Below are 57,671 nucleotides of genomic sequence, written 5' to 3'. Positions count from 1 at the left end.
GTATTTAAAGATTATTATAAACAAGCAATAAATGTCCTTGAAAGAGCAAATAATATTGAATTAGATATATGGAGAAAGTTTGATACTTCTGTAATAAATTCGCTATTAAAACCAGATTGTTTAGACAAGGGTCAACATATAGGAAACATGGGATACCGTTATAATGCGACATTAAATGTAGAAACTTGTGGTACTGTTACTATGGTTAATTCATTTGCTGCACTTAAAAAACTTGTATATGATGATAAAGAATTTACACTTGAAGAAATGAAAGAGGCTATTTTGAATAACTTTGGATTTAAAGATGCTTTAGAGGTTGGAAACTATTCTATGGCAGACCAAGTAAAAGTAGATAAAACTGGTAAATATGATGCTATCTATAAGGCCTGTCTTGATGCACCTAAATATGGAAATAATGATTTGTATGCAGATAGCATTCTTAAAAACTATGAAGTATGGTTAGCAAAAGTGTGTGAAGAAGCACAATCTTTATATGCTAAAAAAATGTATCCTTGTCAAATATCTGTTTCTACACATGGGCCACAAGGAGCTGCCACTTTAGCTACTCCAGATGGTAGATTAAGTGGAACAACATATTCAGATGGTTCAGTCTCTGCATATGCAGGAACTGATAAAAATGGTGTTTATGCATTATTTGAGTCTGCAACTATTTGGGACCAAGCAGTAGTTCAAAATTCTCAAATGAATTTAAAACTTCACCCAACAACTATTAAAGGACAACAAGGTACTAAAAAACTATTAGACTTAACAAGAAGTTACTTAAGAAAAGGTGGCTTCCATATACAATACAATGTTGTGGATTCAAAAACGTTAAAAGAAGCACAGAAAAATCCTGATAATTATCGTCAATTGATGGTGCGTGTTGCTGGATTTACTCAATACTGGTGTGAATTAGGAAAACCAATACAGGATGAAGTAATTGCTAGAACAGAGTATGAAGGGGTGTAAAATATGAAAAAACATAGTGATTGTATGAATTTTTGTGCAGTAGATGCTACAAAAGGAATTTGTAGACTATCAAAACAAATGCTTAACTTAGATGATGAAGCTTGTGAAGAATTAAAAGTGATGCCAAAATGTAAAAATTGTAAAAATTTCGTTGATGTTAATGATGAAGGTATAGGCAAATGTGTTGGTCTTGAAAAGGAAGACTGGGTATATTCAACATTAAATGCAATTACTTGTGAAGGACATATGTTTAATGAGTAGACAAAATCAACTAGCAGGTATGATTTTTGATGTACAAAGCTTTTCAGTTCATGATGGACCAGGTTGCAGAACAACTGTATTTTTAAATGGATGTCCACTTAGTTGTAAATGGTGTGCAAATCCTGAAAGTTGGACTGTAAGACCCCATATGATGTTTAGTGAGTTATCTTGTAAATATGAAGATGGGTGTACTGTATGTCATGGTAAATGTAAAAAAGGTGCATTGAGTTTTAATCTTGATAATAAGCCAATTATAGATTGGAACATATGTAAAGACTGTGAAAGCTTTGAATGTGTCAACTCATGTTATTACAATGCGTTTAAGTTATGTGCGAAGCCTTATACTGTAGATGAACTTATAAGAGTAATTAAACGTGATTCTAATAATTGGAGAAGTAATGGAGGAGTAACATTTAGTGGGGGAGAACCACTACTTCAACATGAATTTTTACATGAAGTATTATTGAAATGTCATGAGATAAATGTACACACTGCTATTGAGACGAGTGCATGTGTTTCCAATGAAATTTTTAATAAAATATTTAAAGATATTGATTTTGCATTTATTGATATAAAGCATATGGATAGAGAAAAACACAAAGAGCAAACCGGTGTGTACAATGATTTAATATTGGAAAACGTATCAAATCTTGCTAACTCTGACTGGAAAGGAAGATTGGTACTTAGAGTTCCAGTTATAGCAGGATTTAACGATAGTACTGAAAATATAAGTGATATTATATCTTTTATGCACAAAAACAATTTGGTAGAGATTAACCTATTACCATTTCATAGGCTAGGAGAATCAAAGTGGATTCAATTAGGTAAGGAGTATGAGTATTCTGATAAGGGAGATGTTGATGAAGAGCATCTTGAAGAGTTACAAGATATATTTTTGGATAATGGTATAGCTTGTTATGTTGGTCATGAGACAGCTTTCTAAAAGTAAATAATATAAGATTAAAAAGGATGTTACACTAAAAGCTAGAGTGACATCCTTTTTATATAGTTTAAATTATGATTAGAAGATATATTACGTTTACTTTATTGTAGTAAATGTAATATGGTAAAGCATGAATATGAAAAAATTTAATAGAATCTATTTTATAAACAACTAAAATCAATTATCAATGAAAGGTACAAAAAGTATAGAGAGTATTATAGATGTCCGTTTTTTACAAGATTAAAATATGTACTATATGATACAATCAACTAAACTATTTCAATAAGGTTTGTAATTTCTTTATTTATATAATATCCTATTGAAATCTATATAGTTTAATTTTATTTATAAGATATAAATAAAATATATGTATATCAAGGAGGTAATATGAAGTTTGTAAATGCTTTAATAGTGGTTAAAGATATTGAGAAATCAAAAAAGTTTTATTATGATGTTTTAGGATTAAATGTAACCTGTGATTTTGGAGAAAATGTTGTGTTAGAAGGTAATATATCATTACAAGAAAAAAAACTTTGGTTAGAGTTTATTAATAAGAGTGATAATGAAGTACAATTCAATGGAAATGATGCAGAGTTATATTTTGAAGAAGAATATTTTGATACTTTTGTTGAAAGATTGAGTACAATGAAAGATATAAATTATATTCATCTGGTTGTAGAACATAGTTGGGGTCAAAGAGCAATTAGATTTTATGATTTAGATGGTCATATTATTGAGGTTGGGGAAACTATATCATCTGTATGTAGACGTTTTTTAGATAGTGGACTTTCAATGAATGAGGTGGCTAAAAGAATGGATGTAACTATTGAATATATTGAATCAGCTTTAAACTAGGTGATAGCTTATATTAAAATAAAGGCGTTAGCAAATCTATGCTTTCGCCTTTATTTATTATATTCTCTAAATAATCTATAAAATGTTATTGAATTTTTTCTCTAGAAATATATAATTTTGAATTCTCTGCTTTATCTTCAAACTCAATTCCCTTGTTTTTTTTCATAAATATGTATAGAGGGGCTATTAATAACATTGCTCCTAATCCTATTAAAACTCTATTTTGAGTTATAGGTTTTGCCATATCTTCTGCCCAAGCTTGTTGTAACAACCATAAACTACCTAAAATAGCTACTATTGGTATAACTGGACCAAATGGAATCTTAAAAGAGCCTTGAATATCTGTTCTTTTTCTTAAAACTATTACTGACAAACAAGTTGGGATATACTGAGCAAATCTTGCAATTACGCTCATTACTGCAAGTTGTTCAAAACTTCCAGTCAATACAAGTGGTATACAACAAATTAAAGATATAATTATTGCTACATATGGAGCATCATATTTATTTGTTTTTCCTATAAATGCTGGAAGAGAACCTTCTTCTGCTAGAGAAGAACCACATTTAGGAGTTACTATTGAAGAACCTATATTTATACCAAATATAGATATTAATGTAGCTACAGATATAAATACCTTACCATAGTTACCTAAAAACACACTTGAAGCATCTGCAATTGGAATACTATTTTCAAAGAGTTTATCTCCAAGTATACCCATACAGACAACTTGAATTAAAATATAAATTATTGCACATATAAATATTGTAGTTATTAAGGCAATTGGAAGATTTTTTTTAGGGTTTTCCATTTCTCCACTTGCTACGATAAATGATTCAAATCCAGTAAATGCGTAAAATACCAATATGATAGCTGGTCCCATGCTAGAGTTAACTACGTTACCTGAAGGGGCAATATTTTCAAATTTTATAAAGAATATTCCGACTATTACAAAAACTATTAGTGGTACTAATTTAGCTATAGTTATTACATTATTCATTATCTTTGTACTTTTAATTCCAAATAAACTATTTATAGAAAGTAGTGTTACTAATACTGCTGCTATATAGCCCTTGTATTCAGTTGCAGCTTCTGGCCAAAATGAACCTAAAGCTGTTGCAAATCCTACTGCTAGAGTAGACCATGATATAATTCTTATAACCCAAGACATGGTACCAACTTCAAAGCCTATAAAATCTCCAAATGCTTTTTTGGAATATAGATATGCACCACCATTTTTATCAAACATACTTCCAACTTCTGCAAAACATAAAAGTATTGATAGAACTAAAATTGTAGCAAAAATGTATATAAATATACTGTTTTGACTTGCTAGGTTATAAACTTTACCTGGTAGTAAGAATATACCTGAACCTATTATACTATTAATTCCTAATAATATCATACTAAATAACCCTAATTTTTTAGCCTTTTCCATATTAATTTATCTCCTATTCTTTTATTAATTACTGTATTAATTAAAATATAAAGTATTCATTACATGCATCATAACACCTATTGGAAGACAATTCTCATCTATATTAAAGCTAGATGTATGTAGAGGTGAAATTAATCCCTTTTCTTCATTTTTACAGCCTAAATGAAAGAATGCCCCCTTGCAATGTTCTGTATAAAAAGAAAAATCTTCACCACCTAAAGAAGGGTTTGGTCTTAATATAAATTTTTCTTCTCCAAATAATTCTTTAGTACTTGAGATAACAGTATTTACTAATTCCTTTTCATTTATAACAGCTGGATAATTTTCATCACTTACATGCAATGTTCCAACACATCCAAATGCAGATGCAGTGTCTTCAACAATCTTAGATATCTTATCAATCATAAAGTTTCTTGTTTTGCCATTTAAAGTTCTTAAAGTGCCTTCTAGTTTTACATCTTCACATATTACATTGTGTGCATCACCACCATATATTTTACCTATAGTTAAAACAGCAGCATTATTTGGTTCTAAGTTTCTACTTATTATAGTTTGTAAGGATGTAACAATTTGTGATGCTGTAACTATTGCGTCAATACCATTTTCAGGGTATGCACCATGAGCTCTTTTGCCTTTAACATTTATCGTTATAGTGTCAACACTAGCATTTAATGTGTCATACTTTGTTTCAATAAATCCTGTCTCAATATGTGGCATAACATGAAGTCCAAATATATAATCAGCTTTAGGATTTTCTAGACATCCATCTTCAACTAAGAATTTTGCTCCTCCAAAGCCTTCTTCTGCTGGTTGAAATAAGAACTTTACATTTACGTTTAATCTATCTTTTATTGAATGTAAAACTTTACACGCTCCAAGTAGCATAGTTGTATGTGCATCATGACCACAAGCATGCATTTTTCCAGAATGTATTGATTTATAAGGTATATTATTTTCTTCTTCTATAGGAAGGGCATCCATATCCGCTCTTATACAAATAGTTTTATCTGCATTTTCTTTTAAAATATATGCCATAATCCCATTGTGTTTTGTAAATTCAATATAATCAATTCCTATTTCTTCTAAATAAGAAATGACTTTTTGCTTGGTAAGGTTTTCTTCAAGAGCCAATTCTGGAATTTTGTGCAATTCTCTTCTTACATTTATTAGCCAAGGTTTTATAGAATTACAATTTTCTATTACAAAATCTTTTTCTAATTCTTTAGTTTGATATTCTAATTTTAAAGCCTGTTGCATTTTTATTCCTCCAATTACTTTTTATTGTTTGGTTAATTATAGTAGCAATTATTGTGCCATAATTTTTAAGGAATAAATTTTGTTTTTTATAAGAATTTTGCAATAAAATAATCATTTATTTGTTGACAAAATATAAAAATGATTATTTTATTGCAATTTTCCAAAAAAAGTATTGTTTTAAATAAGAATAAGCTTATATATTAGCCTATATAAAAATAATAGGAATTATTAAACTTATCCTATTCCTATTAATTCCTATTGATTACACATGAAATAATGTACTATATTTACACATTTGAAAAATAAAAAATCTATTGAGGAAGCGTCTTGCACCTGAATAGATTTCTTTGTTTAATATATTATAAGTTTACAAACTTTCATATTTTAATTTATTGTAAAAGTCTTCTCCTTGTTGAGTTATTTTACTTCCATATCTCCCTGAACCACAAATTATAAGTTCTTCTTTTTTCAGATATTCAAATATTTTTTTAATTTTACCTTCTGTGATTTGGATATTTTTATCTAGTAATATCTTTAAAATTAGTCCTCTACCAATTCCAACATCTGATTCCTTATTTAAAATTAATATCTCAAGTATATTTAATATATCATTTTTATTATATTTTAATTTTAATGATGAATTTTTGTTATTTAAAGTTCTTAAATTTGGGGGTAAATCTTTTTCTAGTATAATATCATCACACATAATATTTAAATAAGATGTTACGTTTTGGAGTTCTCTTATATTACCTTTCCATGTATAGTTTTGTATAAGCTTTTTGGCCTCTGGTGTAATTACTAATTTCTTATTAATTAAATCTTCCATGATAATTAATATATCTTCTTTTCTTTCTCTTAGAGGAGGGATGTTTATTGGAATTGTATTTAATCTATAATATAAATCCTCCCTAAACTGGCTCTTATCAATCATTTGTTCTAAGTTTTTGTTTGTAGCAGATATGATTCTAACATCTATATTAATTACATTGTGAGAGCCAACTGGCATTATTTGTTTTTCTTGAAGAACTCGAAGTAGTTTTGTTTGTAATTCTAAAGGCATATCGCCTATTTCATCTAAGAAAATTGTCCCATTATTAGCAAGTTCGAATAATCCTTGCTTTCCATCTTTTAGACCTCCAGTAAAAGTTCCCTTATCATATCCAAATAACTGACTTTCTAGTAAATTCTCAGGGACGGCCGCACAATTTACTGCTATAAAGGGCTGATTTTTTCTATTTGAATTATTATGAATAGATTGAGCTATTAGTTCTTTACCAGTTCCACTTTCGCCTCTGATAAGTATACTTAGGTCAGACTTAGAAACTTTCTTAGCTAAATCTATGCATTCAATCATCTTAGGGCTATCTGTTTTTATATCTTTAAATGTATATTTTGCTATTTGTCCCTTTTCCCTTAATTTCTTAGTAAGATTTTGTTCTAATTTTTTTATATATGTTATTTCTTGTAAACTATAGTATGTACCCATCTTTTCATCTCTATTGTATATATTTTTTTTATTTACATTTATATATTTTTTATTGAATATAATAACTTTGTCCAGTATTTCTTTTTCATTTAATAAAACCTTTAAACTATCTGTAAATATTTCTTCAATATGCTTTCCATATATATCTTCTTTTATGTCTAAGATGCCTTTTACTTTACTATTATATGTATTTATTTCACCATCTTTTGAAGTAAATAGTATGCCATCCTTTGACAAGTTTAATATTGTATCTAATTCTTCTATTTTTAAGAACAGTTCTTTATATTTATCTTTTATACCAGTATCCAGACTTATTATCTCCTCTGAATATTTTACTAGCTTAGATTGTATTTCTTTTGAATCAATTTGTAATAAGTTTATTATTTCTATAAAAGTTGATATATCTATATATCTATGGCCTAAATCAAATATATCTGAGATAAAGCTAGGTACTTTTTCTGGAACTCCTGGAGTTATAGCTATCTTTATATCTTTATAAGTATTGTCATTCATATATGGGATTGGTCTGATATTAGTTACTCCGATTTTATAAAACAAACTTATAGTTTCTAGAGTAGTTTCATCGGAATCATTTACGATTAGAGCATTTGTTCCCTGTGGTAAAGATAATAAATTATATATTTTATCTTCCTTAAAAGTTCTTCTTATCACAATAACTTTTTTCTTATCTAATATATTATTTATGATTTTATCTAATCTTTCTACTGACATTACTAATATCACATCATCATTTATAATGTCATTATCATTTATTTCATCTATAAAGTATCTGTTAATATTTATATAATCTCCAAAAACTAATTTTAAATTATTTTCTAAAAAATCTATTAAATCTTTTCTACTATCATTTACCAACGCAACTGATTTTTTCATTAACTTCTCCTTATATAATAGATAGCCTCTAATAAAATGCTTGTATAGGGCTATATAATTTTTATAATTTAAATTTATCAAATAAAAAAGAAAGTGTCTATCCATGACTTTATAAAAGTCACCTTAAGACACTTTCTTACTTATAATTAAATCTTGTCACCAAATCCCCCTAATTGTTGCTTAAAATTAAAACTGTATGTATATTTTTCATTTCTATTCGATTAAATTATAATATACACCTAAAAAATTTATTTTAATAAATTCTATTGATAAAATAATTTCATAAATATAGAATTGTATTAAAATAAATAATGTATGAAAATATATATGTATAAGTTTATTCTGCGTGAGTAGAATGGATTTGTCAAGATTAATTTAATAGTAATAGTATCTTTTATTAAAAATAATATAAATTTAAATATATAAATAAAACGTTTTATACAATATACTATAAAGGAGAACTTTGATGAAAGCAGAAAAAACAAGCATATACCCAATTATTAAAAATAATTTAAATCAAGTATCAATTGTTGAATATAAAAAAGGTCAGAGATTTGTAGCATCAGATAAAGATTTACAAGAAGTATTTTTCATAATAGAGGGAGTTGCTTTAGTAGAATGTACGACTAGAGGGGGAAATAAATTTCTTGTTGACATTGTACCTGAAAATGAATTTATAGGTAAAATCAGTTATATATATGAACATAATTTGAAATGCGATATATTTGCAAAGACCAATATAAAATTATTTCGATTTGAGAAACATATCTTTGAAGAATTTTATCTTAAACCAGATTTTATTGCACTATTTCATAGCAAATGCACAAGAAGAATATATGAGCTATATAAAACTAGAATGGTAAGAGAGTTATTTTCTTGCACAGAAGTTATTGCATATTGTATTTTTAAAAAACAAGAAAATAATGTCTGCAATATAAAAGCTATTCGCCATTTTAGTGAAATATATTCTATTAGTAGAAAAAGTAGGTATTATTCGCTATTAAAATTAACTGAGAAGGGGATAATAAAAAAAATAAGCAATACATATGAGATTTTAAATTATGATGAATTACATAGGTTGTCATTTGAAGTAAAAGAGTTTTTGGAAGATGAATAGAGGATATAGAAATAGTCTCATTGAAAATAAAAAATATCTTAATTGTTTTCAATGAGACTGTTTATAAATATTATATACTTATAAGGTATAGTATCGTTATTAGTCAATTTCCTTTACTATATTAATAGCCCACTTTTTAGATAAGGCTCTAGGAACACCAAATATAAATTTAACTACTTCTTCACTATAAGTGAGTAGAACAAGAATAAATATAGGAGCTCCTTTAAATGCAGCTATAAAAGTTAAAGGGATAGAAGCTAACCACATACATCCTAATTCTAAAAATAGAGCATATTTAGTGTCTCCACCACTTCTTAAAATACCAATTATGACTAATGTATTAAAGGATTTAAGAGCCATTAGTACTCCCATTATGAAGAATATCTTAGTTATATCAGAAGATAAACTATCAGAGACACTAAACATCTTTAATAATAATGGTATATTTAAAATTAAAATAATTCCAAGTATTAAGCCAGCTAAAAATACCAGTATAGAAAACTTTTTAGCATACTCAATAGCTCTTTTAATATGGTCAGCCCCAAGTTCATTTCCAAGCATAATAGATGCACCAGATGCAATACATACAGCTGTCATTATGAAAAAATTACCTGTGCTGGTTGCTATTTGACTTGCTGCTATGGCTGATGTACCTGCTCTTGCATATGCAACAGAATACAGAACAGTTCCAACTGCCCATACAGAGTCATTTACAAATATAGGAAAGCTTTTTGATGAAAAAGATTTTATAAAAATCTTATCAATAGCTTTTAAATTTTTCAAACCGAATTTTAATATATAGTCCTTTTTGTAAAAATAAACGTAAGTAATCATTAAAATTAGTTCACATATTCTAGCAATAACAGTTGCTAATGCTGCACCTTTTACACCCAATGCAGGAAGACCAAAATTACCAAATATAAATCCATAATTTAAAACAACATTTGTTACAAGAGCAAATGCGCTACAAATCATACCTAACTTAGGATTTCTAACACCTCTGGAACCAGTACTAAATACTGTACTTATAGCTATTAATGGATAGCTAAATACTGCAATACTAAAGTAATCTATACAAAGTTTTACAACTTCTGAATCATAAGAAAATATGTGTATAATTGGTTCTGGTGTTAGTAAAGCAGGAATAACAAATACAAAACTTAGGACAATGGCCAATACACAAGTAAGACCTGTAACTTTTCTTATATTACTGATATCTTTCTTTCCATAAAATTGTGAAATAAAAACTCCAGCTCCTCCTGTAATACCAGATAAGGACATATTAAAAAGAAAGAAAAACTGGTTTGCAACTCCAACTGAAGCTACAGATACCTCCCCCAAACTACTTATCATAACTGTATCTATTACATTTACAGAAGTAGAAATTAAGTTCTGTATGATAATAGGTATACATAAAGATAGAAGTATTTTATAAAATCTTTTATTTTCGTCTTTTAAAGAAAATAGTTCTTGCAAATAATCCTCTCCTTTTTACATAAATTCTTCCCACTCATCATATAGAGAGGCAAGGTTATTTTCTAAATTAATTTTTTCTTGGCTAACTTCTTTAGCCTTATCTGGATTAGAGTATACTTCTTCTTGACATAAAAGTATATCTAATTCTTCAATTTTAAGTTCTAACTTTTCAATTTCTTTTTCTATATTTTGTCTTTTTATTCTATTCTTTTTTTCTACTTCTCTTTGTTCTCTTTCTTTTCTTTTTTCATCTTTTATTTGAGTTCTAGTTTTTTCTTCTTTTTCTTCTATAAGACTCATCTCTTGGATTTGCCTTTTTTTATCAATATAATAATCATAATTTCCTAGGTACTCAGTAACTCCATTTTCATCTAAAACTAAAATCTTATCAACAACTGTATTTAGAAAATATCTATCATGTGATATTGTAAATATAGTCCCATCATAATTAGTTAATGCCTCTTCAAGAACTTCTTTAGAATCAATATCTAGGTGGTTAGTAGGCTCATCTAATAATAATAGATTTGCATTTGATAATATAAGTTTAAGTATGGCAACTCTAGCTCTTTCTCCACCACTTAATGTAGAAATCTTTTTAAAAACTTCTTCATCAACAAATAAAAATGCTCCTAACATATTTCTCAAGGTAGTTTGAGTAAGATGCGTATTATTTTCCCAAATCTCATCAATTATTGTGTTATCTAAATTAAGGGTTTTTTGTTCCTGATGGAAGTAAGAAACGTGTACATTAGTCCCAAATTTAATATTACCACTAAGAGGTTGTAATTCGTTAGTTATTATTTTAAATAATGTAGATTTACCAATACCATTTGCACCAATAAGAGCTACCTTTTCTCCTCTATATATATCTAAATCCAAATCTTTAAAAAGTATTCTTTCCCCATAACCCATGGATACATCTCTGATTTGAAGAACATCATTACCACTCTGAACAGAAGGAGTAAATTGTATACGAGCTTTTTTTCTATAAGCTTCTGGCTTATCTAGAACATCTACTTTATCCAATGCTTTTTCTTTACTTCTTGCACGTTTTAGATGTTTTTCTCTACCATAAGCTTTAAGTCTTTCTATTGATTCTTCCTGCTTTTTTATTTCTTTTTGCTGGTCTTCAAATTTTTTAAGTTCTAATTCTTTTTCTACTTTAGATAACTCAACAAATTTAGAGTAGTTACCATTATATACTTTAAGTCTTTTATTATGAACCTCAAAAATTCTATTTACAGATTGGTCTAGGAAATATCTATCATGAGATATTAACATAACAGTACCTTTATATTGTTTTAAAAATACTTCCAACCATTCTATAGCTTCAGAATCTAAGTGGTTAGTCGGTTCATCAAGTAACAATAAAGTTGGTTTTTTAAGAAGTAATTTTCCTAAAAGAACTCTAGTTTTTTCACCACCAGAAAGTATACTTATTGGTTTATCCATATCATTTTCACTAAATCCTAATCCTTTTAAAACACCTTTGGCTTCAGATTTATAACCATATCCATTTAAATCTGAAAATAATTCCAGTTTATGTGAATATTCGTCCATTATTTTTTCTAGAATTGGAGAGTCTGTTTTTGTACTTTCTTCTGAGATTTTAACCTCTAATTCTCTTAGATAAGATTCCATCTCTATCAAATTTTTAAAAACTTCTAACACTTCTTCTAAAATAGTATTATCCGAATAAAAATTGGTATTTTGTTCTAAATATCCGATTTCACAATCTTTAGAAGTGTAAATATCTCCACTATCATAACCATAAATTCCTGAAATTATTTTAAATAAAGTAGTTTTTCCAGTACCATTAACCCCGATTATACCAATTTTATCGCCTTCATTTACTGTAAAACTAATATTTTCTAATATAGAATCTATACCAAAACTTTTATTTAAGTTATTACATGACAAAACAATCATAAATTTCTACCTCCTTGAACTATCTAAAATTATAATGTTTTGATATAATATAATCAAGGTTATATGTATTAGTTTTGAAAAAGAAATATTTTATTGTGAATCAAACAAAAAAGAGGACACTTTTAGGAGGTGAAGATGTTGGGAAATAAAAATATATCAATGGCAGTTATAAGAAGGCTCCCAAAATATCATAGATATCTTGGAGACTTATTAGATAGGGATATACAAAGAATATCTTCTAAAGAATTGAGTGATATAATAGGTTTTACTGCTTCTCAAATAAGACAAGACCTAAACAACTTTGGTGGATTTGGACAACAAGGATATGGTTATAACGTGGAGGCTCTTCATACTGAGATAGGTAAAATTCTTGGATTGGATCGACCATACAACGCAGTTCTTGTAGGAGCAGGTAACTTAGGACAAGCCATAGCCAATTATGCAGGATTTAGAAAAGCTGGATTCGAGATAAAAGCTTTATTTGATGCAAATCCTAGAATGATAGGTTTAAAGATAAGAGAATTTGAAGTATTAGATTCAGATACTTTAGAAGACTTTATAAAAAATAATGATATAGATATTGCTGTATTATGTATACCTAAAAATGGAGCGCAGGAAGTTATTAATAGAGTTGTAAAAGCTGGAATAAAAGGGGTGTGGAATTTCGCGCCATTAGACTTAGAAGTTCCGAAAGGTGTTATAGTTGAAAATGTAAACCTAACAGAAAGCTTATTTACCTTATCATATTTAATGAAAGAAGGAAAGTAGACAACTTAAACATATTAATAATCAGTAGTTATGAGAAGTATTGAGAAAGTCAGACGATTTAATATTAAATCCTCTGGCTTTTTGAAGTATTAGGATAAAATAAAGATTTAAATAATTTATATAAATAATATTTAAGGAGAGTGATTTTAGTGGAGGAATTATGGTCAAAGGCTATTGAATTTCATGGGCATGAATGTCCAGGTTTGGCTATAGGATTTAAAGCAGCACTTGCAGCAAGAGAATACTTAGGATGTAAACAATCAGGAGATGAGGAAATTGTATGCATTTCTGAAAGTGATGCCTGTGGGGTAGATGGTATACAAGTAGTGCTAAGCTGTACAATGGGCAAAGGAAATTTACTACTTAGGCTGACTGGAAAATCGGTATATCATTTCTTTAATAGAGAAAATGGAAAATCTATAAGAATATATGTAAAAACTAAACCGTTTGACATGGACAGAGAAGCGTATAAAAAATACTTATTAGAAAGTGATTTTGAAGATATATTTGAGATTACAGATACAAAGCTAAAACTTCCTGAAAAAGCAAGAATATTTAAATCTCTTAAATGTGAAGTATGTGGTGAATTTGCACCTGAGCAGTATATAAGGATTCAAGAAAATAAAAAAGTATGCCTTGATTGCTTTGATAAATATGAAAGATTTTATGAAGAGGATTAAATTTATATTAAATTAAAAGTATCTAAATGTAGATTAATAGTATATGTAAGAAGAGAAATATATAGAATATAACAAATTATATAAATTATGATACTTGAATTATACATAATTAAAAAGAGACTGATTAATATTGATAAAATAAAATCAGTCTCTTTATGAATAACGAATTATTATTCTGGTTGAGGTGCATCTACAGGACAAGCTCCTGCACAAGAACCACAGTCTATACAAGAACCAGCATCTATAACATATGCGTCGTCTCCAGCTGATATACAGCTAACAGGGCATTCAGCCTCACAAGCACCACAGCTTATACAAGCGTCAGTAATTTTATATGCCATTTTGAAATCCTCCCTTTTATATGTATTGTAATTCAATAACATTATAACAAATATTATTGAATATAACAATTAAATTAATTCTACAACAAAAACTTTATTGTGATATTCTTGTTTGAAAGTTTTACAATAAAGTTTAATCTGCTTATATTTTTATTTATCTTAAAGGGGCTTATTTTAAAAATAAAATTAAAGTTAAAGAATAGGGTATCGATTCTATTTAAAAATGTTATACTCTAAAAAAGTATATTTTATCTTAAAAACTATTAATACAAAGGGGGTTTAATATGAAAAATAAATTAGTTTACATATGTATTATGAGTATAGTGTTATTTGTAGTAGGATGTTCTAATAATCCAAATAAGGAAAGCAATATTAAAAAGGATTCTAAAAATAGCCAAAGTAAGGTTGAAGAAAAAAAAGAGCCTGTAAAAAAAGACATAACTATAAGTTTTGCTGGTGATGTAACTATGGGAAACTATAAAGGGTCATCTTATTATGGTAGTTTTGACCATGAATTTAAAAGACAAGTAGAAGATTATGATTATTTTCTTAAAAATGTAAAACCTATATTTGAAAAAGATGATTTAACAGTAGTTAATTTGGAAGGACCACTTACTACTGCATCAAATGCAAAAGAAAAGAAATTTGCATTTAAAGGGACTCCAGGGTATGTAAATATTTTGAAATCTGGAAGTGTAGAGGCAGTAAGTATCGCAAATAACCATTCAGAAGATTATTTTGAAGAAGGAATGAAAGATACACAGTTTATATTAGATGAAAATAAAATAAACTATTTTGGTCTGGGTAAAGATGCTGTTATAGATGTTAAAGGAATTAAGGTAGGCTTATTAGGATATAATGGATTATCAACTGAATATAATGAAAAGAATTTAAAACAAATGGAAGATGATATTAAGGCACTAAAGAAAAAATCAGATGTTGTTGTGGTGTATTTTCACTGGGGTATAGAATTAGATTATTATCCAGATAAAAAACAAAAAGATTTTGCTCATTATGTAATAGATAAGGGAGCTGATTTAGTTATGGGTTCTCATCCACATGTCATTCAAGGTATAGAAAAATATAAAGATAAGTACATAGCTTATAGTTTAGGAAATTTTTGTTTTGGAGGAAATAAGAATCCTTCTGATACAGATAGCTATATATATCAACAGACTTTTTCTTTTTCAGATGACAAATTAACTTCAATTAAAGAGCCAAATATAATACCAACATCAATAACATCTAGTAGTTCTAGAAACAATTATCAACCAAAAGTGCTGGATGGAAGTGAGAAAGATAGAGTTTTAAATAAACTAGAAAAAATAAGTAAAGATTTGAATAAATAAAATGTAAAAAAAAATAAATATATATATTTATTTTAATAATTTATATTTTGTTTAGGATATGGTAAAACGTGGTATTAAATAAGTAGATTTTAATAGTTAAATTATAATCAATTATAATAAAGCTATCTAATCTACTTTTTTAATATAAAAATATAAGGGGGAATTTGTAATGGCTTGTAACACTTGTAAAATGTGCGAAAGCGCAGACAAGAAATTAGAAAGTTTTGTAGCTTCAAAGGATGTTGAAACAGCATTTCATAGAACAGAAGATCAAAAAGTTAAATGTGGTTTTGGACTTCAGGGGGTTTGTTGTAGACTCTGTTCAAATGGACCATGTAGAGTAACTCCTAAATCTCCAAGAGGTATATGTGGAGCAGATGCAGACACTATAGTAGCAAGAAACTTTTTAAGAGCTGTAGCATCAGGAGCAGCTTGTTATTTACATGTGGTAGAAAATACAGCTAAGAATTTAAAGAATGTTGGAATAACTAAAGGTGTTATTAAAGGAGAAAAAACATTAAATCAATTAGCAGAGATGTTTGGAATTGAAAGTGATGAAAAATATGATAAATGTATAAAAGTTGCTGATAAAGTTATTAATGATTTATATAAATCAAGAGATGACAAAATGGAATTGGTAGAAAAAATAGCTTATGCACCTAGAGTGAAGAAATGGAAAGAGTTAGGTATAATGCCTGGTGGTGCAAAGTCAGAAGTTTTTGATGCAATAGTAAAATCATCAACAAATTTAAATAGTGATCCAGTAGATATGTTAGTTAACTGTTTAAATCTAGGTATATCAACAGGATTATATGGTCTTACACTAACTAATCTTTTAAATGATGTTATGTTAGGGGAACCAGTTATAAGAATGGCTCCTGTAGGATTTAATGTAATAGACCCAGACTACATAAATATAATGATAACAGGTCATCAACATTCAACATTTGCAAATTTCCAAGATAGATTAAAAGATGAAGATGTTATAAAATTAGCTCAAGCTGCTGGAGCAAAAGGCTTTAAGTTAGTAGGATGTACTTGCGTTGGTCAAGATTTACAATTAAGAGGAGAACATTATCAAGAAGTATTTGCTGGACATGCAGGTAACAATTTTACAAGTGAAGCAGTTTTATCAACTGGAGCAATAGATATAGTTCTTTCAGAGTTTAACTGTACTATACCAGGTCTTGAGCCAATAGCAGATAAATATAAAGTTAAAATGGTTTGCTTAGATGATGTTGCCAAAAAAGCAAATGCAGAATATATAGGATTAGACAGAAGTAAATTAGATGAACTTAGTAATACATTGATAGAAAAAGCATTAGAATCTTATAAGGAGAGAAGAGGAAGTGTTGAAATAGATATACCAAAAGACCATGGATTCGAGCAATCTTTAACTGGTGTAAGTGAAAAGAACTTAAAAGCGTTTTTAGGAGATTCATGGAAACCTCTTATTAATTTAATTGCAGAAGGAAAAATTAAAGGTGTTGCAGCTGTTGTAGGATGTTCAAATATGACAGCAGGAGGACATGATGTAAATACTGTTGAGCTTACTAAAGAATTGATTAAAAAAGATATCATAGTTCTTTCTGCAGGATGTTCTACTGGAGGCTTAGAAAATGTTGGTCTTATGTCACCTGGAGCAGAAGAATTAGCAGGAGAAAACTTAAAAGAAGTATGTAAGACTCTAGGGATACCACCAGTATTAAACTTTGGTCCATGTCTAGCTATAGGAAGACTAGAAATAGTAGCAACTGAATTAGCAGCTGAGCTTGGAATAGACTTACCACAATTACCATTGGTACTTTCAGCGCCACAATGGTTGGAAGAACAAGCATTAGCTGATGGAGCTTTTGGTCTTGCTCTTGGTTTACCTCTTCATTTAGCTTTACCTCCATTTATAACAGGAGGAAAATTAGTAACAGAAGTATTAACAGAAAAATTAAAAGACTTAACAGGAGGACATGTTATAGTGAATCCAGACCCTAAATCTTCAGCTAATCAATTAGAAGAAATAATAATAGACAGAAGAAAAAATTTAGGGTTAAAGGATGTGGAATGTAATGCATAGAATTTTTATAAATAAAGATTTATGTACAGGATGCAAGAGTTGTGTATTAGCATGTATGCTAAAACACAATAAAGACTATGATATGTATACTCTTGATTTAGAAAATATAGATAATGATAGTAGAGGACATATAGAGTTAGATAGCAAGCATAATAATCCAGTTCCAATTCTTTGTAGACACTGTGATGAACCTGAATGTGTATTAGCATGTATGAGTGGTGCAATGCATAAAGATAGTGAAAGTGGAATCGTTTCGTATGATGAAGAAAAATGTGGTTCATGTTATATGTGTGTAATGTCTTGTCCATATGGATTATTAAAGCCAGATGACAGAAGCAAGCAAAACATACTTAAATGTGATTTATGTAAAGATGAGGAATATCCTAGATGTGTAGCTAATTGCCCAAGTGGAGCAATTGAATTACAGAAGGAGGAAAACGATGAATTATGTAGTATTAGGAGCTAGTGCTGCTGGTATCAATGCAGTAAAAACATTAAGAGAATTAGATAAAGATTCAAATATAGTAGTAATTTCTAAAGATGAAAATATATACTCAAGATGTATGTTACATCATGTTATATCTGAACACAGAACTTTAAAACAAATAAATTTTGTTGATGAAGATTTTATGGAGAAAAATAATGTAAATTGGATTTCAGGTGAAACTGTTAAAGGTATAGATATAAATAAAAAGGTAGTTCAGACAGAAGATATTACTGTAAATTATGATAAGCTTTTAATAGCTACAGGTGCGTCTTCTGCTATTCCTCCAATAAAAAATTTAAGAGATGGAAATTTTGTATATTCTGTGAGAAACATAGATGATATTTATAAAATAAAAGAAAAAGCAGTAAACTCTAAAAATGTAGTTATAATAGGTGCTGGGCTAGTTGGTATAGATGCATTAGTTGGATTATTTAAATATGAGCAGTTAAATATTTCTGTAGCATTTATGGAAAAATACATTTTAGATAGACAATTAGATGAATATACAGCTTCAGTATATGAAAACAAGTTTAAAGAAAAGGGTGTGAAATTTTACCCAAGTGCATCAATCCAAGAAATTGTCTTGGATGATAATAAAAATGTTAAAGGTGTTGCATTTTCAAATGGAGAGATTCTTGATGCTGATATGGTAATTGTGGCTACAGGAGTTAAACCAAATGCTGATTTTCTAGATGGAACAGGAATAGAATATGATAGAGGTATAGTAATAGATGATATGTGCCAAACAACACAAAAAGATATATATGCAGCTGGTGATGTTGTTGGTAAAAATGCTATTTGGCCTTTAGCAGTAAAGCAAGGAATTGTAGCTGCGTACAATATGGTTGGAAAAGATAAAAAGATAGAAGATGAATTTGCTTTTAAAAATAGCATGAATTTCATGGATATACCAACCATCTCTATAGGTATGAATACACCAGTAGATAATAGCTATAAAGTATTAACTAGAGATGGGATTAATGATTATAAAAAATTCGTTTTTAAGGACAATATAATTTATGGAGCTGTTGTACAAGGCGATATTTCATATGTTGGTGTATTAACGTATTTGATAAAAAACAAAGTTGAAATATATGATTTAGAAAATAGGATATTTGATGTATGTTATGCAGACTTTTTTAATATAAAAGAAAATGGAGAGTTTTGCTATAGTGTATAAAGATATATGTAGAGCAATGCTTACAATATAATAAATTAATCAATAGAGCTATTCTAGAATGAGTAATCTTGTTTAGAAATAGCTCTATTTTTATAACTAAGTTTAGATTATGTTATAGTTTGTAAAGATATTATTTTGAACAAGTATACATATATTCTCTAGTAAGAGGTAAATCGTTTTTTATACCTTTGGTGAAAAGTATCTGATGTATGTCTATAATACCAGTGTTGAAAGCAGCAGCACAAGAACAAAGGTATAAGTCCCACATTCTTATAAACTTATCATCAAACATCTCTTTAATCTTTGGAAGATTTTCATAGAAATTTCTTTGCCAGTATAATAAGGTTTTTACATAATGTAATCTTAAATTTTCTACATCTATAGTATGATATTTGTAATCACTACAGATATGTATCATTTCTCTTAGACTAGGAATAACCCCTCCTGGGAAAATGTATTTTTTTATCCAAGGGTCTCCATAAGACTCTTTAAGACCACTTATATAGTGAAGTAAAAATAATCCACCATCCTTTAGAACAGCATTTACATTTTTAATAAAAAGCTCATAATTTTCTCTACCAACATGTTCAAGCATACCAACACTTACAACTCTATCAAACATAAGGTCTGAGTTTTTAAGCTCTCTATAGTCCATAAGCTTTACTTCAAGATAATCTTGAAGATTTTCTTCCTGAATTCTTTTATTAAATTCTTTATATTGTTCTTCACTAAGTGTAATTCCAACACCATGAATCTTATATTTCTTTGCTGCTTCTATTAGTAAGAATCCCCAACCACAACCAATATCAAGAAGACTCATACCTTCTTTTAAATTTAGTTTAGTTAATATGTGGTGAACTTTATTGACTTGAGCCTCATAAAGAGTATCATTATCATTTCTAAAATATGCACAAGAATAACTAAGTGTATTGTCTAACCATAAACTATAAAAATCATTACCAATATCGTAGTGAGCATGTATTTCTTTCTTTTGATGTCTCATTGAATTTGATGAGTGTAATAGATGTTTTACAGCTGAATTATCAATATTGAATTTGTCTATTTGTCTTAAAAGTAGATTTAAAGTTAAGAATAAATCTCCTTCAATTTCAATATCTCTATTTATGTAGGCTTCTCCAAGTGCTAAAGATGTACTTTTTAGTAGTTCAGATTTGCTAATATCATTATTTACAATAACTTTAAACTGAGGAGAGCCATCTCCAATTAGAAATTCTTCTCCATCTTTAAGCCTAACTAGAAATGGTGTTTCGCCAAATCTTTCTAAATAGTCTCTTAAAAAATTTTTTGTAATATTCATATTACCAGCTCCTTCTAATGTAAATCCAGTAAGTTTTTCTTGCTTTAAAATATATTATATTCCTTTTTTTAAAAAAGTAAAATTTTTTCAATAAATTTTTTGTTTGAAGGAAATCTGTCTTTTGTAAGAGAATTTCATATTGTGGTATATTTTTTGCTTATAAAATTTCGTATTGGATATAATATTCAACTGTTAATGATATAATAATTTTAATCAATAAAGTGTAATAAAATTTTGAGTAAATAGCTTAAAGCTATTTTATGAAGGAGATGTAAAATGGAAGTATATGCCTTGGTTGGGTCAAGTGGTACAGGAAAGAGTTTTAAGGCTTTAGAGTTTGCATATGAAAATGATATAGATTATATAATTGATGATGGAATTTTAATATATAAAAACAAGGTTTTAGCTGGAATATCAGCAAAACAAGCAAATACTACTATAGAAGCAGTTAAAAGAGCTATTTTTTATAATTTGGAGCATAGGAAAGAAGTTAGAGATACAATTAAAAATGAAAATATAAGCAAGATTCTTATTATTGGTACATCAAAAAAAATGGTTAATCAGATTGTAGATAGATTGTCAATTGAAGGAATCGATAAGTTTATAAATATTCAAGATATAAGCACTAAATATGAAATAGAAATAGCAAAACAATCTAGAAAAGAAGGAAATCATGTAATTCCTGTTCCAGCAGTTGAAATAAAAAGTATGGCAAGTGGTCTTAGTATAAATCCATTAAAGAGGCTTTTTAGAAAAGGAAATAATAGAAGTATGGTAGTTTTAGAAAAAACAATAATAAGACCAACCTTTAGCTATATTGGAAAATTTTATATCAATGAAGATGTAATTAAACAGATTATTGAATATGAAGTATACAACTTTGAAAGCATTGATAGAATAAATAAAATCAATATAGAGAATTGCAATAATTTTATGAATATTTTTGTAAGTATAAATATCAATGATTTAGAATTTATAAAAAAAATTGAAGGTATGCAACAGATAATAAAAAAGTCTATTGAGAAAATGACTTTAGTTAATGTACAAAAAATAGATATTAACATTCATAAAATTAAAAAAATAAACTTCCTCCCATGTTAAAAAATAAACTGAAAAAATGATATACTAATTTGCAATAAAGTGTGCTATAATTAAACTGTAAATTTAGGAAATGGTTTTTCTAAATGGAGTATACATAATTATAACGTATTTATAAGGGGGCTTTCAAATGTCAGGAAAAGATGTAAATGTCTTCGAGATGGCGCAATCTCAAGTAAAAAATGCATGTGATAAATTAGGTATGGAACCAGCAGTTTATGAATTATTAAAAGAACCTATGAGAGTTATAGAAGTTTCAATTCCAGTTAAAATGGATGATGGATCTATAAAAACTTTTAAAGGATTTAGATCACAACATAATGATGCAGTAGGGCCAACAAAAGGTGGAATAAGATTCCATCAAAATGTTTCAAGAGACGAAGTAAAAGCTTTATCTATATGGATGACTTTCAAGTGTTCTGTAACAGGTATACCATATGGTGGAGGTAAAGGTGGAATAATAGTAGATCCATCAACTTTATCTCAAGGTGAATTAGAAAGATTAAGTAGAGGATACATAGATGGAATATATAAATTAATAGGTGAGAAAGTTGACGTTCCTGCACCAGATGTAAACACTAATGGACAAATAATGTCTTGGATGGTTGATGAGTACAATAAATTAACTGGACAAAGTGCTATAGGTGTTTTAACTGGTAAGCCAGTTGAATTTGGTGGTTCTTTAGGAAGAACAGCTGCTACTGGATTTGGTGTTGCTGTTACTGCAAGAGAAGCTGCTGCTAAATTAGGAATAGATATGAAAAAAGCTAAATTAGCTATCCAAGGTATAGGAAACGTTGGTTCTTACACAGTTCTTAACTGTGAAAAACTTGGTGGAACTGTTGTAGCTATGGCTGAATGGTGTAAATCAGAAGGTTCTTATGCTATATACAATGAAAATGGATTAGATGGTCAAGCTATGTTAGATCATATAAAAGAGCATGGTAACTTATTAAACTTCCCAGGAGCTAAGAGAATATCTTTAGAAGAGTTCTGGGCTTCAGATGTTGATATAGTAATACCAGCTGCATTAGAAAACTCTATAACTAAAGAAGTTGCTGAATCTATAAAAGCTAAATTAGTTTGTGAAGCTGCTAATGGTCCAACTACTCCAGAAGCTGATGAAGTATTTGCTGAAAGAGGAATAGTTCTTACTCCAGACATATTAACTAATGCTGGTGGAGTTACAGTTTCTTACTTCGAGTGGGTACAAAACTTATACGGATACTACTGGTCAGAAGAAGAAGTAGAGCAAAAAGAAGAAGTAGCTATGGTTAAAGCATTTGAATCTATTTGGAAAATCAAAGAAGAGTACAATGTTACAATGAGAGAAGCTGCTTACATGCATTCAATTAAGAAAGTTGCTGAAGCTATGAAGTTAAGAGGATGGTACTAAGATTTACTCTTAATAAATAATAGGATATAATTATTTAAGATATAAAGGGGCTGTACATAGTACAGCCCTTAAATTATGTGGCTCAGATAATGGGGGCCATTTTTTATTTTAATTTATAAATTATGTAACTCAAAATTCGAAATACTATAAGTAAGATAAGTGAGAATTGATGGTTGATTTAATTTTAAATGGACTTTTTAGAACTCTTATAGTAAGTAGCTTATGTATTTTTTTATATTAACTTTTAAGAAAAGTATTTTTGTTCTATTATAACTTCGACTTTATATATTTATAACTGTCAAATTTATAGATAATTAAATTAATTAATGATGTTTAATGCACAGTAATCATTACTAAGCTATAATTAAATATAAGGATGTCTCAATAAATTATACTTTAAAATAACTATAAGATAATAAAACATAGTTATTTATTAAAGAAATTATATATTTTAATTAATAAATATGATATGAAAGTATTAAGAGATAACTAAAATTAACTATAAAACACTATTAAATAAGATAGGGGAAAAATATATGTCTAACTTTATTCTAAATGGGATTTTTAGAACTGTTATAGTGAGTAGTTTAAGTATCCTTCTGATATTAATATTCAAGAAAAATGTATTTAAAAGATTTAGTAAAAAATTTAACTATTATATATGGATGATAGTTGTTATTAAATTATTTTTACCATTTACATATTATACTTTTACAATAAATATCTTGAGAAGTAAAAAAAATATTAATATCAACAACATAAATTTAGAGGGATTTAATAATATCTCAACTATGATTAGTAGTATTTTACTATACTTTTGGATTGTATCTGTAATGATATATTTAATTTATACTACATTTAAATATATAAAACTTAAAAACTTAATAGGCGATTTATCTTATGAAGTTGATGACGAAGAGATAGTAAATCTTTATAAAAGCGTATTAAACGAATTTGATATAGAAAAAGATATAAAGCTCAAGTACTCATATGAAGTTGAAACACCAGCATTTTTTAATTCATGTGTGCTTTTACCACCACATGATTATAAGCTAAAAGAACTAGATTGGATTTTTAGGCATGAACTTATGCATTTTAAGAGTAGAGACCTTTATTTAAAATATGTAATTTTATTTTTAAAAATAGTATATTGGTTTAATCCATTTGTATATATAATGGATAAACATATAGATTTAGATTGTGAACTTTATTGTGATGAAAGAGTTTTAAAAAATAGAAACTCAGAGGAAAAAAAAGACTATGCTTTGACGATTATAAATGCAATGAGAAAAGGATCAAATACTTCAAATAAATTTATAGCTGGTCTACATAAGCAATCTGATATTAAAAAGAGAGTAAAGAATATGTTTAATGAAAAATATAAGAATGGTGTATTGATGGCATTAACTCTGTGTTTATTATCTTCTATTACTTTTTTGAAAGTTAATGCAACTAGTGTTATTAATTTTAATGTATTACCTAAAGACTTGGAAGACGCACACATTATTGGTAGTACAACTGTTACGACGATAGAATTTACATATGCAGATGCTCCTAAAAGTGTAAGAGAAAGATATAAAAAAAGTTGTGAAGAACTAGGAGTGATTCCTAAGGACTCTGACTCAATAGGTGTTTTCGTAAATTATTATGACAGTTTATCAAAAAAATTAAGAAAGTAATATTTTAATAGATTGTAATTTATAATAATTATAAAGTTTTAAACAGTTATTTATTAAGAAAAAATATATTTTTATAAATGTATATATTTAATATAATAAAAATAGAAAGTATATATTTAGAAAGAACTTAAGCAAATGAAACAAATTATTGTTTATAAGAGTTGAAAAATTTAAAACAATCATATTCAGATGTAAAATAAGATGGGGGATAATGCATGTCAAATTTCATTTTAAATGGGATTTTTAGAACTGTTATAGTAAGCAGTTTAAGCATACTTTTGATATTGATTTTTAAGAAAAATTTATTTAAAAGATTTAGCAAAAAATTTAATTACTATATATGGATGATAGTTGTTATTAAATTATTTTTACCATTTACATATTATACTTTTACAATAAACATATTGAGGAGCAAAAAGGATATTAATATTAATAATCTAAATTTAGAGGGATTTAATAGTGTATCAAATATGATTAGTGGTATTTTGCTGTACACTTGGACTGTTTCAGTAGTGATATATTTAATTTATACTATATTTAAATATACAAAACTTAAAAATTTAATAAATGATTTATCTTATGAAGTTAAAGATGAAGAGATAATAAATCTTTATAAAAATATATTAAAAGAATTTGATATAGAAAAAGATATAAAACTCAAATATTCATATGAAGTTGAAACACCAGCATTTTTTAATTCATGTGTGCTTTTACCACCACATGATTATAAGTTAGAAGAACTAGACTGGATTTTTAGGCATGAACTTATGCATTTTAAGAGTAGAGATCTTTATTTAAAATATATAATTTTGTTTTTAAAAATAGTATATTGGTTTAATCCATTTGTATATATAATGGATAAACATATAGATTTAGATTGTGAACTTTATTGTGATGAAAGAGTTTTAAAAAATCGTAGCTCAGAGGAAAAGAAAGATTATGCATTAACAATTTTAAATGCAATGAGAAAGGGCTCAAATACTTCAAATAAATTTATAGCTGGTCTACACAAGCAATCTGACATTAAAAAAAGAGTGAAGAATATGTTTAATGAGAAGTATAAGAATGGTATATTAATGGCATTAACTCTGTGTTTATTATCTTCTATTACTTTTCTAAAAGTTAATTCAACTAGTATTATTAATTTTAATGTATTACCTAAGGATATGGAAGATGCACAAGTTATTAAGAGTAGACTTTTTACAACTATAGAGTTTACATATGAAGATGCTCCTAGAAGTGTAAGAGAAAGACATAAAAGAAATTGTGAAGAACTGGGGGTGATTCCAAAAGACTCTGACCCAATAGGTGTTGGTGTAAGATATTATGATAGTCTATCAAAAGATTAGGAAAATAAGTCAGATTTTAATTCTTAAAATTTCGATGTTGTGAAAGAGGTTCTTGCAAAATTTTATGACAGATTCTCACAGAATTAATTTAAGATAACTATTATATAAAAGTTACTACTGTAGAAGTAGATTTTTATTTACATAAAGTTAAAAAAATCACAAAATGACCAACTTTGTAGTTATTCCCTCAAAAAATATATGCCACATAGAAACGCATAAAAAAACACATAAAACAATATTTATGCGTACTTTAGCCTCTAAGGGTACAAAATTCTTTACTTTTACAGACTCGTATTATATAATTAAGTAAATAATGTATATTTAGGTGACATATTGGATAAACTAATTGATTTATTTTATTAATATAATGATACTATAAAAGTTATATAAAGTGGTTTACAAAAAAGTTACAGATAGAGCTTTTATTAATGTATTGTGTATTAATATTTTATCCTTAGGTACACTTCACCTACAAAATAGAATCATAAGATAATTATGGGAAAATTTTAGGAGGTTTATCGTGAAGAAAAAGATATTAATACCAGTATTTGCATCAGTTATGGCATTATCAGTAAGTTCAATTGTAAATGCGGATGAAGTAAATGATTCATCTCAGAATAAGGATGATAAAACAAATACTGAATTAAATTTAGGCGAATATAAAGAAGTAAAATATAAAGTTGCAAAGATAAAAGATGGAGTAGCTATAAAGATAAGAGAAGAAGGTCAAGTTCAAAACATAGCTTATTCTGGAGATGAATTTACTGTTCTAGGAATTCAAGGAGAATGGGTTAAGGTTAAAGTTGAAGATGGAGAAGGTTGGTTAGCTACTAGATATGTAGATATATCTGAAGGTGTAGGATATACTAACGCTGATAAAGTAAATTTAAGAAAAGATAAGAGTGAAAGTTCAGAAGTAATCGAAGAGCTAGAAAAAGGAAGCTCTTTATTGGTGTTGGAAGAAAGTGGAGAATGGTTGAAAGTTAAAGATGGAGGAACTGAAGGGTATGTAAAAGCATCTTATATATCAGATAAAGCTCCAGTAATAGAAGAACCAGAAGTAAATCCAAGTGTTAATCAAAATGGAAATTCTACAAATAACAATCAACAAAATAATGCAAATGACACTCAACAAAACAATAATTCAAATGTGCCAACAGCTAACTCTAATGCAGTTCAAGCTGTACTTAACTTGGCTTATTCTAAGCAAGGTTGCCCATATGTTTGGGGAGCAGAAGGACCAAACACTTTTGACTGTTCTGGATTTACACAATATGTATATAGAAATGCAGTAGGAAAGAAAATACCAAGAACATCTAAAGCACAATCTAATTATGGACAAACTGTAAGTAAAGCAAATTTACAGCCAGGAGACTTAGTATTCTTCACAACTAATGGTTCTGGTTCTGTTAGCCATGTTGGTATATATGTAGGTGGAGGTAATATGATACATTCTCCATCAACAGGAAAAACAGTTCGTGTGACTAGTATAAATTCAGCATACTATACAGCAAGATTTGTTACAGCAAAAAGAATATTATAATCAACTTGTAATATGACAAATTGATAAATACATAAATATAAACGCTCTATACTATATTTAATTTAATCAGGTAACAAAAAATGATTATATTTTAAATGTAATATAGAGCGTTTTTGTATTGGTTTACATTTGACCAATATTAAGACTGATATTACTATTAAATAGTAGTCTTTCCATATAATGATTATTTGTGCAATCCCTTGACAGGATAAGGCAAAGGTGGTAAGCTACTAACAGTACAAAAATACTTTTAATTTTAGTTCAGAGAGGCTAAAAAAGGAGGACGAAAGATGTTAAAATCAAGAAATTTAATCCAACCAGAAGACTTTTCAATAGAAGAAATAGATGAAATATTAGAATTAGCTCAAAAAATAATTGACAATCCGTCAAAATATTCTCGTATATGTGAAGGCAAACTATTAGCTACATTATTTTATGAACCATCAACAAGAACAAGATTAAGCTTTGAATCTGCAATGAACAGACTTGGAGGTCGTGTTGTAGGTTTTTCAGAGCCTAGTTCATCATCTGCATCAAAAGGTGAAACTTTAGGTGATACGATGAGAATAGTATCTGGTTATGTTGATATAATAGCTATGAGACATCCTCAATCAGGTGCAGCTTCAGAGGCTGCTAGATTTACGGAAGTGCCATTTATAAATGCAGGAGATGGCGGAAATCAACATCCAACCCAAACACTTACAGATTTACTTACTATAAAATCATTAAAAGGAACTTTAGAAAACCATACAATAGGATTATGTGGTGATTTAAAATATGGAAGAACTGTGCATTCTTTGGTTAAGGCTATGGCCAGATATAAAAATACAAAGTTTGTATTTATAGCGCCTGAAGAATTGAAAATGCCAGACTATATAAAAGAAGCTATAAAAGGACATGCATATTATGAGACTAATAATCTAGATGATGTTATAGGAAGTTTGGATGTTTTATATATGACTAGAGTTCAACAAGAAAGATTTGAAGATAAATCAGAATATGAAAGACTTAAAAACTATTATATTTTAAATAAATCTAAATTAGAAAAAGCATCTAAAGACATGTTAGTAATGCATCCATTACCAAGGGTAAATGAAATAGATATAGATGTAGATGATGATGATAGAGCTGTATATTTTAAACAAGCTAAATATGGAATGTATGTTAGAATGGCTTTAATAATAAAGCTTTTAGGTATAAATGAAGATTAATAACTCTCATATAATAGTAAAATAAAGGAGATTTTGGGATGTATAAAATTCTGGAGAATATATACATAGGCGAAGATATGTATAGAATGAAAGTAAAAGGTAATTTTGAAGGTAAGATGGGACAGTTTTATATGCTAAGAGCATGGGATACTTATCCAGTACTTTCAAGACCTATAAGTATACATGATATAGATGAAGAAGGAATAACTTTTCTTTATAAAGTAGTAGGAGAAGGAACTCAAATTTTAAGTAACCTAAAAGTAAATGATACTATAAAGTTAGAAGGACCTTATGGTAATGGATATACTAAGGTTGATGGAAAAGTAGCTTTAGTAGGAGGCGGAATCGGTGTGGCCCCACTATACTTAGTTGCTAAAAATATAAAAAACTGTGACGCATATCTTGGATTTAGAGAAGATGTTATATTAGAAGATGAGTATAAGCAAGTGTGTAACGAAGTCCATACAACAGTAGGTAATACTTTTGTAACAGATATAATTGATGTGGAGAAATATGATTACATATTAACATGTGGTCCAACTCCAATGATGGAAAAATTAGTTAAGATGGTAGAAGGTACTAAAACAAGAATTATGGTATCTCTTGAAAACCATATGGCATGTGGAATCGGTGCTTGTTTAGTATGTACATGCAAAACTAATGAAGGAAATAAAAAGACTTGTAAAGATGGTCCAGTGTTCTGGGGAGAGGACGTGATTTTTAATGGCTAATTTAAGTGTAAAATTTGGAAATATAGAATTTAAAAATCCAGTAATAATGGCGTCTGGAACTTTTGGATTTGGAAGAGAATATAATGACATTTATGATATACAAAAACTTGGTGGTATAAGCAGTAAAGGACTAACTTTAAATAAAAAGCCTGGAAACAATGGTATGAGAGTTCATGAAACACCATCTGGCATGATGAATAGTGTTGGACTTGAAAATCCTGGAGTTCAAGGATTTATAGATAATGAATTACCTTTCTTTAGTGAATTAGACTTAGTTAGAATAGCTAATGTTGGAGGTGGAACATTAGAAGACTATTTATTAGGTGTTCAAATGTTAAATGACAAACCTATAGATATTATTGAATTGAATATATCTTGCCCAAATGTTAAAGCTGGGGGGATGGCTTTTGGTATAAAAAATGAAGTAGCAAGAGAAGTTGTTCGTGAGGTAAGAAACATAACGAAACTACCTTTAGTAATAAAACTATCACCCAATGCAGAAGATATTGTAGGAATGGCAAAAGTTTGTGAAGAAGAGGGCGCTGATGGAGTATCTCTAGTGAATACTTTTAAGGCGATGGCAATTGATATAAAAAATAGAAGACCAGTATTTGAGAATGTATATGCAGGATTATCTGGACCAGCTATAAAACCTATAGCTCTAAGAATGGTACATGAAGTGTGTAAAAATGTAAATATACCTGTAATGGGAATGGGTGGGATAACTAAGGCTACAGATGCTATAGAATTTATAATGGCAGGAGCTACTTGTATTCAAGTTGGAACTGCAAACTTTATGAATCCTAAAATCGGTCTTGAAATAATAGATGGAATTAATGACTTTATGGAAAAAGAAGGAATAAAGAGTTTGAAAGAAATCAAAGGAATTATATAATGTAGTATAAATAGTACTTAAAAAATAAAAGATATAGATTAAATAAACAATAATTTTATAACATTAATATGGAGGAAAAATAATATGAGTAAAGTAGATGTAGTAGATATATTAAAGAAGAGTGATGCATTATTAGAAGGACATTTTTTATTATCTTCAGGAAAGCACAGTAATAGATATGTACAATGTGCAAAGGTATTAAGATTTCCAGAGTATGCTGCTGAAGTACTAAGTACAGTTGTTGAACAAATAAAAGACTTAGATATAGACTTAGTAGTAGGGCCAGCAATGGGAGGAGTAATAGTTTCTTATGAGTTAGGAAGACAGTTAGGAAAAGAAGCTGTATTTACTGAGAGAAAAGACAATACAATGGAGTTAAGAAGAGGATTTGAAGTTAAAAAAGGTGCAAAGATAATAATTGCTGAAGATGTTGTAACTACTGGTAAATCAACTATAGAAACAAAAAGAGTATTGGAAGCATTAGGTGGAGAAGTTATAGGTGTTGCATGTATAGCAGATAGAACTAATCATGATATAGGTATGCCTATATATAGTGCTATAAAGCTTGATATACAAGTTTATGAATCTGATGAATGTCCTTTATGCAAAGAAGGAAAATTACCAGTTGTTAAACCTGGAAGTAGAGAATTTAAAGAATTAGGGATGTAATAACTCAATTAAGTTTAGTGGTATTTAAAGAGTGTAAATTTTTTAGAGTAAAACTAATATTATATAATATAAATCAAAGATAAAAACAGTTAGCCTTGCAACTAAGGCTAACTGTTTTTTTGTTAAAAATATATTTACAAAAAAAGAGATAATAGCAGTACAATATAAGTATAATATAAAAAAATTATTATATATTGAGGAGGGGTAAGTATGAAAAATCAATTGAATGAAACTCAGAAAAAGGTTGTATTTTTTGGAGTAGGGGCTGTAGGAGCTACTTTCGCAGAACAATTTTTAAATTCTAAATATGATTTTAAAATTCTTTGTGATGAGAAAAGAAAGAAAAGATATTTAGAAGATGGATTCATAATAAATGAGAAAAGGTATGATTTTGATTATGTAACTAGGGATGAGTATAAACAAGAGGCTGATTTTATAATTATAGGCTTGAAATATAATAATTTAAGGGAAAATATAAGAGAATTAGACGGATTAGTTGGAAAAAATACAGTAATAATGTCTTTATTAAATGGAGTTGATAGTGAAGATATAATAGGCGAAAGATTTGGAATTGAAAAAATGGTATATTCATATGTCACTAATATAGATGCTAAGAAAATTAATAATAATATTATACATACTACTAATGGAATAATTGTATTTGGGAACAAAGATAATAGTGAAGATAGAAAAACTAATATAATAACAGAAGTCTTTAATAGTGTAAATATAGAATATGTTTTATCAAAAGATATTCAAAGAGATATGTGGTGGAAATACATGGTTAATATTGGTGTAAATCAAACCTCAGCTATACTTGGCGCATCTTATGGGGTATTCCAAAGCTCTGAGCATCTAAGAGAATTGGCAAAATCTGCAATGAGAGAAGTAGTTGCTATAGCTCAGGCAAAAGGTATAGGTCTTACAGAAGATGATGTGGAAAATTCGTTACATAGAATACTGGAACATTCAAAAGAAGGAAGAACATCAATGCTTCAAGATGTAGAAGCTCATAGACTTACAGAAGTAGATATGTTTTCTAAGAATATTTGTGAACTTGGAAAGAAATACAACATATCTACACCTATAAATCAGACTTTTTTTTATATGATAAAAGTAATTGAAAGTAGATTTTAAATAGTCTTTATAAATAACTTTGGTAATTGTTGATTTTAAATCTAGATAATATTATAAACTATTTAAATTACTAAATATTTTTAATTCATCAATAAAAATATTTGCTGCTTTTGATAAAGTTATATCCTTTGGATATATATATGAGAAGTGTCTGTTGTAGTTGCCTCCAAGCTCTATGACAGACAGTTCATTATTTAAAACTGGTAAGCTTGTCACTAGATTAGATACTATTGTAATTCCTAAATTATTTCTAACAGATTCTTTGACAGCATAGTTACTTCCAAAGACCATCATACTTTTTGGAATAATCTCTTTAACACTTAAAAACATATCCAAATAATCTCTAGTGCCAGAGCCATCTTCTCTAACTATCCACTTCTGGTCTTGTAGCTTTTCAAAGCTGAAGTCTTTTAACAAAGGGCTATTATATGGAAGTGCTAAAACCATCTTATCTTCAAAAAAATATTCTTGAATAAATGAAGGTGAAGAGCAAGTGCCTTCAATAAGTCCAATATCTAAAACATAATCTTTAACATGAGAAGACACAATTGATGTATTTTCTATGAAAATTTCTACATCTATGTCAGGATACTTTTGTGAAAATAATGCTAAGAAATTAGGAAGAATATACTCACCAATAGTTAAACTTGCACCAATCTTTAAGCGACCAGTTATAGCATCTGAAACCTGACTTACATCATGATAGGTAATGTTTAAAAGATTTAATATTTCCTTAGCTCTTTTATACAATATTTGTCCACTTTCTGTTATAAAAATAGTCTTTTGTTTAATAGACCTATTTATAAGTATGACTTTAAAATAATTTTCTAGATTTTTAATGTGTTTACTTACACTTGGCTGAGATAAATTTAAGTATTCACCAGCTTTAGTAAAATTTTTATATTCAACAACAGCCACAAATGTTTTTAATTCTTCAAACAATTTTATACCTCCCTTACTTAATGAAAGTTTACATTTTTTATATGTTTTCTACAAATAATTATACTAGATGTAATAACCATCAAAAATATTAATCATTACGATATTATATATTTATTTTACTTATGGTTATTACAATTATATACTATTATTGTAAAGAAAACTATATTAATTATAAGGTAGGTATATTATGTTAAAGAATAAAAGCTGTCTAACATTAAAAAATATAAAAGAAATATTACCAGGGCTATTTGTATCAGTATTAGTAGGTTATATTAGTATATTTATTTCTACTCTAATTCCTAAAGTAGGAGCCGCATCAATTTCTATATTTTTGGGTATGTTTGTAGGAAATTTATTCTTAAATCAAAAGGTGTTTCAAAAAGGTTATAAATTTTCAGAGACAGATTTGCTATCATATTCAATAGTACTATTAGGAGCGACACTCAGTGTATCTACTCTAATAGACTTAAAAGTTTCAGGAATCTTATTTATAATGTTACAAATGACAATAACAATAGTAGCAGCACTTTATATAGGTAAAAAATTAGGTTTTGAAGAAAACTTTAGATTTCTAATGGCAAGTGGAAACGCAGTATGTGGTTCTTCTGCTATAGGAGCAACAGTTCCAGTAGTTAATGCTACAGACAAAGAGAAGGGAATTGCAATAACTATTGTAAATGTTACTGGTATATTTCTTATGTTTTTACTTCCAATAATATCTCAATTTTTATATAGCCATGAGCTAGTAAAAACATCAGCAATGATAGGAGGAACTTTGCAGTCAATTGGTCAAGTTGTAGCAAGTGGGGCGATAGTTGGAGAAAATGTAAAAGATTTGGCAACTATTTTTAAAATAGTAAGAGTAATATTTTTGGTTGTTGTAGTATTAGTATTTGGGCATATGAAAAATCAGTCTAATAGTGAAATATTTGAAGAAGAAAAGGATGAGATAAAAAAGAAAAAAGTAAATATACCATGGTATGTAATTGGATTTTTTATAACTTGTGCACTTTTCTCAATGAATATTATACCAAAAGATATATCTGTATTATGCAAAGAAATAAGTAACAAATTTGAAATAATAGCTTTAGCAGCAATTGGTTTAAAGGTTAATGTAAAAGACTTAGTGAAACAAGGTAAAGAAGTTTCTTTATATGGTTTATTTGTAGGTATAGTGCAAGTTGTATCAGCTATAGTTTTAATAAAAATATTTATATAGTATAAAAAACATTTTTAATATTAGCTTGATTAATTAAAATAATATGATACTAATAATTTATAATATAAATAAAAAATGAATTTCGATAAGTTTAAATGGGTATAAACTTATAGAAATTCATTTTTTATTTTAAGTGAAAATTTAAAGTAAAATATTATTTTACATAATAATAACATTATAAATTTTGAAATTGCTTATCTTTGTGTTAAAATAAGTAAAATACACATATTAAAGTTAAGTTTTTAAATAAATAGACAAAGTAAAAATATAAATATTAAGGAGATTTAGTTATGAATGTTTATGAAAAGGATAATGGAGTTATACTAGAAGGGGTAACAGATTTTGATCCAAAACATATATTTGAGTGTGGTCAATGTTTTAGATGGCACAAACAAGAAGATGACTCATACACTGGCGTTGCAAAGGGTAGAATATTAAATGTAAAAAAAGAAAATGATAAGATATATTTAAATAATACAAATTTAGAGGAGTTTAATAGTATTTGGTATAATTACTTTGATTTAGGAACTGATTATACAGAAATAAAAAATAAGCTAAAAAATATGGATGAATATTTAAATAAGGCTACTGAGTTTGGATGTGGAATAAGAATACTAAGACAAGATGGATGGGAAATGCTTATATCATTTATAATTTCTTCTAATAATAGAATTCCTATGATACAAAGAGCTATAGAAAATTTATCAAAAAAATTTGGCAAGTACATAGGTGAGTACGAAGGTAATGAATACTACGCATTCCCAACACCAGAAGAGCTAAATAAGGCTTCACAAGAGGAAATAAGAGCATGTCAAACAGGCTTTAGAGATAAGTACATAAAAAGTACTACAGAGGCGGTTATAGAAAATAATGATAAGGTATCTGAATATACAAATTTAACTACAGATGACTGTAGAAAAGAACTTTTAAAATTCAATGGAGTAGGACCAAAAGTATGTGATTGTATTGCATTATTTGGCATGCAAAAATATGATTCTTTTCCAGTTGATGTTTGGGTTAAGAGGGTTATGCAAGAGTTCTACATAGATGAAGATATGAGTCTACCTAAAATGAGAACTTATGGCATTGATAAATTCGGAGATATGTCTGGATTTGCTCAACAGTATTTATTTTACTATGCAAGAGAACTTGGTATAGGAAAATAAAATTAAGGGGGAGGAATTATGGGAGTAATAGGCACAATATTTCTGTTCTATTTAATTATATCATATCTAGCTGGAGCCATAATTTCTGTGATTATATTACTTGAAAATAGAGATCCTGCAAAAACCATGTCCTGGTTATTAATGTTTATTATATTTCCAGGAATTGGTCTAATTGTATATGCTATTTCAGGTAGAAATATTAGAAAGCGAAAATTATTTAAGACTCAAAAACTAGCTAACAATATAAAAGAAAAGAAACTTTTTGATACGTTAGAAAAGATAACAGAAATCGTTGAACTAGAAAAAGAATCTATAAAGCAAAATAAGCTTTTAAGAGACGAAGAAGACGGTAGTTACAGAAAAAGAGTAATAAATATGCTTTTAAAGACGGGTATGTTTCCATTTACTAAAAATAATAAAGTAGATGTCTTTGTAGATGGAAATGAAAAGTTTAAAATGCTTATAGAAGATATAAGAGAAGCAAAAGACCATATCCATTTAGAGTACTTTATTATCAAAGATAGTGATATAGGTAGGGTGTTAAAAGAAGAGCTTATAAAAAAAGCCAAAGAAGGAGTTAAAATAAGAATTTTATATGATGATGTAGGATGTTGGAGATTTTGGTTTAATAGAAAATTCTTCCGAGAAATGAGAGAAGTTGGTATAGAAATAGCAGCATTTTTACCTACAAAATTTCCTATAATAGGAGGAAAATTGAACTATAGAAATCATAGAAAAATTGTTGTTATTGATGGAATAATTGGATATACAGGTGGAATAAATATAGGAGATGAATATTTAGGCAAAGATGATAAGTTTGGGTATTGGAGAGATACTCACATTAGAATTAAAGGTATTTCTGTATATATGCTTCAGATGACATTTTTGATTGACTGGTATTATACAACAAAAGAAGTTTTAGTGACTAAAAACTATTTTCCAAGTGTTGGAAATGTAGGCGAAAGTATGATACAGGTTGTTGCAAGTGGTCCAGATAGTGATTGGGAAGATATTCATTATGCTTATTTTTCTGCAATATGCCAAGCTAGGCAAAATGTTTATATAGAAACACCGTACTTTATTCCAGATGAGAGTTTACTAAAAGCTATAAAAAGTGCTGCACTTAGTGGAGTAGATGTTAGAATAATATTTCCAAAAATTGCAGACCACAAGATAGTAAACATAGCATCCTATTCCTATTTTGAAGAAATATTAAGAGCAGGTGGTAAGGTTTATTTATATAATAAAGGATTTATACATTCTAAAGTCGTAATAATAGATGATAAAATTGCTTCTGCAGGGACAGCTAATATGGATTTAAGAAGTTTTATGCTTAACTTTGAAGTAAATGCATTTATCTATGATGAAGAAGTTATTGGAGTAATGACAGATGATTTCTTTGAAGATTTAAGTCACTGTGAAGAACTTAATCTGGAGGTATTTAAGAATAGAAGTATTATACAAAAAATTAAAGAATCTGTAGCCAGATTATTTTCACCAATATTATAAAAAATTATTAAAAAAGGTATTGAAAATTATGTGTGATTGGTATATTATAATAATTGTTAGCACTCTATTGAATAGAGTGATAATAAATAAAAAGTATATATATAAATCTACATATAAAAGTAGTATTAATTTAAAAATAACTAAAAACATAGGCGAACTAGTCTATACTTAATATTTTAGGAGGCGTAAAGAATGAAAATAAGACCATTAGCTGACAGAGTAGTAATTAAAAAAGTAGAAGCAGAAGAAAAAACTGCAAGTGGAATAGTTTTACCAGGAGCAGCTAAAGAGCAACCTCAAATAGCTGAAGTTGTAGAAGTTGGACCAGGTGGAATAGTTGAAGGAAAAGAAATAAAAATGGAATTAACAGTAGGAGATAAAGTTATATTCCAAAAATATTCTGGAACAGAAGTTAAGATAGAAGGACAAGAGTATACAATACTAAGACAAAGTGATGTATTAGCTGTTATTGAATAAATATAGAATAAGTTTATTAGGAGGGGTTTAAAATGGCTAAAGAAATTAAATTTTCAGAGGAAACAAGAAGAGCTTTAGAAGCTGGTGTAAATAAATTAGCAGATACAGTAAAAGTAACATTAGGACCAAAAGGAAGAAATGTTATATTAGATAAAAAATTCGGTTCTCCACTTATAACTAATGATGGTGTAACTATAGCAAAAGAGATAGAGTTAGAAGATAGATTTGAAAATATGGGTGCTCAATTAGTTAAAGAAGTTGCAACAAAAACTAATGATGTAGCTGGAGATGGTACTACAACTGCTACAGTTTTAGCACAAGCTATAATAAGAGAAGGTTTAAAAAATGTAACAGCAGGGGCTAACCCAATATTATTAAGAAAAGGGATACAAAAAGCAGTAATAGTAGCAGTAGAAGAATTAAAAAATCAATCAAGAATAGTGGAAACACAAGAAGCTATATCTCAAGTTGCTTCTATATCTGCTGGAGATGAAGAAGTTGGAAAATTAATAGCAGAGGCTATGGAAATAGTAGGGAAAGATGGAGTTATAACTGTTGAAGAATCTCAAACTATGAATACTGAATTAGATGCTGTTGAAGGTATGCAGTTTGATAGAGGATTTGTTTCTGCATATATGGTTACAGATGTAGATAAGATGGAAGCAGTTTTAAATGACCCATATATATTAATTACTGATAAAAAAATATCTAACATACAAGAATTATTACCAGTTCTTGAGCAAATAGTTCAACAAGGTAAAAAATTATTGATAATAGCTGAAGATGTAGAAGGTGAAGCATTGTCTACATTAGTAGTTAATAAATTAAGAGGAACATTTGATGTAGTAGCAGTTAAAGCTCCAGGATTTGGGGATAGAAGAAAAGAAATGCTTCAAGATATAGCAATACTTACAGGTGCTCAAGTAATATCAGAAGAATTAGGTTATGATTTAAAAGAAGCTGATTTATCTATGTTAGGTAGAGCTTCATCTGTTAAAGTAACTAAAGAAAACACTACAATAGTAGATGGTTCTGGAGATAAAAAAGCTATAGAAGATAGAGTAGCTCAAATTAAACATCAAGTAGAGCAAACTACTTCAGATTTTGATAGAGAAAAACTAATGGAAAGATTAGCTAAGCTTGCTGGAGGAGTAGCGGTTATAAAAGTTGGGGCTGCTACAGAAGTGGAGTTAAAAGAAAGAAAGCTAAGAATAGAAGATGCTCTTAATGCAACTAGAGCAGCAGTAGAAGAAGGAATAGTAGCTGGTGGAGGAACTGCTTTTGTTAGTGTTATACCAGCAATAGGCACACTAGTTGATAGTTTAGAAGGAGAAGTTAAACTAGGTGCTCAAATAGTTAAAAAAGCATTAGAGGAGCCATTAAGACAAATAGCTATAAATGCTGGTCTTGAAGGTGCTGTAATTGTACAAAATGTTGTTAATTCTGAAGCAGAAACTGGATTTGACGCATTAAATGAAAAATATGTAAATATGATAGAAGCTGGTATAGTTGACCCAACTAAAGTTAGTAGAAGTGCTTTACAAAATGCTGCATCAATAGCAGGTACTTTCTTAACTACTGAAGCTGCTGTTGCTGACCTTCCTGAGAAAGAAGATGCAGGAATGCCAGGAATGGGTGGCGGAATGCCAGGAATGATGTAATTTAAAAAATTTAGAACATAAATCTTAATATAAAGAACTATTCTGACTTAGTTTTAATTTCTAAGTTGGAATAGTTCTTTTATGTATAAGTAATGTTACATAAATACTAATTGAGGTATAATTGTTATTAGATAAAAAATCAAAATTAAAAAGGATGCGAGATTATGGACTTAAGAAAGTTGCTTGAAGAAGTTAAAAATGAGAACATAGATATAGATGTTGCATTAGATAGATTAAAAGATTTACCATATGAAGACCTTGGCTATGCAAACATAGACCATCATAGAGAACTAAGAAATGGATATCCAGAAGTTATTTATTGTGAAGGAAAGAGTGACGAACATATTTTAGGAATTATTGATAAAATGAATCAAAAAGGCTCTAATATATTGGGGACAAGATGTAGAAAAGAAACCTTTATAAAAATTAAAGAAATATATAATCATGCTGAATATGAAGAGTTATCTAAAATTCTCAAAATTCAAAATCATGCTATAGAGAATATAGGAAAGGGCAAAATTGTGATTGCTACAGGAGGAACTTCTGATATACCAGTAGCAGATGAAGCATATTATACAGCTAAATTTCTGGGTAATGATGTTGATAGAATCTATGATGTAGGTGTGGCAGGTATACATAGGCTTTTAAATAAAAGACATAAAATAGATAGTGCTAGAGTAATAGTGGCTGTTGCAGGAATGGAAGGTGCTCTTGCAAGTGTAGTTGGAGGATTGGTTGATGTTCCAGTAATAGCTGTTCCAACTTCTGTTGGATATGGAGCAAATTTTGGAGGGTTAGCAGCATTGCTGGCTATGTTAAATAGTTGTGCATCTGGAATATCTGTTGTAAATATTGATAATGGATTTGGCGCAGGATATTTAGCAGCAATGATAAATAAGCTATAATAAATAAAATATATTGATATAAATTAAACATAAATTATATAATAAAATCTAATTTCTATTATATTTTATTATTAAAATTGAGGAGACATATATGAGTGAAAAAATACTTTATTTTGATATAATAAGCGGTATATCAGGGGATATGACCCTTGCAAGTTTATTAAATTTAGGTGTACCTAAGGAAATTTTTTTGGAGGAAATTCATAAACTAAAAATGAGCGATGAATTTAACATAAACATCAGCTCAAAAAATGAGAATGGAATAGTAGGTACAAAAGTAGAAGTAATTACAAAAGAAACACACACACATAGAAATTTAGTGGATATATTTGAGATTATAGATGAAAGTGGTTTAAATGAAAATGTAAAATCTAATGCAAAAAAAATATTTATGGTAATTGGCGAAGCAGAGGCTAAAGTTCATGGAACTACAATAGATAAGATACATTTTCATGAGGTAGGGGCTATAGATTCAATTGTGGATATAGTAGGAGCTTCTATATTAGTTGATTTACTTTGTATAGATAAAGTTTGTGCTAGTACAGTGACTGTTGGTTCAGGTTTTGCAAAATGTGAGCATGGAATTATACCTATACCTGCACCTGCAACTATGGAAATTTTAAAAGGTGTGCCAATTAAATTAAATAATATAAAAGGAGAATGTACAACTCCAACAGGAGCTGCAATCATAAAAGTTTTATGTGATGAGTTTGTAGATGAGTTTGAATTTTCTCCAAAACAAATTGGATATGGTATAGGTCATAAGAAATTTGAAGTACCAAATATGTTGAGAACTGTATTAGGTGAAAAAAAAAAGAAGAATTAATTTATGAAATTAGTGCAAACATTGATGATATGTCTTCAGAAATCTATTCTTATTTGTATGAAAAAGTATTAAATGAGAAAGCATTAGATATTTATACAGAGAGCATTTATATGAAGAAGAATAGACCTGCAACAAAAGTATCAATTTTATGTAATGAATCAGATTTAGAAAAATTTATTAAAATATTACTTTTAGAAACTAGCACATTTGGAGTGCGATATAATTCCTACAATAGAGAAATTCTAGATAGAAAATTTGTAAAATTGGATACAAAATATGGAGTAGTTACAGTAAAATTAGGATATTATAAAGATAAACTAATAAAGGCTACTCCAGAATACAATGAATGTAAAACTATAGCAAAAAATGAAGATATTCCTATAAAAAAAGTGTTTGCTGATATAAATTTTAGAATAAAAGAAGAATTTAGTGAAAACTTATTGACATAAGCAATAAATTTTGATAAATTAATACTCAGCTTTATTAAATAAAAGCAAACAGAAAAAAATATATAAAATATAAACTCACTCGTATATGCTCAGAAATATGGTCTGAGAGTCTCTACCAAGATACCGTAAATATCTTGACTATGAGTGAAATTATTATACCAAAAGACCTAGTTAAGTAAATGTGTAGGCTGAGTTATACTCCCTATGTGTTGGCTATAAGATAAAGGACATTTTGGAAGCCTGTATAGTAATTTCACTTTTGTTAGAAATTATGGAAGTTACTATACAGGTTTTTTGTGTAAAAAGATTTAATATAATTTAGACTGTATTGTGTTAAAATAAATATATAAAAACTATATTATACAAGGAGAGATGTAAATTTATGAAACATGAATTAGTACTTGTAATAGATTTTGGAGGACAATATAATCAGTTGATAGCTAGAAGAGTTAGAGAAAACAACGTATATTGTGAAATACTTCCATGTACTGCAAGCATAGAAAGAATAAAAGAAAAAAATCCTAAAGGGATAATATTTACAGGTGGACCAAATAGTGCATATTTAGAAGATTCACCAACAATATCAAAAGAAATATTTGAACTAGGAGTTCCAATACTTGGAATTTGCTATGGTATTCAAATAATGTCTCATGTCTTAGGCGGAGTTGTAAGAAAAGGTAATAAACAAGAAAAAGAGTATGGAAAAACGGCTATAACTTATGGAAAATCATCATTATTTGAAGGTATAACTACAAATAGTGTATGGATGAGTCATACAGATTTAATAGAAAAAGTTCCAGAAGGATTTAATATAGTTGCAAATACTAACGATTGTCCAGTAGCGGCTATGGAAAATGTAGAACGAAACTTATATGGAGTTCAATTCCATCCAGAAGTAGAACACTGTTTAGAAGGTGATAAGATACTTACAAATTTCTTATATAATATTTGTAAGGTAAAAGGAGACTGGACTACAGATTCATTTATAGAAGATAAGATAAAAGAATTAAAAGAAAAAATAGGTGATAAAAAAGCTTTATGTGCTTTAAGTGGAGGAGTTGATTCTTCTGTTGCTGCAGTTCTTATTCATAGAGCAATTGGGGACAATTTAACTTGTATATTTGTTGACCATGGATTACTTAGAAAAAATGAAGGAAATGATGTAGAAAGAATATTTAGAGAAAAATTTGATATAAATCTAATAAGAGTTAATGCAGAAGATAGATTCTTATCTAAGTTAAAAGGAGTATCTGAGCCAGAAGCTAAGAGAAAAATAATAGGTGAAGAATTTATAAGAGTATTTGAAGAAGAATCAAATAAATTAGGAAAAATGGATTTCTTAGTTCAAGGGACAATCTATCCAGATGTTATAGAAAGTGGACATGGAAATGCTGCTACAATAAAATCTCATCACAATGTTGGTGGAATTCCAGAAGATGTAGACTTCCAAGAAATTGTAGAACCATTAAGAGAGTTATTTAAAGATGAAGTTAGAAAAATAGGATTAGAGCTTGGTATAGAAGAAGGATTAATCTTTAGACATCCTTTCCCAGGGCCAGGTTTAGGAATAAGAGTTATAGGTGATGTAACTAAAGAAAAATGTGACATCCTAAGAGAAGCTGATGCTGTTTATATGGACGAGCTTAGAAAAGCAGGTCTATATAGAGAAATATGGCAAGCTTTTGCAACATTACCAGATGTTAAAACTGTTGGAGTTATGGGAGATGAAAGAACATATGCTTATCTAGTTGGTTTAAGAGCAGTTACTTCTTCTGATGGAATGACTTCTGACTGGTATAAGATGCCTTATGATGTATTAGAAAGAATTTCTAATAGAATAATAAATGAAGTTGATGGAGTAAATAGAGTAGTTTATGATATAACTTCTAAACCACCAGGGACTATCGAGTGGGAATAATAAATAAAAAAGCTATAAACTTTGTAATTACAAGGTTTATAGCTTTTTAAATTTATCTAATAATAAACTCACCTAGACTTGTTTATCTATATTAATCAAATTTATTTAAATAATAGATTTTCAAGCCCTTTTATTATTTCTTTGATTTCATCACTACTTAATTTATAATAAATTCGTTCAGATTTTTTTCGATATTGACCAAGTTTAATTGTAGTAGAACTAATATATGATATTAAAATTTTTTACTATAAGATTATTTAAATGTAGATAAAACTAAAAAGGTCTTTCTAGAAAATAAAACCTACCTAATTATACTTACTTACCAATATCATCACCTGATGTAGGCAAGATTCTACCACATTTTCTCCGTACTCTAGTATAAAATCATCTAGCTGTGTATCTATAAAATCACAATAATCATATGGACTACCAATGTAAGCAGTCAATATATGTGTACATCTATCCATTTTATCTCCAAACATAATATATTTATCCCCCTAAAAAACTTTCATGAAAAACAAAAAGAATATATCTTTTTGGCAACTGGCTGACATAACTTATAATTGATTTTATAAGTCTTAGTCCCTATAGCTTTGCGTCACTAAATTTCTCTAGCTTTGCCGATTTAGTTTTATTCTACAACTACAATAATACAACAGAATTAGTTATTATTCAACATGATTATTTGAAAATTGAATAAATTTATGCATATGAATGTTATTTTACTTCAGAAAATAGACTAGATGTGTTGATTAAGTTAAATTGAGAAGATGGCATAAATTAGAGTAAATAGAAGTAGTTAATAAATTAAGTAGATAGAAATTAGGTAACTTTGGGATATATTGTAGAGGAGATGAGCTAAACTTGACAGTGATAAGCATATAAATTATACTTATTAGCAACGATTGGATAATGTTGAAAACGATATTAAGTAAGATAAGATAAAGGAGATTGGATATTAAGTTATCAAGTTTTTTATTTTTTAACATTTTATGTATATGAAAATAAATATGATTTCTGTACATAATGTATTAATATTAATACTATAAAATAACTTGGTAGTTAGTATATTAAAATGAATATTTTAGAATATGGAGGGATTATGAAAAATAAAACAATTATAGTAGTTACTTTTCTATTTGCAGCACTTATGTCTGGATGTGCTTCAAAGAAAACAACAGAAATAAATGTGTTAGCGACTACTGATTTACATGGTGTGATACCTTATGAATTAACTTCTTATGTAAAAGAAGAAAGAGAAAAAGATAAAAATCTAACTTTAGTAGATGCTGGAGATTTTTTTGATAGTGGAGAAGTATCAGGTAGCAGTATGAATGATTATTTTAGTGCTAGACAAAAAAATAATGATGGAGGCTCTGAAAGTTATATTGAAACACCTATTTCAAAAGATATGAAAGAAGTAGGTTATGATGTTGCAGTTCTTGGTAATCATGAATTCATATCTAATAATAAATTCTATTTAGATAATATGATATCTGATTTTGAAAAACAAAAGATAAATATATTATCAGCAAATACGTATAAGAAAAATGGAGAAAATTATACAAAACCATACATAATAAAAAATATTAATACGCCTGAAGGAAATGTAAAGCTTGGGATTTTAGGGCTTACTATAAAAGAAGTTGGTGAGAGAAAACAATGGAAAGATGGAGAGCTTGTAGATACTAAATCATTAGAGTTAAAAGACCAAGAAGGATATAATGGAGAACTGTATATGAATGATTTGGTAGAAGATGCTAAAAAATGGGTTAATATAATGAAAAAAGAGAAACCTGACATCATAGTAGCTGTTGCACATACAGGTGAAAAACCTAAAAAACCTAGAAACCCAGGAAATAGAATACAAGACTTAGCGCAACAAGTTGATGGAATTGATGCTATAGTTGCTGGACATAATCATGTTCAAATTGAGCAGCATGATTATAAAAATGAATCAGGGGAAAATGTTATAGTTACTGAACCAGGGAAACATGGAGAATGTATTTCTAAGATTAATTTTAAATTAGAGAAAAATAATGACAAATGGAATGTGGTTGATAAAACTAGTAAATTAGTCAAATTTGAAAAAAATCAAGAAGATGAAAAATTTGGAGAGTTCATTTCTTCAGTTAATAAAGTCAGTAAAGATAAGAGCGAGATAAGATTATCAGAAGTAACGGCTCCTGAATGGGATAAAATATATGTTTTTAAATCTGGGACATCCGCGGAGGATATATATAAAACAGTAGGATATAAATGGAGAAATATATCATCTCCAAAGGGTGATGGCATGGTACAGATTGTTGTAATGAACAAAGATAAGCCTGTTACCTATCTATGTGCAGAATCTGAAGTTATGCCACTTAATATAAAATATGATGAATCAGAGTATAAAGATAATGTTGTGACTATTTATCCTAACAAAAATGATAAGTTTAGAGTTGAGAGAGGTAAAAAAGAATATATTATTAATTTAAAACATATACAATAGAGACTATTATCTTATTTCAGTTTAGATGATGTCTAAAATAAAGTGTGTATTTATTCTAGATAATGATGATAATTAAAATATCACAATATCAAAGAATAGTACACACTTTTTTCATTTAACAAAAATTTATGTTAAGAAATTAAATCTTTAAACTAAAGTATATTGGTTATATTGTCTAATATTATTTTCAAAGGTTGTGTGATATTTTTATCTTTATGTAAGATTGCTAACATTTTATTTTCCATATCTGTACCATTTAATTTAATCAATCGTAATTTATTATGTAATAGAGAATCTGATAATAAATTTTCTGGTAAAATGGTTATACCTAATCCTGCCTCTGCGGCTTTAATAAGTGCAAAAGAATTAACACTTTCCCAAACGGGATAAGCCTTTTGGTTGGAAAGAGATAATACACTATCTAAAGTATCACGAATAGCACTTCCTTTTTCACGCAACAACAATGGAAATGTGCATAATTGGTGTAGAGATATTACCTGTTCTGATAAAGGAAAAGTTGGAGCACATGCAACACATAATTTATAGGAGCCTAATAGAATTGTGCGAAATGCCCCTTGTGGTTCTATACCTTCCCAAAAAGCTATATCGGCTTCTCCACTTTTTAAAATGTCCATAGCTGAATTAGCACTTTCAACACGTACATTCACTTTAAGAGATGGAAATGAATTCTTCAATCGACTTAAGATTGGTGGAAGTAAAAAAGAAGCAATTGTAATGCTAGATACAATATTTATGGGTGTACTTTCCTCTAAATGGCTAATTCTCTTATCTAAATTGCGACAAGCGGTTAGTATACTGCGTGCTTCTTCTAAAAGAGAAATACCACAACTAGTCAAACATACTCCTCTTGGAAATCTATCAAATAGTGCCGTGCCAGCCTGTTGTTCAAGTTCAGCTATAGCATGAGATACTGCAGATTGTGTAATATGTAATTTTTTTGCAGCACCTGTGAATGTTCCTGTTTGCTCAATTGCTTCTAAAATCTCTAAATATCTTATGTTCATAATAAATATCCTCACTAGACATGAATAAAATTAATTGATTCTATTAAATTCTATCATTTTACAGATTGCAGGGCAAGAGATATACTAAATAAGAGAAGGAAGAAAGAAGGAGGTAGATTTTGAAGAAAAGTGAAAAACCATATTTTTGGCTTCTAACTATCAATTTATTCATTAGTACATTCACTTTTGGAGGGGGGTATGTAGTTGTACCTATGGTTAGACGTTATTTTGTAAAACAGAAGCAATACTTTACAGAGGATGATTTGATGGGTATGGCGGCAGTTGCACAATCAACTCCTGGAGCAATTGCAATCAATTTATCTGCTTTGTCAGGTTATCAAGTAGCAGGTACTTTAGGTGCTATCATTAGTTGTATATCTGCTATGATACCCCCACTAGCTATTCTTGGATTAGTATCAATATTTTATACAACTTTTATATCCAATGCCATCGTTAACGCAGTATTAAAAGGAATGCAGGCTGGTGTTGCTGCACTAATCGTGGATTTGATTGTTGACATGTGTTCTATGATACTAAAAGAAAAATCTATATTTTTATCAGTTATGATACCTGTCACTTTCTTTGCAAATTTCATTATGGGTATAAATGTAGCTCTCATATTATTTGTTTGCTGCTGTGTGTGTATAGTGAGAGTATTCTGCAAGAAGAGGAAAAATAAATGAATATAATTTGGAACTTATTTCTCATATTTTTAAAAATAGGATTGCTTAGTATTGGTGGTGGTTATGCAATCATACCTTTAATTCAAGAGCAAGTAGTAAGTCAAACTGAATGGATAAGCGAAAAGATGTTTACAGACATTATAACTATTTCACAGATGACACCAGGTCCATTAGCTGTTAATACTTCTACTTTTGTTGGACTTCAAATTGGAGGTCTATGTGGAGCTATTGCGGCTACCTTAGGTTGTGTATTGTGTGGAGTAGTGATATCTCTATTTTTATATGATTTTTTTCAAAAGCACCAGAATTCTACTTACATATTTGAAGTGTTAAATGGTCTAAAGTCAGCATCATTAGGTTTAATTATTTCAGCCGCAGCTACAATTATAATACTTGCATTATTTGGGACAAATACATTAGATATCAACTCTATATTTAATAAATTAAATTGGGTTGCATTAATGATATTTTGTGTTATGTTATTGATAGTGCGTAAATGGAAAATCAATCCTATCATAATCATGCTAATAAGTGGTATAGTGGGGATATTTTTTTATTTGTAATGTCATCACTCAAACACAATATACAAGTTTAGTGTTTGGGTGAGTTCTCGTATATATGTAACAATGTAATTTAAATCTTTTTCATTTCCACCACTTTTTCCTGTTTCTGAAAAGTCAAAAGCGAAGATATTTACATTTTAAATAGATAGAAGGTTTATTATCATATATTATTCACCTCTCTGAATGCATGATATACCCTAACATGGTGTCAGATTCAAGGGTAAATTTAAATTTTTAATGGGACAATAAGTACTGTTTAATTTAGGTACTAAAATTCAAATATAAATAAAGAAGCAATACAGTGGTGAATTGTAATACAAATATAGTTTGTGTTATATTTGTGTAGTGAATATACAGTATAGAGTTAATTTAGGTAGAGGTTATAGTTACTTACTATCTTTGTATTTACTTTTTTATTGTACTGATATACATGGGATAATATTAAATATTATGTCTGATTAAAATACTTAAATATTGTAGGAGGATGAAATGACAGAGCGCGAAAAGATGTTAGCAGGAGAATTGTATGATTGTGGAGATAAAGAATTGTTGTATCAATGGCATAAGGCAAAAGATTTAACTAGAGAGTATAATAATTTGAAATCAGATGACAATATTAATAAAGAACGTATTTTAACTGAGCTTTTGGGGAAAAGAGGACAGAACATATGGATTACTGCACCTTTTTATGTTGACTATGGAAATAATATTTATTTTGGTAATAATTGTGAAGTAAATATGAATTGTACTTTTTTAGATGATAATGAAATCATAATAGGTGATAATGCGTTAATTGCCCCTAATGTGCAAATATATACAGCTTTTCATCCAACAAATGCTAAAGATAGATTTGGAGAAAGAACTGATGATGGATTTAAATTTTGTAAAACTATAACTGCTCCAGTTAAAATTGGGAATGATGTTTGGATTGGTGGAGGAAGTATTATTTTACCAGGTGTAACGATAGGAGATAATGTAACTATTGGTGCAGGAAGTGTTGTGACGAAGTCAATACCATCCAATACCATAGCTTATGGGAATCCATGCCATGTTATTAGAGAAAATAAATGAGAACTATTATAATATATCTATTTAGTAAATATCAAAGGTATTATTAAAATGAAAAGCTATCTCAAAATTAGGGATAGTTTTTTTATTAATAGATAATAGTGTCTAGTAAATTTAATTAATAAGATGTTAGACATTGTATTTATTATATTTATGCACATAAAAGATTATATCTCATATGATTGATTAATAAAGTTATTATTTACAATTTATTAATGAAATATTAAAGTAGTATTCTTGAATATTAAGAAATAGAATAATATAATATAGTGTGAATAGATTAGTAGCAGTGAATTTCGTAGGTTTCAATATACATTTAAAAAATAGATTTATAACTTGGAGGACAAAAAATGAAATTATCAAGGTATAAGAAAAATAGTTTGTTTCTGTCTATAATTTTATATCTACTTATTATTTCAATCCTTGTAATTACTATTTTCAATACCATAAAACTTCATAATATATCTAATAAACAAACTGAGAGCTATTTAAAAGATGTATCTACACAAATTGTAATGAATGTTGATTCTAAAATAAAATTTATCTTATCTGATTTAAGAATAATGGCAGATTTTATCAAACAATATGAGGGAGATAGTCGATATGAGTACTTATCTAAAAGAAAGACTAGTTATAAGTATTATGATATTGGAATAATTGATTTAGAAGGGAAGGCAGGGTTTTTAAGTGGAAAAAAGTTTGACTTAAAGAATACTGTTTCATATAAAAAGGGAATAGAAGGTAAAGAATATTCAGAGGTAATAGAGTCATTAGGTGTTGTTCTCTATACTGTCCCTATATTTGATGATAAACATGAGGTGTCTAGCCTTTTAATAGGTGTTGCCGATAAAGAAAGTATGAATGATATTCTTAACATAGATAATTTTAATGGGAAAGGAACTATTGAAATTATTAATAGCAAGGGAAGACCACTTTTTATTGGTAAAAATAGTGAATTAATAAAAGACCTTAGTTACAAGTATAAAGATTCTGTGAATGAGCCCTGGGCTCAAAAAATGCTTGAAGATTTTAAAAATGAAAGGTCAGGAGATACTGTAATAACCTCATCAAAAAACATAAAATGTTTATTAACTTATTATCCAATTACAAAAGGCCTAAATGATTGGTATTTTGTTCTTGTAGTACCTGAAGAAGCTGTACTTGGTGAACTTAATAAGTTAAACTCTTTTACAATAATAATGACATTTATAGTTACATGTATTATTGGAATTATAACAGGGCTTTTATATATGATAAGAAAAAAATATGTAAATCAAATAGAAAATATTGCGTATTTAGATAATATAACGAATGGTATTAACCAAACCAAGTTTGGCATGTTAGTCAAACCTTTAATTTCAGAATCACCAGATAGTACCTATATGATGATTGCGATAAATATAAAGGAATTTAAGTTAATAAATGATTGCTTTGGTAGTGATAAAGGAAATATGACACTCAAACATATTTATACTGTTTTATCTAAAAATATTACTAAAAATGAAGAATTTGTATGTCGTCATGATGCAGACCTTTTCTATTTGTTTATTAAAAATAGACCAGTGTTAGAAGTTCTAGAGTTATTGTATAAAATAGAAGCTGATATAAATTATTTTAATGAAAACATAGAAAATCCGTACTTTTTAAGAATATCAGTAGGTATTTACACAATTGAAAATCGTAATGAAGATTTAATCACAATACAAGACTATGCAAATACAGCAAGAAAAAGCTTCAACAAAGCTCATCAAAGTGATTTTTCTTTTTATAGTGATATAGAAAGAAAGCGATTAATATCTGAAAAGGAAATTTCAAATCTAATGGAAAAAGCCCTTGAAGATAAAGAATTTTTTATATGTTTACAACCAAAAATTGATATAAAAAATGGTAAAGTTAGTGGAGCAGAGTCTCTTACGCGCTGGAGAAATTCAGAAAAAGGCATAATTTATCCAAATGATTTCATTCCCCTTTTTGAGAAAAGTGGATTTATATGTAAGTTAGATTTATATATACTTGAAGAAACATGTAAATTGATTTCTAAATGGATAAAAGAAGGTAAAGAAGTGTTGATAATTTCTGTTAATGTATCTAGACAACATTTAAAGGATAAGTCGTTTTTGGAAAAATATGAGCTTATATGTAATAAATATGATGTACCAACACATTTAATAGATTTAGAACTTACAGAATCTATCTTCTTAGAAAATCCAGAAGCTATAGATGTAATAAAGGATATTCATTCTAAAGGATTTAAGTGTTCTATAGATGATTTTGGATTTGGATATTCATCATTAGGGATATTAAAGGATTTTAAAGTTGATATAATTAAACTCGACCGTTCATTCTTTATCAGTAAAAACAATATAGAACGTGGTAAGGTGGTTATTGAGTCTATTATTGAACTTAGTAGAAGACTTGGTATGAAGGTAATTGCTGAAGGAATTGAAGAATTAGAGCAAGTAGAGTTTCTACAAAATGTAGGATGTGATTATATCCAAGGTTATGTTTTTTCTAAACCACTATTAATATCTGAGTTTGAAAAGTTCACATATGAAAATAATAAAATAAAAACTTTAAGAATATCTAATGATTAAATATAAAATAAAAAATTTAGACAGGTTATATAATTAAAAATATAACTTGTCTTTTTTATTTGTGTATTTACTAAAAAAATGTAGCTACAAATTTTGTAAAAACAATTTTCAAATATTGTAAGTTGTAGTCAAAGCCCTATTGTATTATTCTGAATATAGAAAGATAGTTACTTCTTTAGACACAAAAGAATGAAAATATACAGAATAATATAAAATTTGCAATATTGATAACTCTAATTATTTTGAAAGGAGGGAAAATATGATAAGTGGAAGAATGTTAATCATTATGAATTTTCTAAAAGGAAAAAATAAGACAAGTTACAAGGAGATTAGTAAACAACTAAATATAGAAGAAAGAAAGGTTAGATATGATATAAATAATTTAAATATTGTTTTACAGTCATTGAACAAACCTGTAATACAAAAGATGAATAAAGGTGTATTAATTATTCCTGATGACTTCCAAGTAGTATTAATAGATAATAATGAATATGTATTTTCTTTAACTGAACGAGTATCCATTATGAAGATTATATCAATGTTTAAAATAGATAACTTAAATTTAGAAAAATTGAGTAAAGAATTTCAAGTTTCTAGAAGTTCAATTAAAAATGATCTTAATGTTTTGTCGAGTGAACTGGAAAGAAATCAAATAATTATTACTTATGATAAAGCTTTCAAGATAAGTGGAGATGAAGATACTATATATAAACAGCGATTGAATATATTAAAATTATATTCCTATCTTTTTGGCAAGGAAAAATCTGATTTAAGTGTATTTGAGAAGTATATAGTAAATATAATTGAAAAAATATTTAAAGGTATTTCTTTGAGTGATATATATAATTGGTCTACAAATTTATTATTGCAAATGGGATGGACTTTAAACGATGAATCTTTTACATGGTATGTGTCAAATATTTTCCTTTTTACATGGTATATACATTCAGATGAAAAACATCCTTTAGAATCTTCTTCTTTAAGTGAACCATATTTTGAAAATAAGTTTGACCAAGAATTTGAACAAATAATACAAAAAAATTTAACTAAAGAACAAATTTTGTTGTTAAAGAGTTTTGTATTTTTTACAAATAAATATGCAAGTTTAAATGAAGATATGGATTTGATTAGTACAGAAATGATAGTTCAAGACTTAATTTACAATATGTCAGAGATATTGGAAAGTGACTTTAAGGAAGATATGATTCTTTATAAAGGATTACTTAATCATATTGCTCCATTGATAGAGAGAATCAAACAGAATATACAGATTTATGAAGAATTATTTCATGTCATACCAGACAAATACCAGTACGTACTAGAGGCTACTAAGGCTTCTATTCAAAAAAATAGAGTATTAAATCAAATAAAGAATGAAAACGAAATAATACTTTTAGCAATACACTTTTTAGGAAGCATACATAGAAATGAGAGAAATAATTATAAAAATATATTGTTAGTTTGTGGATTTGGTTATGGCGTAATTGCTATGTTAAAGGATACTTTAATAAATGATTACCAGATAAATATAGTGGATAGTATTCCATCATATAAGTTACAAGATTATAAAGAATGGGAAAGTATTGATTTTATTGTAACAACATCAAAGATAATAGTAGATTTACCTAAAACAATTATTGAGATAAATCCATTTTTACAAGAAGAGGATTATTTAAAGCTTGAAGAAAAAGGAATAAAAAGGAAGAATGTATTAACTAATTATATGTCAATAAAAAAAAGGTTGGATTTTTTAGAAGAAGATGCACAAAAAAGAGTATTGAGTATTATATGGCAAGAGCTTGGATACAGTGATGAGAGAATATTATCTAGACAACTTAACTTAGGGGATTTAATAGGAATCGATACTATAAGTATAATTGATGAAAGGTTAAAATGGGAAGATGCTGTAAAGATTAGTTCAAATATACTTGCTGATTGTGATTTCGTATCAGAAAAGTATGCTGACAATATTATAGATATTTTAAAAAACGTGGGTTTTTATGCTATAAAAGATAATGAGTTTGCTCTGTTACATGGGAATGATAATTCATTAGTTAAAGTAAGTTCCATAAGTTTATTGATATGTAAAGAAGCAATTAATTTTGGAGATAAAAAAGTCAAAATTATATTTTGTCTAGCAAGTAGAGATAAAAAGGAGCAAATTCCTGCAATAATTAATTTAACTAAAATGGTTTATAAGACTAATTTCATTACTATGTTAGAGAAAGCGAAGACAAAAGAAGAAGCAGAAAGTTTAATTCATAAATACGAAAAGGAGGTCACTGTATGAGTAAATTAGTCAATGTAAAATGTTCATTTAAAATACATGCTAATTCAAAAGAAGAAGCCATTGTATCATTAGTAGATGCAGTATCAAAAGAGGGTTATCTAAAAGATAAAAATCAATTTTTAGAAGATGTTTTAAAGAGAGAGGAAACATTATCGACTTATATTGGACATGGAATAGGTCTTCCTCATAGCCAAAGTATAGGAGTTAAAAGCTCTTGTATTACTATAGGAAAGCTTGATACCCCTATCGTATGGACAGAAGAAGGCGAAAAAGTGGATTTAATATTTCTGATATCTGTAACAAAAGACAATGAAAATAATCTACATTTAAAGATTTTGTCAAGACTAGCACGTTTATTGATGCATGAGAGCTTTAGAAATCAAATTAGAAATTCAGATGAACAAACAGTCTATAATCTTATAAAAGAAAAAATAGGGGAGGAAGATTAAAATGAGGATTTTAAAGTTTTTACAGAAACATCTTATGACAGCAACATCGTATATGATTCCATTTGTAGTTGCTGGGGGAATACTATTTGCATTATCAGTTACTTTAAGTGGACAAGCTGCTGTCCCAGAAACTGGATGGTTAGCTAAACTGAATCAAATTGGAGCTGCTGGTCTAGCTTTATTTATTCCTATATTAGGTGGATATATAGCATTTAGTATGGCAGATAAGCCAGGATTGGCTCCAGGAATGATAGGTGCATATTTAGCAAAAGAAGTAAATGCTGGTTTTATAGGTGGTATCATAGCAGGATTTATAGCGGGATTTGTTGTTTTACAATTAAAGAAAATTAAATTAGCTCCAACAATGAGAACTTTAGGTTCAATATTTATTTATCCTTTGCTTGGTACATTGATTACAGGAGGTATAATTGTATTTTTAATTGGAGAGCCTATAGCTTCTTTTATGACATGGATGACTAATTGGTTAAATGGAATGTCTGGTGTTTCTAAAATTCCTTTAGGTGGAATCTTAGGAGGAATGATAGCTTCAGATATGGGTGGTCCTATAAACAAAGTTGCTGCAACCTTTGCCCAAACTCAAGTTGACACACTTCCATATTTAATGGGGGGAGTTGGTGTGGCAATCTGTATACCTCCAATAGGGTTAGGATTAGCAACATTATTGTTCCCAAAAAAATTTAGTAAGGAAGAAAGAGACTCAGGAAAAGCTTCTCTATTAATGGGTTGTGTTGGAATTACAGAAGGAGCTATTCCATTTGCAACAGCAGACCCTGTTAGAGTAATTCCTTGTATTATGGCTGGGTCTATTATTGGAAACATTATGGCTTTCTTATTAGGGTGTTTAAATCATGCACCTTGGGGTGGTTTGATAGTACTCCCAGTTGTCGATAACAGGTTGGGATATATAGCTTCTGTATTAACTGGAGCAGTTGCTGTTGCGATATTGATGAAATTAGTGAAGAAAGATGTAAAAGAAGATGAAGAAGTCGAAGAAGATATAGAGGATTCTATTGAACTAGTATTTGAAGAATTATAGAGGTATATAAATACTATTAATTTATATAAAATTTATTATAAAAAATAATCATACAAAATTATAACTTTAAAGGAGATAAAAATATGAAAATTGTAGCAGTAACATCTTGCCCTAGTGGTGTAGCACACACTTATATGTCAGCTGAATCTCTTGAATTGTCAGCAAAGAAATTTGATATAGAAATAAAGGTTGAGACTCAAGGGAGTTCTGGAATAGATAATGAATTATCACCTAAAGAGATTAAGGAAGCAGCTTGTGTAATACTAACTAATGATGTTGAAATTAGAAATATGGATAGATTTAAAGGAAAAAAAGTTGTAAGAATGAGTGTGTCTGACATAATTAAAAAATCTGATGCATTAATCAAAAAAATAAAAGATACTTTTCAATAGAGTTTAATTTATTTTACATATAACAAGAAGATGTATTTAATAGTAATACTATTAAATACATCTAAAAAATAGAATAAAAGGAGATATAGTCATGAAAAAGTTACCAATAAAAACTGTCGTACAACGACTACTAGACTTACAAGAAGAGGGGAAAAGTGCAACACTTTTAGGGATTGGGCCTATGTCACCAAACTTGTTACAAGCGAGTTTTGAACTAGCAAAAGATAATGATTTTCCTTTAATGTTTATTGCCAGTAGAAATCAAGTAGATGCAGATGAACTAGGTGGTGGTTATGTAAATGGTTGGAATCAAAAAACTTTTACAAAGGATATTAAGCAAATAGCTGATAAAGTTGGATTTGATGGTCTATATTACTTATGTAGAGACCATGGAGGACCATGGCAAAGAGATAAAGAAAGAAACGACCATTTGCATGTTGATAAAGCTATGGAATTAGGAAAAAAATCTTATTTAGCTGATATTGAGGCAGGTTTTGATTTACTAATGATTGACCCTACAAAAGACCCATTTGAAATGGGAAAGGTAATTCCATTAGATATAGTACTAGAAAGAACTGTAGAATTGATTGAATATTGTGAAAATGAAAGAAAAAGACTCAATATGCCAGAAATAGGATATGAAGTTGGGACAGAGGAAACAAATGGAGGATTAACTTCAACTGAGACATATGAGACATTTATAACTAAATTAAAAGTTGAGCTTGAGAAGAGAGATTTACCAATGCCAACATTTATAGTTGGTCAGACAGGGACTTTAACTAGAAAAACAGAACAAGTAGGTACTTTTAATTTTAAGAATGCTTATGATTTAGCTCAAATGGCTAAAAAGTATGGAGTAGGATTAAAAGAACATAATGGAGATTATTTGGATGATGTGACTTTATTAGAACATATACCATCTCAAATTATTGCAACAAATGTTGCTCCTCAATATGGAACTGAAGAGACGAGAGCATACTTAAAGTTAGCAGAAGTTGAAAGAAAACTAAAGGAAGAAGGATTAATTGAAAAAACTTCAAATATTAGAGAAGTTCTTCTTGTAGATGCTATTGAATGTGGACGTTGGAGAAAGTGGGTAATGGGAGAACAGAAAGATTTAACTATTGAAGAAATATTTAAAGATGAAGTTTTATCTAATGAGATATTAGATATTGCAGGTCACTATACATTCAACAATGATAGTGTTAAAAGAGAGATAGAAGTACTTTATAGTAATTTAAGTAAAAATAATATTGATGGTCAAAGATTTGTTGTAGACCACATTAAGCGCCCTTTACGTGAGTATGCAGAATGTTATAATTTAAAAGGTGTTACTACAAGAATTTTAAATAAATAATAGGACTTATAGTGGCAAGTATTGTTATACTAGGTATTTATAGATATAATTATACTTACCACTATTAAATTTGGGAGGACTAATATTTTGATTAATTTAATTT

48 protein-coding genes, 1 pseudogene and 2 riboswitches (1 of these 51 running past the window's edge) are annotated in these 57,671 nt (G+C 28.3%); of the genes and pseudogenes, 39 read left to right on the top strand and 10 right to left on the bottom strand.

The features are described from left to right. From hpdB to Q3287_RS10210, 4 genes are all read left to right on the top strand, one after another. Positions 1-969, top strand: partial view of a 4-hydroxyphenylacetate decarboxylase large subunit gene (hpdB, locus tag Q3287_RS10225; RefSeq protein ID WP_407964037.1) — the 3' end only. It extends 1,740 nt beyond the left edge of the window; 969 of the gene's 2,709 nt are visible here — the last part of the coding sequence; the start codon falls outside the window, past its left edge; its stop codon occupies positions 967-969. Positions 970-972: 3 nt separating this feature from the next. Continuing rightward, a complete protein-coding gene (gene hpdC / locus Q3287_RS10220) occupies positions 973-1,230 on the top strand; it encodes a 4-hydroxyphenylacetate decarboxylase small subunit (RefSeq protein ID WP_054275595.1) in 258 nt (85 codons plus the stop codon). Further along, positions 1,223-2,173, top strand: a complete 951-nt coding sequence (gene hpdA, locus Q3287_RS10215; protein WP_054268732.1) for a 4-hydroxyphenylacetate decarboxylase activase — start codon at positions 1,223-1,225, stop codon at positions 2,171-2,173. Before hpdC ends, hpdA begins: the two co-directional genes overlap by 8 nt. 387 nt (positions 2,174-2,560) lie before the next feature. Continuing rightward, positions 2,561-3,028, top strand: coding sequence for a VOC family protein (locus Q3287_RS10210; protein WP_407964036.1), 468 nt, complete (start codon positions 2,561-2,563; stop codon positions 3,026-3,028). Between the two features lie 85 nt (positions 3,029-3,113). Here the strand turns inward: Q3287_RS10210 and Q3287_RS10205 are convergent, their stop codons facing one another. The 3 genes from Q3287_RS10205 to Q3287_RS10195 all read right to left on the bottom strand — a co-directional run bounded on the left by Q3287_RS10205 (position 3,114) and on the right by Q3287_RS10195 (position 8,100). Continuing rightward, positions 3,114-4,463: an APC family permease gene (locus Q3287_RS10205; RefSeq protein WP_074178114.1), complete on the bottom strand. Its 1,350-nt coding sequence runs from the start codon at positions 4,461-4,463 to the stop codon at positions 3,114-3,116. A 36-nt stretch (positions 4,464-4,499) separates the two neighbouring features. After that, positions 4,500-5,720 carry a M20 family metallopeptidase gene (locus Q3287_RS10200; RefSeq protein WP_054268735.1) on the bottom strand — a complete coding sequence of 407 codons (1,221 nt, stop codon included), beginning with the start codon at positions 5,718-5,720 and terminating at the stop codon, positions 4,500-4,502. A 367-nt stretch (positions 5,721-6,087) separates the two neighbouring features. Next, on the bottom strand, positions 6,088-8,100 hold the full coding sequence (locus Q3287_RS10195; protein WP_407964035.1) for a sigma-54 interaction domain-containing protein: 2,013 nt from the start codon (positions 8,098-8,100) through the stop codon (positions 6,088-6,090). Positions 8,101-8,566: 466 nt separating this feature from the next. Here Q3287_RS10195 and Q3287_RS10190 point away from each other — a divergent pair, with 466 nt between their 5' ends. After that, positions 8,567-9,217, top strand: coding sequence for a Crp/Fnr family transcriptional regulator (locus Q3287_RS10190; RefSeq protein WP_054268737.1), 651 nt, complete (start codon positions 8,567-8,569; stop codon positions 9,215-9,217). A gap of 99 nt (positions 9,218-9,316) precedes the next feature. Here the strand turns inward: Q3287_RS10190 and Q3287_RS10185 are convergent, their stop codons facing one another. Together Q3287_RS10185 and Q3287_RS10180 are read right to left on the bottom strand one after the other, a co-directional pair. Further along, positions 9,317-10,693, bottom strand: coding sequence for an MATE family efflux transporter (locus Q3287_RS10185; protein ID WP_407814225.1), 1,377 nt, complete (start codon positions 10,691-10,693; stop codon positions 9,317-9,319). A gap of 15 nt (positions 10,694-10,708) precedes the next feature. Beyond that, positions 10,709-12,622 carry an ABC-F family ATP-binding cassette domain-containing protein gene (locus tag Q3287_RS10180; protein ID WP_054275603.1) on the bottom strand — a complete coding sequence of 638 codons (1,914 nt, stop codon included), beginning with the start codon at positions 12,620-12,622 and terminating at the stop codon, positions 10,709-10,711. A gap of 135 nt (positions 12,623-12,757) precedes the next feature. Here Q3287_RS10180 and Q3287_RS10175 point away from each other — a divergent pair, with 135 nt between their 5' ends. Continuing rightward, positions 12,758-13,390, top strand: coding sequence for a redox-sensing transcriptional repressor Rex (locus tag Q3287_RS10175; RefSeq protein ID WP_021382595.1), 633 nt, complete (start codon positions 12,758-12,760; stop codon positions 13,388-13,390). A gap of 140 nt (positions 13,391-13,530) precedes the next feature. Further along, positions 13,531-14,070, top strand: a complete 540-nt coding sequence (locus Q3287_RS10170) for an FmdE family protein (RefSeq protein ID WP_407964034.1) — start codon at positions 13,531-13,533, stop codon at positions 14,068-14,070. A 170-nt stretch (positions 14,071-14,240) separates the two neighbouring features. Here the strand turns inward: Q3287_RS10170 and Q3287_RS10165 are convergent, their stop codons facing one another. Further along, positions 14,241-14,411 (bottom strand): DUF362 domain-containing protein, encoded by a 171-nt coding sequence (locus Q3287_RS10165; RefSeq protein ID WP_009888017.1) that lies wholly within the window; start codon positions 14,409-14,411, stop codon positions 14,241-14,243. A gap of 284 nt (positions 14,412-14,695) precedes the next feature. On the opposite strand from Q3287_RS10165, the gene Q3287_RS10160 reads away from it, so the two are divergent. The 4 genes from Q3287_RS10160 to Q3287_RS10145 all read left to right on the top strand — a co-directional run bounded on the left by Q3287_RS10160 (position 14,696) and on the right by Q3287_RS10145 (position 19,498). Beyond that, positions 14,696-15,760, top strand: coding sequence for a CapA family protein (locus Q3287_RS10160; protein ID WP_407964033.1), 1,065 nt, complete (start codon positions 14,696-14,698; stop codon positions 15,758-15,760). Positions 15,761-15,929: 169 nt separating this feature from the next. Further along, positions 15,930-17,831: an anaerobic carbon-monoxide dehydrogenase catalytic subunit gene (gene cooS / locus Q3287_RS10155; RefSeq protein WP_054275605.1), complete on the top strand. Its 1,902-nt coding sequence runs from the start codon at positions 15,930-15,932 to the stop codon at positions 17,829-17,831. Beyond that, a complete protein-coding gene (locus tag Q3287_RS10150) occupies positions 17,824-18,297 on the top strand; it encodes a 4Fe-4S dicluster domain-containing protein (protein WP_054268743.1) in 474 nt (157 codons plus the stop codon). Before cooS ends, Q3287_RS10150 begins: the two co-directional genes overlap by 8 nt. Further along, entirely contained in the window at positions 18,272-19,498 is a 1,227-nt protein-coding gene (locus tag Q3287_RS10145; RefSeq protein WP_407964032.1) for an NAD(P)/FAD-dependent oxidoreductase, read from the top strand. Before Q3287_RS10150 ends, Q3287_RS10145 begins: the two co-directional genes overlap by 26 nt. A 130-nt stretch (positions 19,499-19,628) precedes the next feature. On the opposite strand, the gene Q3287_RS10140 is transcribed toward Q3287_RS10145, so the two are convergent. Beyond that, the gene (locus Q3287_RS10140) at positions 19,629-20,816 is read right to left on the bottom strand and encodes a class I SAM-dependent methyltransferase (protein ID WP_407814221.1); all 1,188 of its coding nucleotides are present in this window, start codon (positions 20,814-20,816) and stop codon (positions 19,629-19,631) included. 276 nt (positions 20,817-21,092) lie between these two features. On the opposite strand from Q3287_RS10140, the gene Q3287_RS10135 reads away from it, so the two are divergent. The 10 genes from Q3287_RS10135 to Q3287_RS10090 all read left to right on the top strand — a co-directional run bounded on the left by Q3287_RS10135 (position 21,093) and on the right by Q3287_RS10090 (position 32,524). Next, positions 21,093-21,917: a hypothetical protein gene (locus Q3287_RS10135; RefSeq protein WP_054268746.1), complete on the top strand. Its 825-nt coding sequence runs from the start codon at positions 21,093-21,095 to the stop codon at positions 21,915-21,917. Positions 21,918-22,044: 127 nt separating this feature from the next. Further along, positions 22,045-23,310, top strand: a complete 1,266-nt coding sequence (gene gluD, locus Q3287_RS10130) for an NAD-specific glutamate dehydrogenase (RefSeq protein WP_054268747.1) — start codon at positions 22,045-22,047, stop codon at positions 23,308-23,310. A gap of 536 nt (positions 23,311-23,846) precedes the next feature. Continuing rightward, positions 23,847-24,989 (top strand): M56 family metallopeptidase, encoded by a 1,143-nt coding sequence (locus tag Q3287_RS10125; protein WP_407964031.1) that lies wholly within the window; start codon positions 23,847-23,849, stop codon positions 24,987-24,989. Positions 24,990-25,204: 215 nt separating this feature from the next. Then, the gene (locus Q3287_RS10120; protein ID WP_407812024.1) at positions 25,205-26,338 is read left to right on the top strand and encodes a M56 family metallopeptidase; all 1,134 of its coding nucleotides are present in this window, start codon (positions 25,205-25,207) and stop codon (positions 26,336-26,338) included. 520 nt (positions 26,339-26,858) lie between these two features. Continuing rightward, positions 26,859-27,881: an NlpC/P60 family protein gene (locus Q3287_RS10115; protein WP_054268749.1), complete on the top strand. Its 1,023-nt coding sequence runs from the start codon at positions 26,859-26,861 to the stop codon at positions 27,879-27,881. A gap of 290 nt (positions 27,882-28,171) precedes the next feature. Next, positions 28,172-29,092, top strand: coding sequence for an aspartate carbamoyltransferase (gene pyrB, locus Q3287_RS10110; protein ID WP_054275608.1), 921 nt, complete (start codon positions 28,172-28,174; stop codon positions 29,090-29,092). A 38-nt stretch (positions 29,093-29,130) separates the two neighbouring features. Then, positions 29,131-29,823 carry a dihydroorotate dehydrogenase electron transfer subunit gene (locus tag Q3287_RS10105; RefSeq protein ID WP_074178105.1) on the top strand — a complete coding sequence of 231 codons (693 nt, stop codon included), beginning with the start codon at positions 29,131-29,133 and terminating at the stop codon, positions 29,821-29,823. After that, on the top strand, positions 29,816-30,718 hold the full coding sequence (locus Q3287_RS10100; RefSeq protein WP_054275610.1) for a dihydroorotate dehydrogenase: 903 nt from the start codon (positions 29,816-29,818) through the stop codon (positions 30,716-30,718). Before Q3287_RS10105 ends, Q3287_RS10100 begins: the two co-directional genes overlap by 8 nt. An 84-nt stretch (positions 30,719-30,802) precedes the next feature. Continuing rightward, complete coding sequence (gene pyrE, locus Q3287_RS10095) at positions 30,803-31,387, top strand: orotate phosphoribosyltransferase (RefSeq protein WP_054268753.1); 585 nt, start codon at positions 30,803-30,805, stop codon at positions 31,385-31,387. A gap of 210 nt (positions 31,388-31,597) precedes the next feature. Continuing rightward, positions 31,598-32,524: a ketopantoate reductase family protein gene (locus Q3287_RS10090; RefSeq protein ID WP_054275611.1), complete on the top strand. Its 927-nt coding sequence runs from the start codon at positions 31,598-31,600 to the stop codon at positions 32,522-32,524. Between the two features lie 51 nt (positions 32,525-32,575). On the opposite strand, the gene Q3287_RS10085 is transcribed toward Q3287_RS10090, so the two are convergent. Next, a complete protein-coding gene (locus tag Q3287_RS10085) occupies positions 32,576-33,466 on the bottom strand; it encodes a LysR family transcriptional regulator (protein WP_407964030.1) in 891 nt (296 codons plus the stop codon). A gap of 187 nt (positions 33,467-33,653) precedes the next feature. On the opposite strand from Q3287_RS10085, the gene Q3287_RS10080 reads away from it, so the two are divergent. From Q3287_RS10080 to guaA, 8 genes and pseudogenes are all read left to right on the top strand, one after another. Then, a complete protein-coding gene (locus Q3287_RS10080; protein ID WP_054268756.1) occupies positions 33,654-34,685 on the top strand; it encodes a YeiH family protein in 1,032 nt (343 codons plus the stop codon). 290 nt (positions 34,686-34,975) lie between these two features. Further along, positions 34,976-35,851: a DNA-3-methyladenine glycosylase gene (locus tag Q3287_RS10075; RefSeq protein WP_054275613.1), complete on the top strand. Its 876-nt coding sequence runs from the start codon at positions 34,976-34,978 to the stop codon at positions 35,849-35,851. An 18-nt stretch (positions 35,852-35,869) separates the two neighbouring features. Next, positions 35,870-37,360, top strand: coding sequence for a cardiolipin synthase (gene cls, locus Q3287_RS10070; protein WP_054275614.1), 1,491 nt, complete (start codon positions 35,870-35,872; stop codon positions 37,358-37,360). Between the two features lie 192 nt (positions 37,361-37,552). Then, entirely contained in the window at positions 37,553-37,837 is a 285-nt protein-coding gene (groES, locus tag Q3287_RS10065) for a co-chaperone GroES (RefSeq protein WP_003420907.1), read from the top strand. 32 nt (positions 37,838-37,869) lie between these two features. Beyond that, entirely contained in the window at positions 37,870-39,498 is a 1,629-nt protein-coding gene (gene groL, locus Q3287_RS10060; RefSeq protein ID WP_054275615.1) for a chaperonin GroEL, read from the top strand. 164 nt (positions 39,499-39,662) lie between these two features. Next, a complete protein-coding gene (gene larB / locus Q3287_RS10055) occupies positions 39,663-40,403 on the top strand; it encodes a nickel pincer cofactor biosynthesis protein LarB (protein ID WP_054268761.1) in 741 nt (246 codons plus the stop codon). A 91-nt stretch (positions 40,404-40,494) separates the two neighbouring features. Continuing rightward, positions 40,495-41,678, top strand: a pseudogene (gene larC / locus Q3287_RS10050) (nickel pincer cofactor biosynthesis protein LarC). Between the two features lie 59 nt (positions 41,679-41,737). Then, positions 41,738-41,839, top strand: a riboswitch (purine riboswitch). Between the two features lie 221 nt (positions 41,840-42,060). Next, positions 42,061-43,596 carry a glutamine-hydrolyzing GMP synthase gene (gene guaA / locus Q3287_RS10045; protein WP_054268764.1) on the top strand — a complete coding sequence of 512 codons (1,536 nt, stop codon included), beginning with the start codon at positions 42,061-42,063 and terminating at the stop codon, positions 43,594-43,596. 305 nt (positions 43,597-43,901) lie between these two features. On the opposite strand, the gene Q3287_RS10040 is transcribed toward guaA, so the two are convergent. Continuing rightward, the gene (locus tag Q3287_RS10040; RefSeq protein ID WP_021382611.1) at positions 43,902-44,078 is read right to left on the bottom strand and encodes a hypothetical protein; all 177 of its coding nucleotides are present in this window, start codon (positions 44,076-44,078) and stop codon (positions 43,902-43,904) included. Positions 44,079-44,131: 53 nt separating this feature from the next. Continuing rightward, a riboswitch (cyclic di-GMP riboswitch) is annotated at positions 44,132-44,228 on the bottom strand. A gap of 470 nt (positions 44,229-44,698) precedes the next feature. Here Q3287_RS10040 and Q3287_RS10035 point away from each other — a divergent pair. Further along, positions 44,699-46,090, top strand: coding sequence for a metallophosphoesterase (locus Q3287_RS10035; RefSeq protein WP_407964029.1), 1,392 nt, complete (start codon positions 44,699-44,701; stop codon positions 46,088-46,090). 152 nt (positions 46,091-46,242) lie between these two features. Here Q3287_RS10035 and Q3287_RS10030 read toward each other — a convergent pair whose 3' ends face one another. Next, positions 46,243-47,115 carry a LysR family transcriptional regulator gene (locus Q3287_RS10030; protein ID WP_065388442.1) on the bottom strand — a complete coding sequence of 291 codons (873 nt, stop codon included), beginning with the start codon at positions 47,113-47,115 and terminating at the stop codon, positions 46,243-46,245. A gap of 116 nt (positions 47,116-47,231) precedes the next feature. On the opposite strand from Q3287_RS10030, the gene Q3287_RS10025 reads away from it, so the two are divergent. From Q3287_RS10025 to Q3287_RS09985, 9 genes are all read left to right on the top strand, one after another. After that, entirely contained in the window at positions 47,232-47,798 is a 567-nt protein-coding gene (locus Q3287_RS10025; protein WP_407964046.1) for a chromate transporter, read from the top strand. Beyond that, positions 47,795-48,361: a chromate transporter gene (locus Q3287_RS10020; protein ID WP_407964028.1), complete on the top strand. Its 567-nt coding sequence runs from the start codon at positions 47,795-47,797 to the stop codon at positions 48,359-48,361. Before Q3287_RS10025 ends, Q3287_RS10020 begins: the two co-directional genes overlap by 4 nt. A 489-nt stretch (positions 48,362-48,850) precedes the next feature. Then, the gene (locus Q3287_RS10015) at positions 48,851-49,432 is read left to right on the top strand and encodes a sugar O-acetyltransferase (RefSeq protein ID WP_054268768.1); all 582 of its coding nucleotides are present in this window, start codon (positions 48,851-48,853) and stop codon (positions 49,430-49,432) included. A gap of 347 nt (positions 49,433-49,779) precedes the next feature. Then, entirely contained in the window at positions 49,780-52,023 is a 2,244-nt protein-coding gene (locus Q3287_RS10010) for an EAL domain-containing protein (RefSeq protein ID WP_407964027.1), read from the top strand. A gap of 259 nt (positions 52,024-52,282) precedes the next feature. Beyond that, entirely contained in the window at positions 52,283-54,313 is a 2,031-nt protein-coding gene (locus Q3287_RS10005; protein ID WP_407964026.1) for a BglG family transcription antiterminator, read from the top strand. Beyond that, a complete protein-coding gene (locus Q3287_RS10000; RefSeq protein WP_074178096.1) occupies positions 54,310-54,762 on the top strand; it encodes a PTS sugar transporter subunit IIA in 453 nt (150 codons plus the stop codon). The genes Q3287_RS10005 and Q3287_RS10000 overlap by 4 nt, the downstream gene beginning before the upstream one ends. A 1-nt stretch (position 54,763) precedes the next feature. After that, positions 54,764-55,819, top strand: coding sequence for a PTS fructose transporter subunit EIIC (locus Q3287_RS09995; protein ID WP_054268772.1), 1,056 nt, complete (start codon positions 54,764-54,766; stop codon positions 55,817-55,819). Between the two features lie 83 nt (positions 55,820-55,902). Then, positions 55,903-56,211, top strand: a complete 309-nt coding sequence (locus Q3287_RS09990; RefSeq protein WP_054268773.1) for a PTS fructose-like transporter subunit IIB — start codon at positions 55,903-55,905, stop codon at positions 56,209-56,211. A 91-nt stretch (positions 56,212-56,302) separates the two neighbouring features. After that, complete coding sequence (locus Q3287_RS09985) at positions 56,303-57,568, top strand: class II D-tagatose-bisphosphate aldolase non-catalytic subunit (protein WP_407964025.1); 1,266 nt, start codon at positions 56,303-56,305, stop codon at positions 57,566-57,568. Positions 57,569-57,671: the final 103 nt, after the last annotated feature.

The organism is Clostridioides sp. GD02404, assembly GCF_045898275.1.
GTDB lineage: Bacteria > Bacillota > Clostridia > Peptostreptococcales > Peptostreptococcaceae > Clostridioides > Clostridioides difficile_A.
The sequence above is the reverse complement of the archived record's forward strand: the minus strand, read 5'-3'. Positions and strand labels throughout refer to the sequence as shown.

Coding starts and splice junctions, on each gene's coding strand:
- hpdC (WP_054275595.1), top strand. CDS start 973: ATGAAAAAACATAGTGATTGTATGAATTTTTGTGCAGTAGATGCTACA.
- hpdA (WP_054268732.1), top strand. CDS start 1,223: ATGAGTAGACAAAATCAACTAGCAGGTATGATTTTTGATGTACAAAGC.
- Q3287_RS10210 (WP_407964036.1), top strand. CDS start 2,561: ATGAAGTTTGTAAATGCTTTAATAGTGGTTAAAGATATTGAGAAATCA.
- Q3287_RS10205 (WP_074178114.1), bottom strand. CDS start 4,463: ATGGAAAAGGCTAAAAAATTAGGGTTATTTAGTATGATATTATTAGGA.
- Q3287_RS10200 (WP_054268735.1), bottom strand. CDS start 5,720: ATGCAACAGGCTTTAAAATTAGAATATCAAACTAAAGAATTAGAAAAA.
- Q3287_RS10195 (WP_407964035.1), bottom strand. CDS start 8,100: ATGAAAAAATCAGTTGCGTTGGTAAATGATAGTAGAAAAGATTTAATA.
- Q3287_RS10190 (WP_054268737.1), top strand. CDS start 8,567: ATGAAAGCAGAAAAAACAAGCATATACCCAATTATTAAAAATAATTTA.
- Q3287_RS10180 (WP_054275603.1), bottom strand. CDS start 12,622: ATGATTGTTTTGTCATGTAATAACTTAAATAAAAGTTTTGGTATAGAT.
- Q3287_RS10175 (WP_021382595.1), top strand. CDS start 12,758: ATGTTGGGAAATAAAAATATATCAATGGCAGTTATAAGAAGGCTCCCA.
- Q3287_RS10165 (WP_009888017.1), bottom strand. CDS start 14,411: ATGGCATATAAAATTACTGACGCTTGTATAAGCTGTGGTGCTTGTGAG.
- Q3287_RS10160 (WP_407964033.1), top strand. CDS start 14,696: ATGAAAAATAAATTAGTTTACATATGTATTATGAGTATAGTGTTATTT.
- cooS (WP_054275605.1), top strand. CDS start 15,930: ATGGCTTGTAACACTTGTAAAATGTGCGAAAGCGCAGACAAGAAATTA.
- Q3287_RS10150 (WP_054268743.1), top strand. CDS start 17,824: ATGCATAGAATTTTTATAAATAAAGATTTATGTACAGGATGCAAGAGT.
- Q3287_RS10145 (WP_407964032.1), top strand. CDS start 18,272: ATGAATTATGTAGTATTAGGAGCTAGTGCTGCTGGTATCAATGCAGTA.
- Q3287_RS10140 (WP_407814221.1), bottom strand. CDS start 20,816: ATGAATATTACAAAAAATTTTTTAAGAGACTATTTAGAAAGATTTGGC.
- Q3287_RS10135 (WP_054268746.1), top strand. CDS start 21,093: ATGGAAGTATATGCCTTGGTTGGGTCAAGTGGTACAGGAAAGAGTTTT.
- gluD (WP_054268747.1), top strand. CDS start 22,045: ATGTCAGGAAAAGATGTAAATGTCTTCGAGATGGCGCAATCTCAAGTA.
- Q3287_RS10125 (WP_407964031.1), top strand. CDS start 23,847: ATGTCTAACTTTATTCTAAATGGGATTTTTAGAACTGTTATAGTGAGT.
- Q3287_RS10120 (WP_407812024.1), top strand. CDS start 25,205: ATGTCAAATTTCATTTTAAATGGGATTTTTAGAACTGTTATAGTAAGC.
- pyrB (WP_054275608.1), top strand. CDS start 28,172: ATGTTAAAATCAAGAAATTTAATCCAACCAGAAGACTTTTCAATAGAA.
- Q3287_RS10105 (WP_074178105.1), top strand. CDS start 29,131: ATGTATAAAATTCTGGAGAATATATACATAGGCGAAGATATGTATAGA.
- Q3287_RS10100 (WP_054275610.1), top strand. CDS start 29,816: ATGGCTAATTTAAGTGTAAAATTTGGAAATATAGAATTTAAAAATCCA.
- pyrE (WP_054268753.1), top strand. CDS start 30,803: ATGAGTAAAGTAGATGTAGTAGATATATTAAAGAAGAGTGATGCATTA.
- Q3287_RS10090 (WP_054275611.1), top strand. CDS start 31,598: ATGAAAAATCAATTGAATGAAACTCAGAAAAAGGTTGTATTTTTTGGA.
- Q3287_RS10080 (WP_054268756.1), top strand. CDS start 33,654: ATGTTAAAGAATAAAAGCTGTCTAACATTAAAAAATATAAAAGAAATA.
- Q3287_RS10075 (WP_054275613.1), top strand. CDS start 34,976: ATGAATGTTTATGAAAAGGATAATGGAGTTATACTAGAAGGGGTAACA.
- cls (WP_054275614.1), top strand. CDS start 35,870: ATGGGAGTAATAGGCACAATATTTCTGTTCTATTTAATTATATCATAT.
- groES (WP_003420907.1), top strand. CDS start 37,553: ATGAAAATAAGACCATTAGCTGACAGAGTAGTAATTAAAAAAGTAGAA.
- groL (WP_054275615.1), top strand. CDS start 37,870: ATGGCTAAAGAAATTAAATTTTCAGAGGAAACAAGAAGAGCTTTAGAA.
- larB (WP_054268761.1), top strand. CDS start 39,663: ATGGACTTAAGAAAGTTGCTTGAAGAAGTTAAAAATGAGAACATAGAT.
- guaA (WP_054268764.1), top strand. CDS start 42,061: ATGAAACATGAATTAGTACTTGTAATAGATTTTGGAGGACAATATAAT.
- Q3287_RS10040 (WP_021382611.1), bottom strand. CDS start 44,078: ATGTTTGGAGATAAAATGGATAGATGTACACATATATTGACTGCTTAC.
- Q3287_RS10035 (WP_407964029.1), top strand. CDS start 44,699: ATGAAAAATAAAACAATTATAGTAGTTACTTTTCTATTTGCAGCACTT.
- Q3287_RS10030 (WP_065388442.1), bottom strand. CDS start 47,115: ATGAACATAAGATATTTAGAGATTTTAGAAGCAATTGAGCAAACAGGA.
- Q3287_RS10020 (WP_407964028.1), top strand. CDS start 47,795: ATGAATATAATTTGGAACTTATTTCTCATATTTTTAAAAATAGGATTG.
- Q3287_RS10015 (WP_054268768.1), top strand. CDS start 48,851: ATGACAGAGCGCGAAAAGATGTTAGCAGGAGAATTGTATGATTGTGGA.
- Q3287_RS10010 (WP_407964027.1), top strand. CDS start 49,780: ATGAAATTATCAAGGTATAAGAAAAATAGTTTGTTTCTGTCTATAATT.
- Q3287_RS10005 (WP_407964026.1), top strand. CDS start 52,283: ATGATAAGTGGAAGAATGTTAATCATTATGAATTTTCTAAAAGGAAAA.
- Q3287_RS10000 (WP_074178096.1), top strand. CDS start 54,310: ATGAGTAAATTAGTCAATGTAAAATGTTCATTTAAAATACATGCTAAT.
- Q3287_RS09995 (WP_054268772.1), top strand. CDS start 54,764: ATGAGGATTTTAAAGTTTTTACAGAAACATCTTATGACAGCAACATCG.
- Q3287_RS09990 (WP_054268773.1), top strand. CDS start 55,903: ATGAAAATTGTAGCAGTAACATCTTGCCCTAGTGGTGTAGCACACACT.
- Q3287_RS09985 (WP_407964025.1), top strand. CDS start 56,303: ATGAAAAAGTTACCAATAAAAACTGTCGTACAACGACTACTAGACTTA.